We start from the raw sequence: 57,671 nt of genomic DNA, 5'->3' as shown, positions 1-57,671 counted from the left end.
GATCCCCGCGCCGGTGACGTACCCGCGTCCCGCGCATTCGCCGAATACCCACCGGTGGCACACACGCCCGGCATTCCGGATCGCCCGATCCGGCGCGGGCTCTCTCGATGCTGCCCGAAAACATTCGGCCGGAAGTTGTTTCACCAAACGAGGAGGCTCTGGTGCACGGTACGGAGTTGGGTGGGTTCAACGCGCGGCCGAAGGCGGACGCCGATACCTCGACAACCGAGCCGATTCCGTTTCCGCTCGCGCCGGCGCAACTGGGACTCTGGTACGCGCAACTCCTCGATCCCGACGTGCCGATCAATATCGCGCAGTACGTCGACATCAGGGGTGATCTGGATACCGCTGTGCTCGAGGAGGTTTCGCGCGAAGCGGCACTGGACTACGAGTCGACGCTGGTCCGTCTCGGCGCGGGCGAGGGCACTCCGCACCAGATCGTCGATCCCGCGTTGACGATCGACATCCCCCTCATCGACTTCCGGGACCACATCGACCCGGTGGCGGCCGCCGAGGAGTGGATGCGCGCCGACGCGGGCGCACCGGTCGACCTGCTGCGCGACCGTCTCTTCGCGGGCGCGGTGCTGCGGGTCGCCGACCAGCGCTATTTCTGGTATCTGCGCGCCCACCACATCGTGCTCGACGGTTTCGGCGCGCTGACCAACACCATGCGCGTGGCCGAGCGCTACACCGCGAGAATGCACGGCACCGAACTCGAATCCGTGCGACCCGGCACCGTCCGGGCGCTGGTCGAGGGCGAACTCACCTACCGCGACAGCGCCAGATTCGACTCCGATCGCGCGCACTGGGCCCAGCGGGTGGCCGGACTCGACGCTCCGACCAGCCTGGACGGTCGAACCGCGCCGCGGGCGGCCAACAACCTGATCGTCGGGCGCGCGCTGCCGCAGCGACTCGTCGACCGGCTCGACGGCATTGCCGCGAGCCAGGATTCGACCATCGCCGTGGTACTGCTCGCCGCCTTCGCCTGCTACCTCGGCCGGATCACCGATCGCGACGACGTGGTGCTCAGCCTGCCGGTGACCGCGCGCACCACCGCGGTCATGCGGCGTTCGGCGGGCATGCTGTCCAATATCGTGCCGCTGCGCGTCGCCGTGGGCGACGGTGTGAGCTGGGGTGAGCTGTTGCGCGCCACCAGGGTCGAAGTGGCGGGCGCGTTGCGTCACCAGCGCTACCGGCACGAGGACATCCGCCGCGACGCCGAACACGACGGCAGACCCGCGCGCCGCGCCCTGTTCGGTCCGATCGCCAACATCATGCTGTTCCGCAGCGATCTCGCGCTCGGTGACACCGTCGGCCGCTACCACGTACTGTCCACCGGTCCGGTGGAGGATCTGAGTCTCAACGTCTACTACGGCGAACGCGACAGTGTGCACGTGGATTTCGAGGCGAATCCGAATCTCTACGCCGAGGACGACATCGCCCGGCATCACGCGCGCTTCCTGAGCTACCTGCGACGGCTCGCCGACGCCGATCCCGACGACGCGGTCGTCGACATCGCGGTCGCGACCGAACTGGAAGTCGAGGTGAGCACCAGGGTCTGGAATGCCACCGCCTTCGACGTGGCCGCCGCCGTGGACGAAGGCACCGGCGCGCCCGTGACGCTGGTGTCGATGTTCGACGCGCAGACCGCCCGCACCCCGGACGCGCCCGCGCTGCGCGCCGCCTCCGAGCCGAGCCTGACCTATCGCGAACTCGCGGCGCGCATCCACGAACTGGCGCGCCATCTGATCTCCTGCGGTGTCGGTCCGGAGACGGTGGTGGCGCTGCACCTGCGGCGTTCGACCGACCTGGTCGTCGCGATGTACGCGGTACTGGCGGCCGGAGGCGCGTACCTGCCGCTGGATCCCGACCACCCCGTCGAACGCACCGCGCACATTCTCGCCACCGCCCGCCCGATCTGCGTGCTCGCCACCGAAACCTCCGACGCACCAGAACTTTCCGGAACTCCGCTGGTCCACATCGACCGGCTCGACCTGTCCGGATTCTCCGACGCGCCGATCCGCGACGGCGAACGTCTCGCGGCGCTGCGACCGGCCCATCCCGCCTACATCCTGTTCACCTCCGGCTCGACCGGACTGCCCAAGGGCGTCACGATCACCCACGAGGCCATCGTGAACCGGCTGGTGTGGATGCAGCGGACCTACCGGCTGTCCGCCGACGACGTGGTGCTCCAGAAGACCCCGGCCACCTTCGACGTGTCGGTCTGGGAATTCTTCTGGCCCTTGCAGATCGGCGCGGTCCTCGTACTCGCCGCACCCGACGGGCACCGTGACCCCGCCTACCTGCGTGCGGTCATCGCCGAATACGGCGTGACCATCGCGCATTTCGTCCCCTCGATGCTGGAGGTGTTTCTCGCGCACCGGGATATCGACCGCGCCACCTCGCTGCGTGCGGTGTTCGCCTCCGGCGAGGCGCTGCCCGCGCCGCTGGCGCAACGCCTGCGCGTGCTGACGGGCGCGACGCTGCACAACCTCTATGGACCCACCGAGGCCGCGGTCGACGTCACCTTCCACGAGGTGACCGACGCCGACACCGTCTCGGTGCCGATCGGCGCACCGGTATTCAATACGGGGCTCTACGTGCTCGATTCGCGGCTGCGGCCCGCGCCGATCGGAGCTCCGGGTGAGCTGTATCTGTCGGGGGTACAGCTCGCTCGGGGGTATCTCGCGCGACCCGGACTGACCGCCGGACGCTTCCTCCCCGACCCCTTCGCCGGACCGGACGGCCCGTCCCCGGTGGGCGCGCGCATGTACCGCACCGGCGATCTGGTGCGCTGGAACGCCAACGGTGAACTGGAATATCTGGGCCGCACCGATTTCCAGGTGAAACTGCGCGGCCTGCGGATCGAACTCGGCGAGATCGAAGCGGTGCTCGGCGCCGTGGACTCGGTGGTGCGCGCGGTGGTCGTCGTCCGCGACGACGCGGGCGCGGGCGAACAACTGGTCGCCTACGCGGTGGAATCCGAACCCGGCACCGTGTCGGCCGCCCACCTGCGCGCCGCGGCGACACGCGCGCTACCCGGCTACATGGTGCCTTCGGCCTACGTCGTACTGGACGCGCTGCCGGTCAACGCCTCCGGCAAGCTCGACCGCGCGGCGCTGCCCGCGCCGGATCGGGATGCGATCGAGTACCGCGCACCGGTCACGGCGGTACAGCGGGCCGTCGCGTCGGCCTTCGCCGATGTGCTCGGCCGCGAAGCGGTCGGCCTCGACGACGATTTCTTCGCACTCGGTGGCAACAGCCTGGTGGCGACCAGGGTGGCCGCGCGACTGAGCGCCGAACTGGGCTGCCTGCTCGGGGTGCGCGAGTTGTTCACCGCGACGACGGTGTCCCAACTCGCCGAACTGATCGAGGACGCGGGCGGCAGCGGTGGTATCGCCACGACCGCGCGGCTGCGGGCGCGGCCGAGGCCGCCGCTGGTTCCGCTCTCACCCGCGCAGCAGCGCATCTGGTTCCTCAACCGCTTCGAACGGGCCGGGGCCGGATACAACATGCCCTTCGTGGTGCGGATGCGCGGGGAGGTCGACCTGCCCGCGCTGCGTTCGGCCATCGGTGATGTGGTCGAACGCCACGAGATTCTGCGCACGCTGTTCCCCGCGCTGCCGATCGGCCATCCCGACGGTGTCGCCGCCCAGCAGATCGTGCCCGAGGTGGTGGTGACCGACGAGCCCGAGTCCATCGCCGCCGCGGCACTGGACCGGGAACTGTCCGCCTTCGCGGCGACCGGTTTCGACCTGGAACGCGAGATCCCCTTCCGGGTGCGAATTCTCACCGTGGACGACGGCGGTGTCGCGCTCGCGCTGGTCCTGCACCACATCGCCGCGGACGGTCTCTCGCTGCGGGTACTCGCCCGTGACGTGATGCGCGCCTACGGCTCTCGCTGCCGCGGTGTCGAACCGCAGTGGTCGCCGCTGCCGGTGCAGTACGCGGACTACAGCCTGTGGCAGCGCGAGGTGCTCGGCGCACCCGACGACGCGGACGCGCCGCTGTCCCGGCAGTTGGCGTACTGGACCGAAACCCTCGCTGGCGCGCCGGAACAACTCGACCTGCCGGTCGACCGCGCGCGTGCGGCCACGGCGTCCGGGCGCGGTGCGGTGCACCGGTTCGAGATGCCGGGCGGTTTGGTCGCCGGAATCACCGCTGTCGCGCGGGCGCACGGCGTCTCGGCCTTCATGGTGTTGCACGGCGCGCTGGCCGCGCTGCTGTCGCGGATCACCGGCGGCACCGACATCGTGATCGGCACCCCCGTCGCGGGCCGCGGCGAGCGGGCCCTGGACGAACTCATCGGCATGTTCGTCAACACGCTGGTGCTACGGACCGCCGTCGACCCGGCCGAACCGTTCTCCGCGCTGCTCGCGCGGGTACGCGACACCGATCTGGCGGCCTACGGCCACGCCGACCTGCCGTTCGAGCAGTTGGTCGAGGCGATCAACCCCGTGCGCTCGCAGGCCAGACACCCGCTGTTCCAGGTGATGCTCGCCTTCGACAACGCCGCCGCGATCGAATTCGCACTCCCGAACCTGACGGTCTCCACCGAGGTCATCGACACCGGCGTGACCAAATTCGACCTCCAACTCACCGTCACCGGCGGATTCACCGGCGCGGAACCCGTGCCCGCGGAATTCGCCTACGCCACCGATCTTTTCGACGAACAGACGATCGTGGACCTGTCGCGGTGGTTGCTGCGGCTGCTCGCAGGGCTCGTCGCCGACGTGGATGCGGCGGTCGGTGATCTGCCGCTGCTCGACGAGGTCGAGCGGGCTGGCGTGATCGCTCGTGGTGTGCGCGGTGGGCCGGGCACGTCTGCCTCGGACGTCGTGGTCGGTGACCTGTTGTTGCTGGATGAGACCGAGCGTGCCCGCGTGGTCGCACTCGGTGTGCGTGGCGGTTCGTCGGGGTCTCCGGGCGACACCAGCGGCGATATGGACGTCGTGGTCGGTGACCTGCCGCCGCTGGACGAGGCCGGTCGTGCTCGCATGACCGAGCGCGCGGAAATCACCGTCCTGGACGCGTTCGCCGCCCAGGTGAACCGCACCCCCGACGCCGTGGCCCTCGTCGACGGCGATCGCGTGCACACCTACGCCGAGTTCGCCGCCGAGGTGAACCGCCTGGCGCGGGTGCTGATCGGCGCGGGTGTCGGTCCGGAGTCCAGGGTCGTGCTCGGGATGCGGCGTTCGGCGGAATTCGTCACCGCCGTCTACGCGGTGCTCACGGCGGGCGGCGCGTACGTGCCGGTCGACCCCGACCAGCCGAGCGCGCGCCTGGCGCGGGTGCTCGCGCAGGCGGAACCGGTCTGTGTGCTGACCCGCGCGGCCGACGGCTGGGACCTCGGTGAGCTGTCGGTTCCGGTGCTGGTGGTCGACCGGATCGACCGGAACGGCGACGCGGGCCCGATCCGCGACACCGAGCGGCTCGGTCCGCTGCGGTCGGCCAACACGGCCTACCTCCTCTTCACCTCCGGGTCGACCGGACTTCCCAAGGGGGTCGCGGTCCAGCACGGGTCGGTGGCGAACCAGGTGCGTTGGATCGCCGACGAATACGGGATCGGTTCCGCCGATAGCGTGCTGTTCAAGACCCCGGCGACCTTCGACGTCTCGGTGTGGGAACTGTTCGCCCCGTTCATCCGTGGTGCTCGACTGGTCGTCGCCGAACACGACGGGCACCGCGACACCGCCTATCTCGCTTCGACCATCGCGGCGCATCGGGTCACGATGACCTCCTTCGTGCCGTCCATGCTAACGGTGTTCGCGGCCGTCGCCGCACCCGCCGCGCTCACCTCGCTGCGGACGGTCTTCGTCGCGGGCGAGGCGATGACCGGCGAAGCCGCGGCGGCGTTCGCGGCGGTGTGCCGCGCCGAACTGCACAACCTGTACGGCCCGACGGAATTCACCGTGCACGCCACCCACGCCCCCGTCGACGTGCGGGCCACCGGCCCGGTGCCGATCGGTCGGCCCGTCGCCGAGAGCCGAGTCATGGTGCTGGACGCGCGGATGCGCCCGGTGCCCGATTCGGTGGTGGGCGAGCTGTATCTGTCCGGCGTGCAGGTGGCGCGCGGCTACCACGGCCGGTCCGGTCAGACCGCGCACCGTTTCGTCGCCGACCCGTACGGTCCGGCGGGCGCTCGGATGTACCGGACCGGTGATCTGGTGCGCCGCAACCGTCGCGGTGCGCTGGAGTATCTCGGACGCGGTGACTCCCAGGTGAAACTGCGCGGCCAGCGCATCGAACTCGGCGAGATCGAGGCCGCGCTGCTGGCCGACGCCGCCGTCACGGCCGCCGCGGTGCGGGTCCACACCGGCCCGGCGGGGGAACTGCTGGTCGCCTACGTGGTGACCGATGTCGATGACGTACGGGTCGGCGCGGTGCTGGGGGAGCGGCTGCGCGAGGTGCTGCCCTCGTACATGGTGCCCGGCGCGTTCGTCCCGCTCGCGGCGATGCCGTTGACGAGTTCGGGCAAACTCGATCGCGCGGCGCTGCCGGAACCGGTGCTGAACGCCGTGACCTACCGTGCGCCCGAGACCGAGTACGAACGCCTGGTCGCGTCCGAATTCGCCGGGGTGCTCGGCCTGGACCGGGTCGGGCTCGACGACGACTTCTTCGCCCTCGGCGGGAATTCGCTGGTGGCGACCCAGATCGCGGCCAGGCTGGCGGCGGCGATCGGCGCGGACGTCCCGGTCCGCATGCTGTTCGAACGTCCCACGGTCGGCGCGCTGGCCGGGCAGCTGCCCGAACCCGGTGACACGCCGGTCCGCCCCGCGCTGGTCGCCGGGACCAGACCGGAGATCGTGCCGCTGTCCTACGCCCAGCAGCGGATGTGGTTCTTGAACCAACTCGACGGTGATTCCGTCGCGAACAACCTCGTCGCCGCGATGCGGCTGCGCGGTGCGCTCGATCACCCGGCACTGACCGCGGCCGTCGCCGATCTGGTCGCCAGGCACGAGACCCTGCGCACGAGATACCCCGCCGTCGACGGGATCGCGCGCCAAGAGGTACTCGCCGCCGACGCGGTCACCTTCGACCTCGGCCCCGAACCCGTCGCGGCGGCGCGACTGAGCGAACGCGTCGCGGCGACGGCCTCCGTGCCGTTCGCGGTGGACAGCGAGCCACCGATCCGGTTGGCGCTGCTGCGGATCGATCCCGCCGAACACGTGCTCGTCGTCTCCATGCATCACATCGCCGCCGACGGATGGTCCATCGCGCCGCTGACCAGGGACCTGATGCGCGCCTACGCCGCTCGGCACGCGGGGGCCGCGCCCGACTGGTCGCCGCTGCCCGCGCAGTACGCGGATTTCACCCTGTGGCAGCGGGATACGCTCGGCTCCGAGGTCGATCCCGACTCACCGATCGCCTCCCAGCTCCGTTTCTGGTCGGCCGAACTCGCCGAACTGCCCGAGGTGCTCACGCTGCCGACCGATCGACCGCGCCCACCCGTGGCCTCCGGTCGGGGCGCGCGGCACGGTTTCGCCGTCGACGCGCGGACCCATCGTCGGCTGGAAGCCATCGCGGCCGAGGCCAACGCGTCGCTGTTCATGGTGTGCCACACCGCTTTCGCGGTGCTGCTGGCGACGCTGTCCGGACAGCGTGACATCCCGATCGGGACACCGGTGGCCGGTCGCGGTGACCGGGCCATCGACGAGCTGGTCGGCATGTTCGTCAACACCCTGGTCCTGCGCACCGGGGTGCGGCCCGACAGCGCCTTCGCCGACCTGCTCGCGGCGGTGCGCGACGCCGACCTGCGCGCCTTCGAACACGCCGATGTCCCGTTCGAGCGCCTGGTCGAGGCACTCGATCCGCGGCGGTCCACGGCGCGTCACCCGCTGTTCCAGGTGATGCTCGATTTCCAGAACACCGCGCGTACCAGCCTGGACCTGGCCGGACTCGCCGTCTCGGAACTGGAGATCGATAGCGGGACAGCCAAATTCGATCTGCAACTGACACTGCGAGAAGACCTCGACGCCGGCGGCATCGACGCCGTCTTCGAGTATTCGACCGACCTGTTCGACCCGGAGACCATCGCCTCCTTCGCCACCCGGCTGCTGCGGGTGTTCGACGCGGTCGCCGCCGACCCGGGAACGCCGATCGAACGGATCGACACCCTCTCCGACACCGAGCGCACCCGACTGCTCGACACCTGGAACGCCACCTCAGGTCCGATCGACCCCACCGCCACCCTGGTCTCGCTGTTCGAGGCGCAACGCCTGCGTACCCCGGACGCGGTCGCGCTCGCCTGCGACGAGATATCGCTGACCTACGCCGAATTCGCGAGCCGGGTCAATCGCCTGGCCCGGCTGCTCGTCTCGATCGGCGCGGGCCCCGATCGCACCGTGGCCGTGGCCATGCACCGCTCGGCCGATCTCGTGGTCGCCCTCTACGCCGTGCTGGCGGCGGGCGCGGCCTACGTCCCGCTCGACCCCGAATATCCGGCCGAGCGCATCGAGGACGTGCTGTCGGGCGCGCGGCCGGTCTGCGTGCTGAGCCGCGCCGAGGACGACGTGGACTGGCCGGTCGGCGGCGGGCACTGGGCCGTACTGGACGTGAACGGGTTCGACACCGCCGACTACCCGGACACCCCGCTGTCCGACAGCGACCTGGCGTGCCCGATTCGCCCCGATCACGCCGCCTACGTGCTGTTCACCTCCGGATCGACCGGCCGCCCCAAGGGCGTCGTCGTCTCACACGCGGCGATCGTCAACCGGCTGGTGTGGATGCAGGACGCCTACCCGATCACCCCGGACGACGCCGTACTCCAGAAGACCCCCGCCACTTTCGACGTGTCGGTCTGGGAGTTCTTCTGGCCGCTGCAACGCGGCGCGCGCCTGGTGGTGGCCGCGCCCGACGGCCACCGCGATCCCGGCTACCTGGCCGAGGTCATCCGGCGCGAACGGGTCACCGTGGCGCATTTCGTGCCGTCCATGCTGTCGGTGTTCGTCGCCGAACCCGCCGTCGCGGACTGCGCCGACCTGCGCCTGGTGTTCTCCTCGGGGGAGGCGCTCGCGCCCGAACCCGCCCAGCGCTTGCGGCGCGCGACCGGCGCTCGGGTCCTGAATCTCTACGGGCCGACCGAAGCGGCGGTCGACGTCACCCACCACGAGGTGACCGAAGCCGATATCGACACCGTGCCGATCGGTGTTCCGGTCGCCAATACGCGGGTGTATGTCCTCGATGACCGGTTGCGTCCGGTCCCGGCCGGTGTCGCGGGCGAGCTCTATCTCGCGGGCGCCCAGCTGGCGCGCGGATACGTCGGACGGGCGGATCTGACGGCCGACCGTTTCGTGGCGAACCCTTTCGGCGCACCGGGTGCGCGCATGTACCGGACCGGCGATCTGGCCGCGTGGCGGCGCGACGGGGAACTGGAATATCTCGGCCGCACCGATTTCCAGGTGAAATTGCGCGGTCTGCGGATCGAACTCGGCGAGATCGAGGCGGCGCTCACCGCGGTCGACGGCGTCGCGCAGGCCGCGGTCGTCGTGCACGAGGGCACCCGGCTCGTCGGCTATCTCGTGCACGACGACCACGGCCTGCGCGAGCCCGGCCTGGATCCGGTCGCGGTGCGCGCCGCGCTGGCGCGTCGACTACCGGACTACATGATCCCCGCCGCCCTGCTGGTGCTGGCGGAATTCCCGGTCAACACCTCCGGCAAGCTGGACCGCAGGGCCCTGCCCGCACCGGATCTCGAACCGGTGGTCTTCCGCGCCCCGGTGACCGCGACACAGCGCACCGTCGCGCGGGTCTTCGCCGAAATACTCGATTCGGAATCGGACGCGGGCCGGATCGGCCTCGACGACGATTTCTTCGCGCTCGGCGGTAATTCGCTGTCCGCGGCCAGGGTCGCCGCGCGGCTCGGCGCGGCCGTGGACGCGCGGGTGCCGGTGCGCGCGCTGTTCGACGCGTCGACGGTGGCGGCGCTGGCCGACTACGCCGACCGGCTGCGCGGTGACGGCGCGCGGGTCGCCCTGACCGCGCGCCCGCGTCCCGAACGGATTCCGCTCGCGCCCGCGCAGCAGCGCCTCTGGTTCCTCAACCGTTTCCTCGCGGACGCGGCCGACGGCCCCGGCGACGCGGTCGACAACATTCCCGTCGCCTTGCGGCTGATCGGGCAACTCCGCACCGAGGCGCTCGGCGCGGCGCTGGCCGATGTGATCGGCCGTCACGAATCGCTGCGCACCCGCTATCCGGCGGGCCCGGACGGGGCGGAGCAGGTGATCGTTCCCGCCGCGCAGGCACATGTGCCGCTGTGCCGCGAGGCGATCGCCGAAGCCGAACTGACCGGACGGCTCGACGCCTGCGCCGCGCGGACTTTCGACCTCACCGCCGAACTTCCGTTGCGCGCGAACCTGTTCGAGCTGTCCCCGGCCGACCATGTGCTCGTGCTGGTGTTGCACCACATCAGCGCGGACGGCTTCTCGCTGGCGTCGCTGGCGACGGATCTGCTGTCGGCCTACGCGGCCAGGAGCGCGGGCGTCGCGCCCGAATGGGCCCCGCTGCCGGTGCAATACGCCGACTACACGCTGTGGCAGCTCGACATGCTCGGCGACGCCGACGATCCGGGCTCCACCGCGCACCGCCAGCGGGAGTTCTGGCGGCGCGCGCTCGACGGCATCCCCGAACAGCTCGACCTGCCCACCGATCGCCCGCGTCCGATCGCCGCCAGTTTCCGCGGCGCCGCCCACCGGTTCCGCATCGATTCCGACCTGCACAGCGAATTGCGCGAACTGGCGCGCAAACGCGAGACCACCCTGTTCAGCACGGTGCACGCCGCGCTCGCGGTACTGCTCGCCAGGCTGTCGGGCGGGAACGATATCGCCATCGGAACCCCGGTCGCCGGTCGCGGCGAGGCCGAACTCGACCGGTTGGTCGGCATGTTCGTCAACACCCTGGTGCTGCGCACCGAGATCGATCCGAGGGCCCGCTTCGAAACCATTCTCGACACGGTGCGCGGCGCGGATCTCGACGCGCTCTCGCACGCGGATCTGCCGTTCGAGCAGGTCGTCGAGCTGATCGCGCCCGCGCGGGCGCAGAACCGGCACCCGCTGTTCCAGGTGGCGCTGAGCTGGCAGAATTTCGCGCCGCCCACCCTGGAGACGGCCGGACTCGCCGTCGCCCCGGTCGAATTCGACACCGTCGCCGCGAAATTCGACCTCCAACTCACCGTGGTCGAATCCGACGACGCGGGCAGCCGCGCCGACGGCATGGATATCGAGATCGTCTACGCGACCGATCTGTTCGACGCGGGCACCGTCGCGGTACTCGCGCGCCGCTTCACCCAGGTGCTCGCCGCCATCGCCGCCGACGCCACGGTCGTCGTCGGCGATATCCAATTGCTCAGCGCCGAGGAGCAGCAGCGCGCCCTCTACGACTGGTCGCGCGCCGGTGTGGCGGCGCTGGCTCCGGCCGGAACCGTCGCCGATCGTTTCGCCTCGGCCGCCGCCGTCGATCCGTCGGCGCTCGCGGTGCGCTCCGGCTCGGACACGCTGACCTACGCCGAACTCGACGCCTGGTCCAACCGCCTCGCCCGCCGACTGGTCGCGGCCGGGGTGGGCCCGGAAACGCTGGTCGCGGTGGCGCTCCCGCGGACGAACGAATTGATCGTCGCCCTGCTCGCGGTGCTCAAGGCGGGCGGTGGGTACCTGCCCGTCGACCCGAATTATCCGGCGGACCGGATCGAGTACATGCTCGACGACGCGCTGCCGATCTGCGCCATCGGCAGCGCCGCGACCGGCCTGCCGCGTGACTGGTTCGGCGGCCCGATACTCGATGTCGCCGCGCCGAACCTCGCCGACATCGACGCGTCCCCGCTGACCGACGCCGATCGGCGCGCGCCGCTGCTGCCCGCGCACACCGCCTACGTCATCTACACCTCCGGTTCCACCGGCAAACCCAAGGGCGTGGTCGTCCCGCACCGCAATCTGCTTCGCCTGCTCGACAACACGGCCGACCGGTTCGACTTCGGACCCTCCGACGTGTGGACGATGTTCCACTCCTACGCCTTCGACTTCTCGGTCTGGGAGGTGTGGGGCGCGCTGCTCAACGGCGGCCTGCTCGTCGTCGTCGACTACTTCACCTCGCGCTCACCGGAGCAGTTCCGCGAACTGCTGATCCGCGAGCGGGTAACGGTACTGAACCAGACGCCCTCGGCGTTCTACCAGCTGATCGCCGCCGACGCCGCGCGCGAAGCCGCCGACTTCGCCCTGCGCTCGGTCATTTTCGGCGGCGAGGCACTGGAACCGGCGCGCCTGGACGGCTGGTTCGCCCGGTACCCGGACGCGCCGCGCCTGGTGAACATGTACGGCATCACCGAGACCACGGTGCACGTCTCCTACCGGCCGATCGAACCCGGTCACGGCGCGGCCAGCGTCATCGGCGGTCCGATTCCGGGACTGGTCGTGCGGGTACTCGACGCCAGGCTGCGCCCGTCGCCGGTCGGCGTGCCCGGTGAGATCTACGTCTCGGGCGGCCAACTCGCGCGCGGCTACCTGGGACGTCCGGGCCTGACCGCGGGCCGGTTCGTCGCCGACCCCTACGCGAGCGACGGCTCACCGGCCTACCGTTCGGGCGATCTCGCCCGCTGGACCGCCGACGGCGAACTGGAATACCTCGGTCGCGCCGACCAGCAGGTCAACCTGCGCGGCTTCCGTATCGAACCCGGTGAGATCGAGGCCGCGCTGCTCGACGCGGGCGCACCCGATATCGGCGAGGCCGTCGTGGTGGTGCGCACCGACCTCGCCGACGAACCCCGGCTGATCGGTTACGTGGTGCGGACACCGTCGCGTCCGGTGGATGTCGCGGCCCTGCGTCAGCGGGTCGCCGGGCGACTGCCCGAACACATGGTGCCCGCGGCGATCGTGGTCGTCGACCGGATTCCGTTGACCGTCAACGGGAAACTCGATCGCGCCGCCCTGCCCGCGCCGCTGTTCGACAGCACCGTCTACCGTGCGCCGTCGACCCTCGCCGAGGAGATCGTCGCCGGTGTCTTCGCCGAGGTACTCGGCATTCCGTTGGGGGACCGGCAGATCGGCGCCGACGACGACTTCTTCGAACTCGGCGGCAGCTCACTGCTCGCGGCCAAGGCCGTCGCCCGCGTCGGCGCGGCCCTCGATCGCTCGGTCGGGGTGCGGATGCTGTTCGAGACACCGCGGGTCGCGGATCTCGCGGCGGCGGTGAGCGCGGCCGATGCTTCCGGACGCACCAGGCCCGTGCCGTCGGCGGGCGCGCGCCCGAACCTCATCCCGCTCTCGCCCGCCCAGCAGCGCATGTGGTTCCTCAACCGGTTCGACGGCGCGTCGACCGCCTACAACATCCCGTTCGCACTGCGGCTGTCGGGCACGGTGCGGGTGGCCGCGTTGCAGGCCGCGCTCGGTGACGTGATCGCCAGGCACGAATCGCTGCGCACCAGGTACCCGGAGGTCGACGGGAGCGCGACACAGCTGATCGTGCCCGTCGGGCAGGCGGTTCCCGCGCTGTACCCGATCGAGGTGACCGAGGCGGAACTGCCGGGCCGGATCGCCGAACTCGCCGCCACCACCTTCGACGTCACGGCCGAAGTGCCGATCCGCCTGCGGCTGTGGCGGATCGGCGGTCAGGAGAGCACGGAATACGTCCTCGCGGCCGTCCTGCACCACATCGCCGCCGACGGCTCCTCGCTCACCCCCTTCGTCCGGGATCTCGTCACGGCCTACGGCGATCGGCTCGACGACCGCGCGCCGTCCTGGTCGCCGCAGCCGATGCAGTACGCGGATTACGCACTGTGGCAACGGGAACTGCTCGGCGCCGAGACCGATCCGGGGTCGTTGGCGGCCGAACAGATCCGGTACTGGGCCGAGACACTGGCCGGACTTCCCGATCAACTGACCCTGCCCACCGATCACCCGCGTCCGCCGCGCCAGAGTCTGCGCGGCGCGAAGGTCGACTGGACCGTCGACGCCGAGTTGCACGCCGGGCTGGTCTCGGTCGGACGAGCCCGGGGCGCGACCCTGTTCATGGTCGTCCAGGCGGCGTTCGCGACTCTGCTCGCGCGCCTGTCCGGTTCGGCCGATATCGCACTCGGCACCCCGATCGCGGGCCGTGGCGAGGCCGAATTCGACGACGTCATCGGCATGTTCGTCAATACCCTGGTCCTTCGCACCCGGGTCGACGGCGCCGAATCCTTCGATGATCTGCTCGGTCGGGTGCGCGCCGCCGACGTCGCGGCCTTCTCCCACGCCGACGTCCCGTTCGAGCGTCTGGTCGAAGTGCTGAATCCGGAGCGCTCGACCGCGCGGCATCCGCTGTTCCAGGTCGGCTACTCGTTCCAGAACCACGAGCGCCCGGTGCTGCGGCTACCGGGACTCGAGCTCACCCCGATCGAATTCGACAGCGGGATCGCCCAATTCGACCTGCACCTGTTCGCGGTCGATCACTACGACGCCGAAGGCGCGCCCGCCGGAATCGAACTCACCCTCGGTTACGCCACCGACCTGTTCGAACCCGCCACCGCGCACCGCATCGCCGATCAGCTGCGCCGGGTCCTCGTCACCGCGGCCGCGCGGCCGACCACGGCGGCGGGCGATATCGACCTGCTGGGGGAGACCGGCCGGGAACGACTGCTGCGCGGCTGGAACCGGACCGCGCATCCGGTGCGGACCACCACGCTCGCCGACCTGTCCGCCGACGGGGCGACCAGGGCTCAGGGGGCGGTCGCGCTGGTCGACGCGGCCACCGAACGGACGCTCGGCTATCCGGAATTCGACGCCGCGGTCAACCGGCTGGCCCGCAGGCTCATCGCCGATGGGGTCGGTCCCGAAGCCACGGTCGTGCTGGCCGTGCGCCGTTCGATCGAACTGGTCGTCGCCATGTACGCGGTGGTGCGCGCCGGTGGCGCCTACGTGCCCATCGATCCGGACCACCCCGCCGACCGCATCGCCCACATCGTCGAGACGGCCGCCCCGGTCTGCGTCCTCACCACGAGCGCGGACGCCGGCGCGGTGCGCACCGCCGCGCCGGTACTCGAGATCGACCGCCTCGATCTCGCGAATTACGCCGCCGACCCGATCGACGACGCGGACCGGATCCGCCCGTTGCGGCCCGAACATCCGGCCTATGTCATCTTCACCTCCGGTTCGACCGGCGTGCCCAAGGGCGTGACTGTCTCGCACGCGGCGATCGTCAACCAACTCGCGTGGTTGCGCGACACTTTCATCCTTGGGCCGCACGACTCCGTCCTGTTGAAAACCCCCGCGACCTTCGATCTGTCGGTGTGGGAGTTCTGGTCGCCGCTGACCACCGGCGGGCGGCTGATCGTGACCGAACCCGGCACCGAACGCGAGCCCGACCGGCTGCGCGCGCTCATGGACCGGTACGGGGTGAGCGTGCTGCACGCGGTGCCGTCGCTGATCGGTCTACTGCCCGCCGTCGATCCGACGCGACCGCTGCCCGCCACACTGCGGCACGTGCTCGCGATCGGCGAGGCGCTGCCACCGGCGACGGCGATCGAATTCCGGCGCGCGGCGAGCGAAAGCACCCGCTTGTGGAATCTCTACGGCCCCACCGAGGCCGCGGTCTCCATCACCGCGTTCGAGGTGGATCACGATCCCGGGTACTCGGTACCCATCGGCACACCCGCGTGGAACAGCCGGGTGTACGTCCTCGATGCCACGCTGCGGCCGGTCCCCGTCGGGGTCTCGGGCGAGCTGTACCTGGCGGGCAGCCAGCTGGCGCGCGGCTACCGGAACCGGCCCGCGCTGACCGCCGAGCGCTTCGTCGCGAATCCCTTCGTCGCGCATCCCTTCACCGCGAACTCCCACGATTCCCGCATGTACCGGACCGGGGATATCGTCCGGTGGCGTCAGGACGGCACGCTCGAATACCTCGAACGCGCCGATTTCCAGGTGCAGATCGGCGGGTTCCGCATCGAACTCGGCGAGGTCGAGACAGCCCTGCGGCGACAGCCGTCGGTGCGCGCCGCCGTCGCGGTGGCACACCGGGACGAGCGGGCCGGCACCCGTCTGGTCGCCTACGCGGCGGTCGGCGAACACGTCGTCGACGGTCCCGGCCTGCGCGCGGCCATCGCGGCCGAGCTGCCCGCCTATATGGTTCCCGCCACCGTCGTCACGCTGGCCGAACTCCCGCTCAACGCCAACGGCAAGGTCGACCGGACCCGGCTGCCGGAACCGGTTTTCGCCGAAGCGGCCTTCCGCGCCCCCGTCACGGCCTCCGAGCGCGCGGTCGCGGCCGTCTTCGCCGAGGTCATCGGTATCGACGCACTTCGACCAGATCGAAAGGACCGAGGCGCGGTCGGACTCGACGACGACTTCTTCGCACTCGGCGGCAATTCACTGCTCGCGACCACGGTGGTGGCCCGTCTCGGCGCGGCGCTCGGCGTGCGGGTGCCGGTGGCCGCGGTCTTCGACGCGCCGACGGTGGGTGCGCTGGCCGAGGTGGTCGCGCACCTGGACCCGGACGAGGCCGGACCCCCGCTGGTCCGGCGCGCGAGCACCGACCCGGTACCGCCCGCGCCCGCCCAGCAGCGGATGTGGGTACTCAACCGGCTCGCACCGGATTCGGCCGCCTACAACATTCCGGTGGCCATCCGCCTCACCGGTGAACTGGACACGGCCGTGCTCACCGCAGCGATCACCGACGTGGTCGACCGGCACGAGATCCTGCGCACCCGGTACCCGGACACCGACAACGGCCCGGTGCAGGAAGTGCTGCCCGCCTCCGCGGTGCGGGTCGACCTGACCCCGGTGCCCGTGCCGCCCGGGGACCTCACCGCGCGCATCCGGGAATTCGTCGCCATCGGATTCGATGTCACGGCCGCGCCGCCGGTGCGGGCGATCCTGTTCGAGACCGCCGCCGACGAGTTCGTTCTCGTGGTCGTGCTGCACCACATCGCCGCCGACGGCTACTCCGTCGCCCCGATGACGCGCGATCTCGTGCGCGCCTATCTCGACCGCGGCCGGGGTGAATCCCCCGCATTCGCCCCACTCGATGTGCAGTACTCCGATTACAGTGAGTGGCAACGCAGGCTGCTGGGCGGACCGTCCGATCCCCGCAGTCTGTTGGTGCGTCAACTGGGCTATTGGACAAAAGAATTGGCGAGTCTGCCAGAAGTACTGCCGCTGCCGACCGATCGGTCGCGGCGCGCGCGGCGTGCCGCGCGCGGCGGATTCGTCGATTTCCGGGCGGACGCCGACCTGACGGCGCGCTTGGCGGCCGTCGCCGCGGAATACGGCACCACGCTGTTCACCGTCATACACGGCGCGCTCGCGGTGCTGCTTGCCAAACTCTGCGGCACCACCGATATCGCGATCGGCGCTCCCGTCGCCGGACGCGGTGCCCGTGAACTCGACGATCTGATCGGCATGTTCGTCAATACCGTCGTACTGCGCACCGAGGTCGATCCGAAGGCGAGTTTCGCGGATCTGCTCCGGCAGGCCAGGGACCGGGATCTGGCCGCGCTCTCGCACGCGGATGTGCCGTTCGACCAGGTCGTCGAGGCCATGGGGCGGACCAGGTCCAGTTCCTACACGCCGCTGTTCCAGGTGATGTTCACCTTCCAGAACATGCGCACCGGACCCGTCGCGCTGCCGGGACTCGAGGTCGAGGTGCTCGATCCCGACCTGGGCGAATCGAAATTCGACCTCCAGCTCACCGGAATCGAACGGTTCGCCCCGGACGGCTCGCGCACCGATATCGACCTCAGGTTCGGCTACGCCACCGACCTGTTCGACGCCGCGACCGTGCGGCGCTACGCCGAGCGCCTGCTCACGATCCTCGCCGCGGTCGCCGACCAGCCGACGATCACCGTGCGCGCCATCGATATACGCACCGAATCCGAACAGACCCGCCCCGGACGTGCCCCCGATCTCCCCGCGGGCGGAACCGACGACCTGCCCGAACTCATCGCCGCCGCGGCCCGCGTCGCCCCGGAAGCCATCGCGTTCACCCACGGCGCGAAGGCCGTCTCCTATCGGGAACTGGCGGGCAAAGTGACGGCGGTGGCCAAGGCCATGGGCGCGGCGGCCAAGCCGGAAGCCCTGATCAACGTCTCCCTGGCCGGGCTGGTGCCCGGTGTTCTCGCCGCACTCGGCGGTGGTGGTCTCGCCGAGGCGTTGCGCACTCTGCTCGATGACGCGCGGTCGGTCGCCGCGCTCGGCCACCCGGAAATCGACTCGGAAGGAATTTGCTGATGTCCCCAGCGGAATCGGTCACATCCAGCGGGCTCGGCAATCGCACCACGCCGTACAACCATCCGGCGCTGCGACGCGCGTACGGCATCGACGACCTGCCCGGTCTGATCGGCACCGTCGCCGAACTCGCGCCGGACCGGGTCGCGCTGCGCCACGACGGCATCGGCGTCAGCTACGGCGCGCTCGCCTCGGAGATCACCCTGCTGTCCGAGGCCATGGGCGGCGGACTCGGACCCGACGCGCTGGTTCCGGTCGTCATCTCCGGGCAGCTGCCTTCGCTGCTCGACGCCGGGGACGGCGCGCTCGGCGCGGTGCTGGAGCAATTGCTCGACGACGCGCTCGGCGTCGCGGCCCCGGTGCTCCGCACCGAATTCGCGCCGGTGGAGACACTCGTCACCGAATTCGAGGCGCAGGTGCGCCGGACCCCGGACGCGGTGGCGCTCGAATTCGACGGTGAGACCCTCAGCTACGCCGAATTCCACGCGCGGGTCACCACGCTGGCCCGGCACCTGTCCTCTCGCGGTGTCGGTCCCGACGACCTCGTCGCCCTGTCGATGCGCCGTTCGTTCGAACTGCTCGTCGGCATGTACGCCATCCTGCACGCGGGCGCCGGGTACGTGCCGATCGACCCCGACCATCCGGCCGAACGCATCGCCTATGTGCTCGACACCGCGTCGCCCGCGCTGGTGCTGACCACGACCGGCGACGAACCCGATCTCGGCGGCGCACGGGTTCCGGTGCTGCGCGTGGACGAATTCGAGGCGAACCCGACCGATACCGGCGCTGCGGTGCGCGCCGCGTCGGCCGACAACGCCGCCTACGTGATCTTCACCTCCGGGTCGACGGGCAGGCCGAAGGGCGTCGCGGTCTCCCATCGCGCGATCATGGCCAATCTGCGCTGGCGTCAGCGCCTCTACCGGTTGCGCGACGACGACGTGGTGCTCCAGAAGACGCCGTTCACCTTCGACGTGTCGGTGTGGGAGTTCTTCTGGCCCTTGCAGGTCGGCGCGCGCCTGGTGATCGCCGCACCGGAAGGCCATCGCGATCCGGCCTACCTGGCGCGCACGATCCGACGCGAGAACATCACGGTCGCCCATTTCGTGCCGTCCATGCTGTCGGTGTTCGTCGGCCAGGACGAGATCGAGGACGCGGTGCCGTCGCTGCGGCTGGTCTTCGCCTCGGGCGAGGCGCTGCCCGCCGCGACCGCCGCGGCGTTCCGCGACGTCAGCGGGGCCACCCTGCACAATCTGTACGGCCCCACCGAGGCGGCCGTCGACGTCACCGCGCACGAGGTGACCGGCGCCGACGTGGTCACCGTGCCGATCGGCACCGCGGCCGACGACACCGATCTGCTGGTTCTCGACGACAATCTGCGTCCCGTGCCGGACGGTGTGGTCGGTGAGCTCTATCTCGCCGGTGTGCAGCTGGCTCGCGGCTACGTCGCGCGGTCCGGGCTCACCGCCGACCGGTTCGTGGCCAATCCCGAAGGCGCGCCGGGTGACCGGATGTACCGCACCGGCGACCTGGTCCGCTGGGTGTCGGAGGGTGACGGCGGTCCGGCCGAACTGGAATATCTCGGCCGCATCGATTTCCAGGTCAAACTGCGCGGGCTGCGGGTGGAACTCGGCGAGGTCGAGTCCGCGTTGCTGCGCGACGAGCAGGTGCTGCGCGCGGCGGTGGTGCTGCACCGGCACGCGGGCGCCGACCACCTGGTCGGCTATGTCGTCGGAGCGCCGGGACGGGCGATCGATACCGCCCGCGTGCTGGAACGGGCACGCGGGCTGCTGCCCGAGTACATGGTGCCGACCATGCTGTGCGTCCTCGACGAGATGCCGTTGAACGCCAACGGCAAACTCGACCGCCGGGCCCTGCCCGAGCCGGAATTCGGTTCCGGCACCGTCGAATTCCGCGCCCCGGCGAACGAGGCCGAGCGGCGGGTCGCCGAGATCTTCGGTGAGTTGCTCGGCCTGGACCGGGTCGGAGCCGACGACGGTTTCTTCGAACTCGGCGGCAATTCACTCATCGCGACCAGAGCGATCGCCAGGATCGGCGAAGCGCTCGGCATCGCGGTGGACGTGCGCGACTTCTTCGACGGTCCGACGGTCGCCGCCGTGGCGGCCCTCGCCCGGTCGGCGACACCGCGACCGCCGCTGCGCGCCCGCGAACGGCCCGACACCATCCCGCTCTCCCCGGCGCAGCGCCGCATGTGGTTCCTCAACCGCTTCGGCTCCGCGAGCGGCGCGGGCGGTATCGACACCACGGCGGTGGACAACATCCCGGTGGCGCTGCGGCTGCGCGGCCCGCTCGACCTGGCCGCGCTCTCGGCCGCCGTCACCGATCTCGTCGCCCGGCACGAGATCCTGCGCACGGTCTATCCGCAGACCCCGACCGGCCCGGTGCAGGTCATCCGCTCCGTGCACGCGGCCTTCGACCTCTCGCCGACCCAGGTCGCGCCGGATCGGCTCGCCGACGCGGTGATCGCCGCCGCGGCCAGGGGTTTCGACGTCTCCGAGGAAATCCCGGTGCGGGTGCTGCTGCTGCGCTGCGGCGCGCAGGACCACACCCTGGTGCTGGTGGTGCACCACATCGCCGCCGACGGCGTCTCGCTCGCGCCACTGCTGCGCGATCTGGTCACCGCCTACGACGCGCGCCGCGACGGACGTGCGCCCGACTGGTCGCCGCTCGCGGTGCAGTACGCCGATTACGCGCTGTGGCAGCGGGAACTGCTCGGGGAGGCCGATGATCCCGAGTCGGCCTCGGCCCGTCAGCTCACCTTCTGGACATCCGAATTGGCGGAGCTGCCAGCGCAATTGGAGCTGCCCGCGGACCGGCCGCGTCCGGCCGCGTCGACCTACCGGGGCGCGACGCACGCGTTCGCCATCGACGCCGGATTGCGCGACGCCGTCGAGGTGATCGCCGTGGAAACCGGCGCGACACCCTTCATGGTGCTGCACGCCGCGCTCGCCGCGCTGCTCGCGCGGCTCTCGGGTACCGCCGATATCGCGATCGGCACCCCCGTCGCCGGACGCGGGGACCGGGCGCTGGACGACCTGGTCGGCATGTTCGTCAACACCCTGGTGCTGCGTACCGAGGTGCGGGCAGCGGATTCCTTCGCCGAACTGATCGCCGAGGCCACACGGCGTGATCTGCGCGCCTTCGCCCACGCGGACGTCCCGTTCGAGCAGTTGGTCGAGGTCATCGATCCGGCGCGTTCCCAGGCGCGGCATCCGCTGTTCCAGGTCGCGCTGTTCATGCAGAACATGGCGAGCCCCGCCTTGGCGCTGCCGGACCTGGAGGTGGAACTCGTCGACTTCGATCCGGGCTTCGCGAAATTCGATCTCCAGCTCACCCTGTCCGAACCCGGCATCCCCGACACCGGTTATCTCGCCGAACTCACCTACGCGACCGACCTTTTCGATGCCGCGACGGTGACCGAATTCGCGGCCAAATTCCTCCGGCTGCTGGAGACTGCCGTCGCCGACCCGCACCGGCCCGTCGGCGATATCGCCCTGCTCGACGCGGGGGAACTGGACTACGTCACCGAGAGCTGGAACGCCAGCGGCGCCCGGGTCGCCGATCGCTTCCTGCACGAGGGTTTCGACAACCAGGTCCGCCGCACGCCCAACGCCATCGCGCTCATCGCCGACGGCCCGGCCGAGACGGTCCTGACCTACACCGAACTCTCGGACCGGGCCAACAGCCTCGCCCGCCTGCTCATCCGCTCCGGCGTCGGGCCGGAATCACTGGTGGTGCTCGCGATTCCGCGTTCGGTCGAACTCGTCATCGCCATGTACGCGGTGCTGCGCGCCGGTGGCGCCTACGTCCCGATCGACCCCTCGCATCCGAAGGGGCGCATCGACCACATCCTCGACACCGCCCGTCCGCATTCCATCCTCACCACCCGCGCGACCGGATTCGACACGGTGTATCCGGCCCCGGTGCGCTACCTCGACGAAGTCGACCTGTCGCGGTTCTCCTCGGCCCAGATCACCGACCGCGAACGGCACGGCGCACTCCTGCCCGATCATCCCGCCTACGTCATCTTCACCTCGGGGTCGACCGGAAAACCCAAGGGCGTCACGGTCGCCCACCGCGCGATCGCCAACCAGATGGCGTGGATGCACGAGGAATACCGGCCGCGCACCGGCGATGTGTACCTCCAGAAGACCGCGACCACGTTCGACGTGTCGCTGTGGGGCTATTTCCTGCCGTTGCGCGCGGGCGCGACCCTGGTCCTCGCCACCCCCGACGGACACCGCGACCCCCGCTACATCGCGGAGACGATCGCGAACCGGGGCGTCACGATGACCGATTTCGTGCCGTCGATGCTGTCGGTGTTCGCCGCCAACGCCGAGGCGGGCGAACTCGATTCGCTGCGCGACATCTTCGTGATCGGCGAGGCGCTGCCACCGGAGACCGTCGCGGCGGTACAGGCCGTCTGCGCCGCCGGTGCGCACAACCTGTACGGCCCCACCGAGGCCGCCGTCTCGATCACCTACCGCGAGGTCACCGCCGAGGACACCCCCGCGGTGCCGATCGGTGAGCCGCAGTGGAATTCCCGTGTCTACGTGCTGGATTCGCGGCTGCATCCGGTACCCATCGGTGTGCCCGGCGAGTTGTACCTGGCGGGCGACCAGCTCGCGCGCGGCTATCACGGCCGCGTCGACCTGACCGCCGACCGCTTCGTCGCCAACCCCTTCGATCTCACCGGCGAACGCATGTACCGCACCGGCGACCTGGTGCGCTGGAGCCGCGACGGCGAACTCGTCTATCTCGGCCGGACCGACTTCCAGGTGAAGTTCCGCGGGCAGCGCATCGAACTCGCCGAGATCGAGGCCGCGCTGCTCGCCGTGCCCGAGGTGAGCCAGGCGGCGGTCCGCCTGGTCAACGGCGCCGCGGGTGACTATCTCGCTGGCTACGTGGTCCGCGCGGGCGGTGACACGAGCGACGAGGAATGGAACCCTGACACACTGCGCCGGGAACTCACGCGGCGGCTGCCCGCGTACATGGTGCCGACCGCGCTGGTCGACCTGGCCGAATTCCCGCTCAACACCAGCGGCAAATTGGACCGCAACGCCCTACCGGTCCCCGCGCCGCGATCCAGCGAATACCGCGCACCGGTCGAAGCCACCGAGCGCACCGTTGCGACGGTTTTCGCGGAGGTGCTCGGCGTGCCGAGGGTCGGTCTCGACGACGATTTCTTCGCACTCGGCGGCAGTTCGCTCGACGCCACCAGGGTGACCGCGCGGACCGGTGAACAGGTCGGCGCGCGCATTCCGGTGCGGGTGCTGTTCGAATCCACCACGGTGGAATCGTTCGCCGCGGCCGTCGACGCGCTCGGCGCGACGGCGACGCCGCGACTGCTACCGGTGCGGGAGCGGCCTTCGCGGGTGCCGCTGTCCCCGGCGCAGCAGCGCCTGTGGTTCCTCAACCGTGTCGAGGCTCAATCCGTAGACACTTCAGCCGCCGCCGAGAGCGTCTACAACCTGCCCGTCGTGCTGCGGCTGCGCGGCAGGCTGGACGTGGCCGCGCTCAAACGCGCCGTCATGGACGTGCTGGCCCGCCACGAATCGCTGCGCACCCTGTATCCCCAGGACGAGACCGGCCCCTACCAGGAGATTCTCGGCACCGACGATATCGGCCTCAACCTCGCGCCGATCCCCGTCGCGCCCACGCAGCTGATCGACACCGTGACCGCCATCGCGCGCGCGGGTTTCGACGTCACCTCCGAGATCCCCGCGCGGATGGCACTGCTGAAAGTCGAGCAGGTCGGCCCGGGACGCGGGCTGCCCGTCGACGAACACGTGCTGGTGATCGTCGTGCACCACATCGCGGGTGACGCCATGTCCATGGCCCCGCTTGTCGGCGATCTGGTCCGGGCCTATCGCGCGCGCCTGATCAGCAGGCGACCGGACTGGACCGAACTGCCGGTGCAGTACGCCGACTACAGCCTGTGGCAGCACCGCCTGCTCGGTTCCGAGGACAATCCAGGCGACCTCGCCGCCGAGCAATCGCGCTACTGGCGCGAGACCCTGGACGGACTGCCGGGCGATCTCGTCGTCCGCACCGACCGCCCGCGCCCGGCTCAGCCGACCCACCGCGGGTCCGCCGTCGATTTCTCCGTCGACGCCACCGTGGCCGCGCGCCTGCGCGCCCTGGCCGAACGTCACGGCGCGACCCTGTTCATGGTGTTGCACGCGGCCTTCGCCGCGACCCTGGCCCGCATCGGCGGCACCGGCGATATCGTCATCGGTTCCCCCGTCGGCGGCCGCGGTGAACGCGAACTCGACGCGCTGGTCGGCATGTTCGTCAACACGCTCGTGCTGCGTACCCCGGTACCGGCCGACGCGCCGTTCACCGAATTCCTCGCCCGGGTCAAACAGACCGATATCGAAGCCTTCGCGCACGCCGAACTGCCCTTCGAACGACTCGTCGACGTGCTCGCGGTCGATCGCGGCACCGGCGCGCACCCGCTGTTCCAGGTGATGCTGAGCTACGGCGAGGCGCGGCCCGACGTCATGCCGGAAGTGCCGTGGCTGACCCTGGAACCGATCGAGGTACCCGACACCGGAGCGAAATTCGATCTGCACCTGGTGCTGAACGGCGTCGACGGGTCGGACGCGCTGACCGGCAGTCTGCGCTACGCCACCGATCTGTTCGACGCCGCGACGATCACCTCGTTCGTCGCCAGGCTGCGCAGGGTGCTCGCCACTGTCTCCGCCGACCCCCGTGTCCGCGTCGGCGATATCGATGTGCTCGACGCACCCGAACGCACCCGGTTGCTGCGTGAATGGAACAGCACCGACCACCGTATCGACCGCATCACCCTGCCTTCGCTGTTCGCGGCGCAGGTGCGGCGCACCCCGGACAGTCCCGCCGTGAGCTACGAGGGGACGACTCTGTCCTATGCCCAGCTGGCGAGCCGGGTGAACCGGTTGGCGCGCTGGCTGATCGCCCGCGGCGTCGGACCGGATGCGCTGGTGGCGCTGGATATGCGGCGTTCGATCGATCTGGTCGTCGGCATGTACGCGGTCGGCGTGGCGGGTGGCGGTTATGTGCCGCTCGACCCCGATCATCCGGCCGAGCGCACCGCGCACATCCTCGACACCGCCACCCCGATCACGGTGCTGACCTCGGGTTCGGACCCCGATCTGCCGGTCGAGCAGACGCGTATCGACCGCCTCGATCTGAGCGGATTCTCCGACGCGCCGGTGACCGACACCGAACGGCGCACACCGCTGCGCATGTCGAACACCGCCTACGTGATCTTCACCTCCGGGTCCACCGGAAGGCCCAAGGGCGTCGCGGTGAGCCACGGCGCGATCGTGAACCGGCTGCGGTGGTTGCAGGCGACCCACATCACCCTCGACGAATCCGACGCGGTCCTCCAGAAGACGCCGGTGACCTTCGACGTCTCCGTCCCCGAGTTCTTCTGGCCGCTCCAGGTCGGCGCGCGACTGGTGCTCGCCAGGCCCGGCGGTCACCGCGATCCCGACTATCTGGCGAAACTCGTTCGGCGCGAACGAATCACGGTCATCCATTTCGTGCCGTCGATGCTGCCGGTCTTCGCCGCCGACGATCTCGACGTGCCCTCGCTGCGCCACATCCTGTGTTCGGGTGAGGAATTGCCCGCCGCGTCCGCGCGCCGGGTGCGCGAACTCACCGGCGCGACGGTGCACAACCTCTACGGGCCGACCGAGACGGCGGTCGAAGTCACCCACCACGAGGTCACCGACGCCGATATCGACGACGTGCCGATGGGCGCGCCGGTCTGGAACACCCAGGTCTACGTGCTCGACGCGCGGTTGCACCCGGTGCCCGCCGGGGTGGCGGGCGAACTGTATCTCGCGGGCGCGCAACTGGCCAGGGGCTACCTCGGACGGGCCGACCTGAGCGCGGACCGATTCGTGGCCAACCCCTTCGGCGCGCGCGGCGCGCGGATGTACCGCACCGGCGACCTGGTCGCCTGGCGCACCGACGGCTCGGGCGAACTGGAATTCCTCGGCCGCACCGATTTCCAGGTCAAGGTGCGCGGGCTGCGGATCGAACTCGGTGAGATCGAGGCGGCACTGCTCGCCGCGCCCTCGGTGGCCCAGGCCGTGGTGCTGGTACGCGATGATCACGGCACCGGCGATCAGCTCGTCGCCTACCTCGTCGCCGACGTCGATCTCGAGATCGCCACCCTGCGCGGTGATCTCGCACGCCGACTACCTGCCTACATGGTGCCGACCGCGTTCGTGGTGCTGCGCGAATTCCCGATCAACGCCTCCGGCAAACTCGACCGCGGCGCGCTGCCCGCTCCCGCCGTCGCGACGGGTGTGTTCCGCAGACCCGAGGGCACGGCCGAAACCCTTGTCGCCGAGACCTTCCTGGCGCTGCTCGGCGCGGAGCGGGTCGGCGCCGATGACGATTTCTTCGCCCTCGGCGGCAATTCGCTCATCGCCACCCAGCTCGCGGCCAGGCTCGGCCGGGCGACCGGCGCCGAGGTGCCGGTCCGCACGATCTTCGACGCCCCGACGGTGCGCGAACTGGCCCGGCGCCTCGCCGTCGGCCCGACCGGATCCGATATCGAGCCGGTCGCCCTGCCTCCGCTGACCGCGCACGAGCGCGATTCGCCCATTCCGCTGTCCATCGCCCAGCAGCGCATGTGGTTCCTGAACCGTTTCGACAGCGCGAGCGGCGGTTACAACATCCCGTTCGCGCTGCGCCTGACCGGAACGCTGAACGTGAGCGCGCTGGAATCGGCGATCGCCGACGTGATCGCCAGGCACGAGACCCTGCGGACCATCTACCCCGAACGTGACGGCGACGCCACCCAGGTGGTGCTGCCCGCGGGCACCAAACTGGTCGAACTGGTGGCGCGAACCGTCCGCGAGGACGAGGTTCCCGAACTGCTCGCCGCCGCCGCGCGCACCGGTTTCGACGTCACGAGCGAGGTGCCGCTGCGCGTGCGCCTGCTGCGCGTCGACGACGCCGAACCCGTGAAACAGCAGACCCACATCCTGCTGTTCGTCGTCCACCACATCGCCGCCGACGGCTGGTCCTTCGCCCCGCTGACCCGCGACCTCGCCGCCGCCTATGTCGCGCGGTGTGCGAATCTCGCGCCGAACTGGGGCGAACTGCCGGTGCAGTACGCCGATTTCGCACTGTGGCAGCGCGACGCGCTCGGCCGGGCCGAGGACGAGAATTCGGTCCTGGCAAGGCAATTGGGCTATTGGACGGCACGCCTGGACGGCCTGCCCGAGCTGACGACCCTGCCCGCGGACCGCCCGCGACCCGCTGTCGCGAGTAATCGGGGCGGGGCGCGCACCGGCCATCTGGACGCCGCGCTGCATCGCGATATCCACCAGCTGGCGGCGGCGCATCGCGCCACCCCGTTCATGGTGCTGCACACCGCCCTCGCGGTACTGCTGAGCCGCCTCGGCGCGACCGCCGACGTCGTGCTGGGCACCCCGGTGGCCGGACGCGGTGACGAGGCGCTCGACGACCTGGTCGGCATGTTCGTCAACACCCTGGTGCTGCGCACCGAGGTGGGTCCCGGCGCGACGCTGGCCGATCTGCTCGGTGCGGTCCGCGCCACCGACCTGGCGGCCTTCGACCACGCCGTCGTGCCGTTCGAGCAGCTGGTCGAGGTTGTCAATCCGGTACGCTCGCAAGCACATTCGCCGCTGTACCAGGTGGCGCTGACCTTGCAGAACCAGACCAAACCGGATTTCCGGCTGCAACGGCTGTCCTTCTCCGCGCTCGACGTCGGCCCCGCGCCGATCCAGCTCGACCTGGACTGGACGCTGACCGATCGCTACGACGCCGAGGGCGAACCCGACGGCATCGACCTGCATCTGCACTACGCCCTCGACCTGTTCGACGCGCAGACGGTGGACGGATTCCTCGCGGGTTTCGAGCGGGTGCTGCGAGCCATGGTCCGCGATCTCGGCACCGAGGTGGGCGCGGTCCAGCTGATGTCGGTCGCCGAACGCGGCATGCTGCTGTCGGACCGCAATGCCACCGCCCATCCGCTGCCGGCCGAAACCCTGGACGACCTGCTCACCGCGCGCGCGGCCGCCGACCCCGACGGTATCGCCGCCCGTTTCGAAGGCGAGGAACTCACCTACGCGGCGTTCGCCGCACGGGTGAACCGGCTCGCCCGCTGGCTCGTCACGCGCGGCGTCGGACCGGAGACCATCGTCGGTCTCGGGGCCCTGCGCAGTCTGGACATGCTGGTGGCGATGTACGCGATCGTGCGTGCGGGCGGCGCGTACCTGCCGATCGATCCGGCCCATCCCGCCGATCGCGTCGAGCGGCTGATCGAGTCGGCCGCGCCCGCCCTGGTGCTGACGGTCGGCGGCGCGGAACTGCCGGTGCCGATCGCGGTACCCGTGGTCGACCTCGCGTCGCTCGATACGACCGGATTCGACGACGCGCCATTGACCGACGCGGACCGCGACGGCGTGCTGCGTCCGGCGAATACGGCCTACGTGCTGTTCACCTCCGGCTCGACCGGCCGTCCCAAGGGCGTCGCGGTCAGCCATCGCGCCATCATGAACCAGCTGCGCTGGCTCGAATTCCGCTACGGCGTGACCGGCGACGACCGGATCCTGCAACGCGCGCCGCTGACCTTCGACGTCTCGGTCTGGGAGTGCTTCCTGCCCGTCGCGGTCGGCGCGCCCTTGGTGATCGCGCGACCCGGCGGTCACCTCGATCTCGCCTATTTCGCCGATCTGCTGCGCGAGCACCGCATCACCATCGCCGAATACGTGCCGTCGGTCCTCGCGGCGCTCATCGGCGAAGGCATGGGTGACGCCCTCGCCTCCCTGCGCCACCTGCACTGCGGTGGCGAGGCGCTGACCCCGGATCTGCTCGCCGCCCTGCGCGGCAGTTTCGACGGGATCGTGCACAACGCCTACGGCCCCACCGAAGCCGCGATCTCGGCGGTCTACCACGAATTCACCGACGCCGACATCGCCGACGCCGGTCAGGATGTCGCGATCGGCAGGCCCTGCTGGAACACCCGCGCCTACGTGCTCGACGCGCGGTTGCGGCCGGTGCCCATCGGGGTGACGGGTGAGCTCTATCTCGCGGGCGATCAGCTGGCGCGCGGCTATCACGGGCGCGGCGGCCTGACCGCCGAACGTTTCGTCGCCGACCCCTTCGGCGTGCCGGGCCGGGTCATGTACCGGACCGGAGACCTGGCCAAGTGGAACCGGGCCGGTGACCTGGTCTATCTGGGCCGCAACGATTTCCAGGTGAAACTGCGCGGGCAGCGGATCGAACTCGGCGAAATCGAATCCGCGCTCGCCTCGGTCGCGGGCGTGAGCAACGCCGCCGTGGTCGTCGCCGAGGACATCGCGGGTCACGAATGCCTGGTCGGCTATGTCAGCGGCGCGGCCCTGAGCGCGGACGCCGTGTTGGCCGACCTGCGCGACCGGCTGCCCGTCTACATGGTCCCCGCGCACCTGGTCGTGCTGGACGACATGCCGCTCACCACGGTCGGCAAACTGGACAGGTCAGCCCTGCCCTCGGTCGAGTTCGCCGGAACGGCAGTGGAATTCCGCGCGCCGCGCGAAGGTATCGAATCCGTGCTCGCGACCCTGATCACCGATCTCGTCGGCGCGAAGACGCCGTTCGGGGCCGACGACGATTTCTTCGCGCGCGGCGGTAACTCGCTGCTGGCCATGCGCCTGGTGGCACGCGTCAACACCACGTTCGGTTCGGCACTGACCGTGCGCGAGATCTTCGAAGCGCCGACCGTCGCCGAACTGGCGGGCCGGATCAAACAGTCGGCCCGGTCCGGCGTGGGAAGCGAAACCCTTCCGCTGGTGGCGCGTGCGCGTCCGGAGCGCATACCGCTGTCGATGGCGCAGACCAGGATGTGGCTGCTCAACCGGCTCGAACCGGAGTCGGTGGTGTACAACATCCCGATCACGCTCCGATTGACCGGCGCGCTGGACGAACAGGCGTTGCGCGCCGCGCTCGACGACGTGATCGCCAGGCACGAATCCCTGCGCACCGTCTTCCCGTCCGACGACACGGGTCCGTACCAGGTCGTGCTTCCTGTCGCCCAGGTGCCCGCGCTCGCGTCGGAGCCGGTCGAGATCGCCGAGCGCGCGCTGCGGGACGCCGTTCTCGATTTCGTGGCGATCGGCTTCGACCTGCGCGCCGGTATTCCCGTGCGCGCCCGACTGTTCCGGGTGGGCGCCACCGATCACGTCCTGGTCGTCGTGGTACACCACATCGCCGCCGACGGCGTCTCCACCGCGCCGCTGGCTCGTGACCTGATGCTCGCCTACCGGGCGCGCAGCACCGGCGCGCTGCCACGGTTCACTCCGCTGCCGGTCCAGTACCCCGATTTCGCACTGTGGCAGCACGAGCGACTCGGCACCGCCGAGGACCCGGAATCGGTGCTTTCGCGCCAGATCACGCACTGGCGCGACGAACTCGCGGGCCTGGCCCCGGTCCTCGAATTGCCCACCGACCGCCCGCGTCCCGCCGTCGCCTCCGGTCGTGGCGCGGCCTACGAGTTCACCGTATCGGCCGAACTCACCGCCGCGGCGGCGAATGTGGCACGGGTGCACGGTGTCTCGCTGTTCATGGTGGTGCACGCGGTCTACGCGACCCTGCTCGCGCGGCTGGCGCGCACCGAGGACGTCGCGATCGGCACCCCCGTCGCGGGCCGTTCGGACGCCGCGCTGGACGATCTGGTCGGCATGTTCGTCAACACCCTGGTGCTGCGCACCGGCGTCCCCGCGAACGCGTCGTTCGCCGCGCTGCTGGCCTCGGTGCGCAAAACCGATGTCAGGGCCTTCGCCAGCGCCGATCTGCCGTTCGAGCGCCTGGTCGAAGAGCTGAATCCGGTTCGCTCCCGGGCGCATTCGCCGATCGTGCAGACACTGCTCACCTTCGAACACCGTGACGACGCCGTACTGCGGCTGCCCGGTCTCGAGGTGCGCGCGTACCCGATCGACAACGGCATCGCGCAATTCGATCTCGCGCTCGAACTGGCCGAGTACGGCAACGAGGCGGGCGCGACCGCGATACGCGCGGTGCTGCGCTACGCGACCGATCTGTTCGACGACGCCACCGCGCAATCGCTGGCGACCCGGTTCCTGCGGATCCTCAAGGCCGTCACCACCGACACCGCGGTCCGGGTGGGCGATATCGAACTGCTCGACGCGGCCGAACGCACCCTGGTCCTGCGCCGCTGGAACGACACCTCCCGTCTGCTGCCCTCCGGACACACGCTGGTCTCGCTGTTCGAACAGCAGGCCGCGACCACCCCGGACGCGGTGGCCGTCGATTTCGAGGGGACGAGTCTGTCCTACGCCGAATTCGCGGGCCGCACCCATCAACTCGCGCGCTGGCTGGTCCAGCAGGGCGTCGGTCCGGATTCCTATGTGGCACTGGGTATGCGGCGCTCACTGGATCTGGTCGTCGGCATGTACGCCGTGGTCATGGCGGGCGGCGCGTATCTGCCGCTGGACCCCGACCACCCGACCGATCGGGTCGACTACATGCTGCGGACTGTGCAACCGGTCTGCGTGCTCACCTCCGGATTCGAACTCGAGAGCACCGCGACCCGTCAGGTGCGCCTCGACCTGCTCGATCTCACCGGATACCCGCCCGGCCCGTTGAACTCGGTGGATCGCAACGGTGTGCTGACACCGGGACACCCGGCGTACGTGCTGTTCACCTCCGGCTCCACCGGCAAGCCCAAAGGCGTCGTCGTCTCGCACGCGGCGATCGTCAACAGGTTGCAGTGGATGCAGGACCGCTACCGGCTGCGCCGGACCGACGTGGTGCTCCAGAAGACCCCGGCGACTTTCGACGTCTCGGTCTGGGAGCTGTTCTGGCCCTTGCAGACCGGAGCCAAACTCGTTATCGCCCGGCACGACGGGCACCGTGACCCGGCCTACCTCGCCGAGGTCATCACCGCCGAATCCGTCACCACCGTGCATTTCGTGCCCGCGATGCTCGCGGTCTTCCTGAGCGAGCCGCGCGCCGCCGAATGCCGCACGCTGCGACGTGTCTTCGCCTCCGGGGAAGCACTGCCCGCCGCGGCGGCCCAGCGCGCGCGTCGCCTCACCGGCGCGCTGGTGCACAACCTGTACGGCCCGACCGAGGCCGCGGTCGACGTCACCTTCCACGAGGTCACCGACGCCGACACCGTCACCGTCCCGATCGGCAGGCCGGTGTTCAACACCCGCCTGCTCGTCCTGGACGCGCGACTGCGTCCGGTCCCGGTCGGCGTGCCCGGCGAGTTGTACCTGGCGGGAGCGCAATTGGCGCTCGGCTACGCGCGCAGGCCCGACCTCACCGCCGACCGTTTCGTCGCCGACCCGTACGGCGAACCGGGCGCGCGGATCTACCGCACCGGCGACCTGGTCGTCTGGACCGCGCACGGCGAACTGGAATATCTGGGCCGCACCGATTTCCAGGTGAAACTGCGCGGCCTGCGTATCGAACTCGGCGAGATCGAGGCGGCGCTGACCGGCGTCGACACCGTGGATCAGGCGGTGGTGGTCGTCCACACCGACGACCGGCTCGGCGACCGCCTGGTCGCCTACCTGATCGGCGACGCGATCGACCTGGACGACGTCCGGGCCGCACTGGCCGCCGCCCTGCCGACCTACATGGTGCCCTCGGCCTTCGTGGTGCTGGAGGAATTCCCGGTCAACGCCTCGGGCAAGGTGGACCGGCGGGCGCTGCCCGCCCCCGCGCCCGAGACCGCCGTCTACCGCGCTCCCGAATCCGAGGACGAACAGACCGTCGCGCGGATCATGGGCGAACTGCTCGGCATCGACGATCTCGGCGCGGCCGACGACTTCTTCGCACTCGGCGGCAACTCGCTGATCGCCACCCGTCTCGCGGCCCGCCTCGGCGTCGAATTCGACACCGAGGTCCCGGTGCGGATGCTCTTCGAAACGCCGACCGTCGCCGGACTGGCGGCCCAGCTGGCGCGCCTCGGCGACACCGGACCGCGGCCGACTCCCACTCCGATGCCGCGTCCCGAGCGGATCCCGCTCTCGCCGGCCCAGCGGCGCATGTGGTTCCTGAACCGGTTCGACCCGCGGGAGACCGTCAACAACATCCCCGTCGTCATCCGGCTCACCGGTGCGCTCGACATCGCGGCGCTCACCGCCGCCGTCGCCGACGTGATCGCCCGTCACGAAACCCTGCGCACCGTATACCCGGAACTCGACGGCACCGGCTACCAGCGGATTCTGGAGCCGCGAGGACCTCGGCCCCTGACCTCGCTCGATCCGGCCTCGCTCGAGCGAGCCCTGATCGATTTCGTCGCGACCCCCTTCGACGTGACCGCCGAGGTGCCGCTGCGCGTCGGGCTGGCCCGCGTCGCCGAGGACGAACACCTGCTCGCGCTGGTGGTGCACCACATCGCCGCCGACGGCTATTCGATGGGTCCGCTGGCCCGCGATATCGCCACCGCCTACGCGGCACGGGCCACCGGGTCCGCGCCCGGCTGGTCGGAACTCACCCTCCAGTACGCCGACTACACGCTGTGGCAACGCGAGACACTCGGCGCGCAGGACGATCCGGAATCCGTCGCCGCACGTCAGGTGAGTTTCTGGGAGCGCACCCTGCGCGGGCTGCCCGCGCAGCTCGACCTGCCCGCCGATCGCCCGCGACCGGCTGTCGCCACCCACGCGGCGGCCGCGACCTCGCTGCCGCTCGACCCCGCGCTGCGCCGTGCCGTCGAAGCGGTGGCCGCCCGATACGAGGCGACCCCGTTCATGGTCGTGCACGCCGCTTTCGCGGTGCTGCTGGCCCGGCTCACCGGCACCACCGATATCGCGGTCGGCGCGCCGGTGGCCGGTCGCGGCGCGGCCGCGCTCGACGACCTGGTCGGCATGTTCGTCAACACCCTGGTGCTGCGTACCCGGGTACCGGGTTCGGACCGGTTCGACGCCGTGCTCGCCCGGGTCCGCGACGCCGATCTCGACGCCTTCGCCCACGCCGACGTCCCGTTCGAGCGTCTGGTCGAGGTACTCGACCCGCCGCGCTCGCAGGCGCGTCATCCGCTGTTCCAGGTGGCGCTGTACTTCCAGAACCTGGCGCCCACCGGCATGGAGATCGCCGGGGTCACCATCGCCGAATACGACGTCGCGCACGAGACCAGCCAATTCGACCTGCAATTGACCGTCTCCGACGACGCGCTGCGTTTCACCTACGCCACCGATCTGTTCGACGAATCGACCGTCGCGGGCTTCGGCGACCGGTTCACCCGGCTGCTCGCCGCGATCACCGCCGACCCGGCCAGGGTCATCGGCGATATCGACCTGTTCGGCGCGGGGGAACTGCACCGGGTGGTCACCGAATGGAACGATTCGGCCCATACCGCGTTCGTCGCCGAACTACTGCTCGACGAATTCGAAGCCCAGGCCGCCGCGACCCCCGACGATCCGGCGCTGATCCACGTCCCCGACGACGACACCGCGGCCACCGTACTCACCTACGGCGAACTCGATCGCCGCACCAATCAACTCGCCCGCCATCTCATCGACACCGGTGTCGGCGCGGAATCGCTGGTGGCCCTGGCGATCCGCCGCTCGATCGACCTCGTCGTCGCGATGTACGCCGTGCTCAAGGCGGGCGGTGCGTACGTCCCGATCGACCCCGACCACCCGGCCAGGCGCGTCACCCACATTCTGGAGACCGCGCGTCCCGCCGCCCTGCTCACGGCGGGCGCCGGTGACGAATTCGGTTTCGCCGGGCCCGTCGTCCGCCTGGATTCGGTGGCATACGACGACTACGCCCACGATCCGATCGCGGCGCACGAACGTCCGGGACCGGTGCACCCCGATCATCCCGCGTACGTGATCTTCACCTCGGGCTCGACCGGAAAACCCAAGGGTGTCAGCGTTTCCCACGCCGCGATCGTCAACCAGATGACGTGGATGCAGGCGCAGTACCGGTTGCGGGCCGAGGACGTGTACCTCCAGAAGACCGCGACCACCTTCGACGTCTCGCTGTGGGGTTACTTCCTGCCGCTGCGCGTCGGCGCGACGCTGGTGCTCGCGGCCAAGGACGGTCACCGCGATCCCGGTTACCTGACCGAGGTGATCGGCGAATACGGCGTCACCGTCACCGATTTCGTGCCCTCGATGCTGACGGTCTTCGCCGGGCACGTCGAATCGACCGGCACGCGTGCCGCGCTGGCCGCACTGCACACGGTGTTCGTCATCGGCGAGGCGCTGCCCGCCCGGACCGTGCGCGCGTTCGGCGCGGTGAGCGACGCGCGGGTACACAATCTCTACGGCCCGACCGAGGCGGCGGTCAGCATCACCTTCCGCGACGTCACCGGGGAGGCCGAGCGGACCGTCATGCCGATCGGCAATCCCGAATGGAACAGTCGCGTCTACGTACTGGATTCGCGTCTGCGCCCGACCCTGCCAGGGGTGGCGGGGGAGTTGTACCTCGCGGGCACCCAGCTCGCTCGCGGCTATCAGGCCCGTCCCGACCTGACCGCCGACCGGTTCGTCGCCAATCCGTTCGGACAGCCGGGCGAGCGTATGTACCGCACCGGTGACCTGGTCCGCTGGGAGACCGGCGGGCCCGTCGCCGAACTGGCCTACCTGGGCCGCACCGACTTCCAGGTCAAATTCCGCGGTCAGCGCATCGAACTCGGCGAAGTCGAATCCGCGCTCGCGGCCGTGTCCGGCGTCGCGCAGGCCGCCGCGCGGGTGGTGCACACGGCCACCGGTGACCACCTGGTCGGCTACCTGACCCCGACACCGGGGGCGCGGGTGTCCGACGCCGAGGTACTGCGCGCGGCCGCGGCGGCACTGCCGTCCTACATGCTGCCGTCGGCACTGGTCACCCTGGATACGTTCCCGCTCAACAGTTCCGGCAAGCTCGACCGCGCCGCCCTGCCCGATCCGGTCTTCGACCGCGTCGCCTACCTGCCCCCGGTCACCCCGGCCGAGCGGCTGGTCGCCGAGGCCTACGAAGCGGTACTGGAGGCGGGCCGGATCGGCGCGGACGACAACTTCTTCGACCTCGGCGGCAACTCGCTCAACGCCACCCGTGTGCTCGCCCGACTCGGCGAGCGGCTCGGACGCCGCGTCCCGGTCCGGATGCTGTTCGAGACACCGACCGTGCGCGCGCTCGCCGCCGCGATCACCGCGGACGCCGAGTCCGGCGAACGGGTACTTCCGCTGATCGCGGGCCCCCGGCCCGATATCGTGCCGCTGGCTCCGGTGCAACGCGGCATGTGGCTGCTCAACCGGCTCGACCCGGCCTCGCCCGCGCACAACATCCCGGTCGCGCTGCGGCTCACGGGCGAACTGGATGAGGTGGCGCTGGCCGCGGCCTTCGCCGACGTGGTCGCCAGGCACGAGACCTTGCGCACCGTCTACCCGACCGGCGCCGACGGCTCGGGACACCAGGTGATCCTGCCCGCCGACCCGGCCCCGGTCCGGCTCACGGTGGAATCGCTCGACGCCACCACGCTCGACGAGCGGATCGCCGAATTCCTGCGCGCCGGTTTCGATGTCACCTCCGAGGTGCCGTTGCGGGCGGTCCTGCTGCGCGAGGCGCCCGACAGCCACGTCCTCGTCGCCGTCGTACACCACATCGCCGCCGACGGCTACTCGATGACCCCGCTGCTGCGCGACCTGCTCTCGGCCTACCTGACCCGCGCGGTCGGCACCGCGCCGGTCTGGCCGGAACTGGCCGCCCAGTACGCCGATTACGCGCTGTGGCAGGCCGAGACGGTCGAATCCGCGGCCGTGACGCAACTCGCGTACTGGCGCGAGGCACTGCGCGATCTGCCCGAGGAACTCGCGCTGCCCACCGATCGTCGCCGTCCCGCCGTCGCGACCAAACGCGGCGGCAATGTGCGCGCGCGGATCGGCGGCGATATCGCGGCCAGGGTGCGTGCGCTCGCCGCCGCCGACGGGGCGACCCCGTTCATGGTGGTGCACGCCGCGCTGTCGGTGCTGCTGGCGCGGCTGTCCGGCACGACCGACATCGCCATCGGCACCCCGGTGGCCGGTCGTGGCGCCGCGGCGCTCGACGATCTCGTCGGCATGTTCGTGAACACGCTGGTCCTGCGCACCCACCCGGAACCGGGCCGCACCTTCGCCGAACTGCTCGCGCGGACGCGAACGGTCGACCTGGCCGCGTTCGGCAACGCCACCGTCCCCTTCGAACGGGTGGCGGAGGAACTCGGCGTCGAGTCGAACCAGAGCCGCCACCCCCTGTTCACCGTGGCACTGAGCTACCTGGACGCGGGCGCGCGCGCCTTCGCGCTGCCGGGTCTGGATCTGTCGCCCGTCGAATTCGACGAGCCGGTGGCACGTTTCGACCTGCAATTCACCGTCGCCGCCGAACCCGACGAACACGGGCACCTCGGCGTCGAACTGACCTACGCGACCGATCTGTTCGACGCGGCGACCGCCGCCGGTCTGCTGCGCCGTTTCGGTCGGGTGCTCGGCGCACTCACCGCTGATCCGCATCGCCCGGTGGGTGCCGTGGATCTGCTGGCCCCCGCCGAACGCGCCGCACTGCTGGCCCGCACCGGTCCCGCCCCCGTGCCACAGCGCACGCTGGCGGAATTGATCGCCGAGGCCGTCGCGCTGAATCCGGACGGTCCGGCCGTGGTCGACGGCACGGTGACGCACACCTACCTGGCGATGGACGAACAGTCGTCGCGGCTGGCCAGAATGCTGATCGGACACGATATCGGCCCCGACGACATGGTCGCGGTCGCGATCCCGCGTTCGGTGGAATCGGTGCTCGCGGTGTGGGCCGTCGCCAAGACCGGCGCGGCCTTCGTCCCCGTCGACCCCGACTACCCGGCCGATCGCATCGCGCACATGCTCACCGATTCCGGCGCGACCATTGGCCTGACGATCACCTCCGAGCGCGCGGCGCTGCCCGACGACACCGACTGGCTGGTACTCGACTCGACAGCGACCGCGTCACGGATGCGCCACACCAGCGCGGCCACGATCGGCGTCGGGGAACTCGTCTGCCCGGTGCGCGGCGACCACGCGGCCTGGATGATCTACACCTCCGGCTCCACCGGGACACCGAAGGGCGTCGTCGCCACCCACGCCGGGCTCGCGGGGATCGCTCGCGCCCAACGTGATCGGTACGTCGTCACCCCGGATTCCAGGGTGCTGCACGTCGCCTCGCCGAGTTTCGACGCCTCGATGCTCGAATTCCTGCTCGCCGTCGGCGCGGGAGCCGCGCTCGTCGTCGCGCCGTCGGATGTCTACGGCGGTCGGGCATTGACGGCACTCGTCAGGGATCAGCACGTCAGCCATGCCTTCCTCACCCCGGCGGTGCTGCGCACGCTCGACCCCGACGAACTGCCCGAACTCACGCACCTGACCGTCGGCGGTGAAGCCTACGGCCAGGATCTGGTGCGGCAGTGGGTATCCGGGGTGTCCGGGTCCTCGGCACGGTCCTTCCACAACACCTACGGCCCGACCGAGACCACCGTCATCGCCACGATCAGCGCCCCGCTGGACCCCGACGGCGGCTTCGACATCGGCACGCCGATCCACGGCATGTCGGCCGTCGTGCTCGACGGGCGATTGCAGCCGGTCCCGGTCGGCGTGACCGGCGAGCTGTATCTGCGCGGCCCGGGACTGGCCAGGGGATACCACGCCAGGCCGGGGCTTTCGGCGGACCGGTTCGTCGCCGATCCGCACGGCGGCGCGGGCGGACGGCTCTACCGCACCGGAGATCTGGTGCGCTGGAACGACTCCGGCGCGATCGAGTACGTCGGCCGCGCCGATCACCAGGTGAAGGTGCGCGGCCTGCGGATCGAACTCGGCGAGATCGACGCGGTACTCACCGCCCACGAATCCGTCGAATTCGCCGTCACCCTCGGACATTCCGACGCGCAGGACACCGTATGCCTGGTGTCCTACGTGGTCGCCGCGTCCGGCCGCACCGTCGACACCGGCGAACTCGCGGCCTTCGCCGGTCGCTCGCTCGCGGCGTACATGGTGCCCGCCGCCATCACGGTGCTCGACCACATCCCGCTGACCCCGACCGGCAAACTCGATCGAAAGGCACTGCCCGCACCGGAATTCCGCGCCGCCGCCTTCGAGGCGCCCGCGACCGAACTCGAACAGCGGGTGGCGCTGATCGTCGCCGAGGTACTCGGCCGCGCGGACCGGATCGGCCGCGCCGACGATTTCTTCGCACTCGGCGGGAACTCCCTGACCGCGATCCAGGTGGGGGCCCGCTTGGGCGCCGCGCTCGGCGTCACGGTCGGTGTGCGCACCATCTTCGAGAATTCGACGGTGGCCGCGTTGGCCGCCGCACTCGATGTCGACGACGCGGCCCCCGCCCGTCCCGCGCTGGTCAGGCACGCCGAGGGCGGTCCGGTGCCGCTGTCACTGGCCCAGCAGCGCATGTGGTTCCTGAACCAGCTCGACCGCCAGTCCACCGCCTACAACATCCCGCTGGCGGTACGCCTGACGGGCGCACTCGATATCGCGGCCCTCGCCGCCGCGGTCACGGATGTGGTGCATCGGCACGCAGTGCTGCGGACCGTCTATCCGCAGCGTGAATCCGGTCCGGTGCAGGTGGTACTCGGCCCCGAGGCCGCGGGCACGCCGGTGCTCGCGCCCGTCGCGGTGCAGGTCGACGACCTCGCCGTTGCCGTCGCCGATTTCGTCGGCGCGGGTTTCGACGTCACCGAGACGGTGCCGCTGCGCGCCCGCCTGTTCGCCCCCGCCGCCGCGCGGCCGGCCGATCAGGAGCACGTCCTGGTCGTGGTGGTGCATCACATCGCGGCCGACGGCACCTCGCTGGTGCCGCTGGCTCGCGATGTCATGACCGCCTACGCCGCCCGCAGCCGTGGCGACGCGCCGAGTTGGCTCCCACTGCCCGTGCAGTACACCGACTACAGCCTGTGGCAGCGTGAACTGCTCGGCGCGCTGGAGGATCCCGAATCGCTGATCTCGCGTCAGTCCGATTTCTGGAGCCGCACCCTGGCGGGCCTGCCCGACCAGCTGAATCTGCCCACCGACCGCGTCCGGCCCGCCATCGCCTCCACCCGTGGCGGACATGTCGATTTCACCGTCGACGCCGCACTGCACGCCGGGCTGGCCGAGACCGGACGTTCGGCGGGGGCGACGCTGTTCATGGTCGTGCACGCCGCCTTCGCGCTGCTGCTCGCCAGACTGTCCGCCGGAACCGACATCGCCGTCGGCACGCCGGTCGCCGGACGCGGTGACGCGCTGCTCGACGACGTGGTCGGCATGTTCGTCAACACCCTCGTGCTGCGCACCGAGGTCGTCGCCGACGACACCTTCGGTGAACTGCTCGCCCGTGTGCGCGACGCCGACCTCGCGGCCTTCTCGCACGCCGACGTGCCCTTCGAACGTCTGGTGGAGGTGCTGAACCCGCCGCGCTCGACCGCGCGTCATCCGCTGTTCCAGGTCGGCTTCTCGTTCCACAACCAGGGCGAGGCCCGGTTCGACCTGGACGGCCTGACCGTCACCGCCGTCGATTTCGAGTCCGAGGTCTCCCAGTTCGACCTGCACCTGGTGGTCACCGACCGCTACGACGCCGACGGCGAACCCCTCGGCATCGCCGCGTCGATCACCTACGCGACAGCGCTGTTCGACCGATCCACCGTCGCGGGTTTCGCGGACCGACTGCGGCGTCTGCTCGCCGCCGTATGCGCCACCCCGCAGGTCCCGGTCGGCGACCTCGCGCTGCTCGACCCGACCGAATCCCGGCGCATCCTCGAGGGCTGGAACCGGGCCGACCGGATCTTCGCCCACACCACGCTCGACAGCGGTTTCCGGGCCCAGCTGGCCCGCACCCCGGACGCGGTGGCGATCGTCGACGAGGAACGCACGCTCTCCTACGCCGAATTCGGGGCCGCCGTCCATCGATTGGCGCGCGTGCTGGCCGGTCGCGGTGTCGGACCGGAATCCCTGGTGGCACTGGCGATTCCGCGCAGCGTCGATCTGCTCGTCGCCATGTACGCCGTGGCGGCGGCGGGTGGTGCGTATGTGCCGCTGGACCCGAGTCATCCACTCGAACGCACCACCGGGGTCCTCGCCGCGGCCGATCCGGCACTGGTGCTGATCTCGGCGCGCGCCCCGATGCTGCCGCCGACTCGTTCGGATCACGACATGCTGCTCGACATCTCGACCATCGACCCGACCGTCGACAGCGCGCCGATCCGTGACGACGAGCGACGCGCGCCGCTGCGGCCGGGCAATACCGCCTACGTCATCTTCACCTCGGGTTCCACCGGCGCGCCCAAGGGCGTCGCCGTGTCGCACGCGGCCGTCACCCACCAATTGGAATGGATGCAATCGGAATACCGGCTCGACGGCGACGACGCCACACTGCTGATGACCTCGGCCGCGTTCGACCTCTCGGTCTGGGAGTTCTGGTGGGCGCTGCGCACCGGCGCCAGGGTGGTGCTCGCACCGCGCGACGCCCAGCACGATTCCGCGGGCGTTCTCGACCTGATCCGGCGGGCCTCGGTCACCACGATCACGCTGGTGCCTTCGCTGCTTGCCATGCTCGCCGAGGTGAGCGCCGGTCGGCTGCCGCGTTCGCTGCGCAGGTGCCTCGTCATCGGTGAACCGCTGCCCGCGTCGACGGTCGCGCGCGTCCGCTCGGGCGGCGCCGCGCGGGTCGACAATCTGTACGGGCCGACCGAGGCCGCCGTCTCGGTGACGAGTTTCCGTGTGGGCGAAACGGGTTCGCTCGGGACTCGCTCGGTGGTGCCGATCGGCCGGGTGCAGGCGGGCAACCGGGTCTACGTCCTCGACGACCGCCTGCATCCGGTGCCCGCCGGTGTCACCGGTGAGCTGTATCTCGGCGGCGCGCAACTCGCGCGCGGCTATCACGGCCGAACCGATCTCAGCGCCGAACGTTTCGTCGCCGACCCGTTCGGTCCGGCGGGCGGCAGGCTCTACCGCACCGGGGACATGGTGCGCTGGAGTGCCGACGGCACCCTCGACTACGTCGGCCGCCGCGATTTCCAGGTGAAACTGCGCGGCTACCGTATCGAACTCGCCGAGATCGAACACGCCCTGCGCTCGGCTCCGTCGGTGACCGACGGCGTCGTCGTCGCCTACCGGGCCGACGACGAGAACGCCATGCTCGTCGGCTATTTCACCACCGACGCGACACCGGACACCGAGGCCGTGCGCACCGCGCTGACCCAGGTGCTGCCGAGTTACATGATGCCCGCGGCCCTGGTCGCGATGGACGCGCTGCCGCTCAACGCCAACGGCAAGGTGGACCGCGCGGCACTGCCGCGTCCGGAACTGCGGGCGCGGGAATTCGTGGCACCGGCGACGGGGCTCGAACGTACCGTCTGCGCGGTCTTCGCCGAGATACTCGGTGTCGAACGGGTCGGCATGGGCGACAGCTTCTTCGACCACGGTGGTAACTCGATGCTCGCGACCAGGCTCGCCACCCGTCTGAGCGCCGAACTGGCCGAGCGGATTCCGGTGGTGTGGCTGTTCTCGGCCCCGACACCGGCGGGTCTGGTCGAACGGCTGGCGATGTCGCGGTCGGGCCACGGCCACGTCGACTCCGAGGCCGCCTTCGACGTCCTGCTGCCGTTGCGCACCGGCGGCGGCGCCGATCCGCTGTTCTGCGTGCATCCGGCGGGCGGCGTCGCCTGGTCCTTCGCGGGGCTTGCCCCGCACATCGACTCCGGCCGCGCCATCTACGGACTCCAGTCACCGGTACTGAACTCCGCGGCGCCGCTGCCGGATTCGATCGAGGACTGGGCTCTGCGCTACGTCGCGGAGATCCGCGCGGTGCAGCCGGAGGGGCCGTACCACCTGCTCGGCTGGTCGCTCGGCGGTGTACTCGCGCACGCCATCGCCGTGCGCCTACAGGAACAGGGCGAGCACGTGGCGATACTCGCGATGATGGACAGCCCGCGCACCTTCGACCCCGGCGAATCGGCCACCGTACCGATCGCCGACCTGCTCGGCGGCCTGCTCGGTGACCAAGCCGACGATATCGACGCCGAACTCGACGTCGAGGATCTGGCCGATCGGATCGGGGAACTGCCCGAACCCTTCGCCTCCTTCGGCGTCGACCGGGTGACCCGCCTGCTCGCGGCGGGCACGCGTTCGCTCGAACTCATGCGTCGCTACCGGCCGCGCCCCTACAAGGGCGACCTGGTGTATTTCACCGCCGCGCTGGACGACGTCTCCGGTGCGACGGGAGCCGCGAGCTGGTCGGACGCCGTCGACGGAACGGTGCACAACCACGCCGTGCAGGCCACCCACTGGCGGATGACCTCCGAATCCGCCCTGGCTCGCATCGGCCGCGTCCTCACCACGGTCTGGGACCGTGCGTGACGGGTCGGGAGGGCTCATCGTCGCGACGAGCCCCATGAGCCCCACAGCCACCTGAATGCGCGGGACGCACCGGTGAACCCCCTTGCCGGCCGGTGCGTCCCGCCTCGGGGTCCGGGATCAGGCCCTGGCGTGCGCCGATTCGATGACCGGATGGGCCTGCTGACGCCAGTCCGAGACCGCGCGCCCCTGCCACCGGGACAGGGTGGAATCGAACTGTTTCGCGCGTTTGGTCACCGTCAGCCCCACGTAGGTGTGGCCGTCGGTGATGGCCGCGGTCGCTACCGCGCACGCCTGCTCCACCTCGCCCGAGCCGAGCAGCGCCGCGGCGTGCTCGAACCGGACCAGCGCGGGTTCCATCGTCTCGCGCGGATCGTAGAGCGAGATCGCGTGCGCGGCGGCCGCCGCCGTCTCGTCGGGGCGGCCGAGCCTGGCGTAGCCGATCGCCCGATAGAAGGCGAGTTTCTCGGGTCGGAACGAGAAGATGCCGACCGGGAGGTCCGCGCTCGACAGACCGTCGAGCGCGGCGCTCGATCGATCGATGCAGTACGCGAATTGGTCACCGTCGCCGAGATCGGCGTGCGCGCGCGCCGCCATACCCCACAACCAGGCCGCCGCCGCACCCGTACGCGGGTTCTCGGACAGCCGCGGCGTGAGCAGATCCAGCACTTCTCGCGGCTTGTCGCTGTAGGTGGGCAGATAGGCCAGGCCCGCCAGGGCGATATCCTCGGAATAGCGATCGCCGATATCCTGCGCCGCGTGAATCGCGGTCGTGTACCAGTTTCGCGCGCGACCGAAATGGCCTTCGTTGAAGAGTATTTCGCCGACGACATTCGCCAGCCGTCCCGCGGTGCGGACCAGCCGAATCTGATGGAGTGTCGCCTGCCTTTCGCCGAGACATCCACGAACCGTGCGGAATTGTTCCAGCGTGGTGTGCAGCAATTCGTGCGGCGGCACCTGGACCACTCGGCTACCGAGGGTATCGGCGGCCTCTTCCAGCAACCCCAGCCTGCGTTCGCTGATGGAACCCGCGTCCAGCGTGGCCAGCATCTTCTCGGGCTCGTTCGCCACGAGGTCTGCCGCCTGGCCGGCCAGGCCCGCGCCGATGCAGGCCAGCAACTCTCGACGTCTCACGTCGTCTTCCTCGACTTCCTTGTCGAGCCCGATCGGCGCTGCACGGATCGCCGTGTGTTCCAGCGCGTTATCCCTACCGAGCTTGGTGTTCGGCACGAGCACCGAGCTCGCGTCTCCGGTTTCACTGGCCGCGTCGTGGCCCGCCGAGATCGCCCGCTCGAATCGGGCGACGACAACTGAATCGGATTCGGACAGCACCCGGTCGAGTAGTCGCCGGCTTGCGGCATGCATCCGGGTTGTCCGGCCCTTCTCCCACAAGACCACGGTGCGCGGGGTAACGCCCACCAAGCGTGCGAACTCGTAGCGACTTCGCCTCATCGCCGCGCGAAGGGCCATCACGTCCTCGCCCGTCCAGTCGATCTCGAGCATAGGTCCTGCTTCCTTACACCAGGCTGGTTCAATCGGAAATTACTCGCATTTACCGTCTTCGGGTCTGTTATGCACCGAATCGCAACGCGCACTCTGGAAGTGCATCCGGCACCGGGTTGTGCCCAGACCTTTCGAAGGCGTCCGCTCTCCGGAAAATTACCGGCGCACGGTCCCGAAGCGGTCCGATCCAGCCGCTTCGAGCGCGGTATCCGGGGACGCTTTCCGGTGCCGGATGCACACGAACCCCCGGAGGTGAACGATGGACGTACCGAACTCGGATATCAGGGAACTGTGGCTGATTCAGAGCCGTGACTGCACACAGGAACCATTATCCCTCGACTACGACCGTGCCCGATTCATCCTCTCGGTGCACGCGGGTCACGGCGCCGTCTGCCACCAATACCTAACCGCGTCGGCCTTCTGTTCCCGCCGAGCCGCCGGCCACTGAACCCATGGGATCGCTCTGGTCGATCCTGCTCGGATGCGGTCTGCTCGTCGCCGTGGCGGGTGTGGTCGGCAGCTGGCTCGACCGCACCCAAGGCTCCCGCGAACACGACTCACCCGCAGCGCCTTTCAGCGTCGAACAAGCACATACCGTGATGCAATCACATTGCGGATGCCGCGCCGACGACTGCTCCCGCAAGGCCGCCGCGTTCCGCGCGCTGGTCGAAGCGGGACGTATCGTGCCCGACGCCCGCGCCGACCACTACTCCCTATGAGCCGATCGCCCGGGCCCGGGGGTGAGTCGTCTCTGCGGTCACGTGGTCGCGCGGGACCGGTGTCGACACGCATGCGCGACGATGGGGACATGAATCCTCCCGTGCCCGGACCGGTTTTCGATGTTTTCGCCGTGTTGAACGGCGTTGTCGACCTCAGGTCCTATCCGCGCCGGAACCTGGTCCTGAGCTCGCCCCAGACCGGTGGTTTCGAGAACGTCTACTACACAATGGCGTTCATGCGCCGCACCTGATCTCGTCGTCGCGCGCGCTACCCGAGGACTTCGAGAATTTGTTCCGCGAGCGGTGCGGCCGAGGCGGGGTTCTGGCCGGTGAACAGGTTGCGGTCGACGACGGTGTAGGGCTTCCAGATCTCGCCTCGGGTGAAGTCGACACCGAGTTCGACCAGCCCGTCCTCCACCGTCCAGAATGCCTTCTCACGCAGCCCGACGGCGTCCTCCTCGTCGTTGGTGTAGGCCGTCATGCGGTAGCCGGTGAAAGGCGACACTCCGTTGCGTCTGGTCGCCAGGATCGCCACCGGCGCGTGACACACGATTGCGAGTGGTTTGCCGGAGGTGAGAGACGCGGTCAGTAGCCTTCCGGAATCGGCGTCCTTCCACAGGTCCTCCATCGGCCCGTGGCCGCCGGGGTAGTACACGGCGTCGTAGTCCGCGAGCCTGGCGTCGGCCAATTCGATCGGTCGGCGCAACTCCTCCGCGGAGCGCAGGACTTCCTCCAGGTCGAGGGCGATCTGCTCGCTGCCCGCCATCGAGGGTCGCAGGCTCATCGAGTCGACGTGCGGTATCGCGCCGCGCGGGGTGGCGACGACGATATCGTGGTCAGCCCCGGTGAGGGCGCTGTAGGGCGCGGCGAATTCCTCGGCCCAGTAGCCGGTCGGGTGTCGGGTGCCGTCTTTCAACGTCCAATACGCGGCGCCGGTCATCACGAAGAGAACTTTGGCCATGACTGGTTACTCCCTTGCCGGTTGTGAGGCCGTGAGCGAGCGATATCTACATCCGGGCGACCCGAGCCGATATCCACTGTAAAGCGGTGTCGATACCGACGGCAATGTAAGGGGCTTCCCGATGCGCGATCGGTTTGCCGAAAGTAAGCTGAATCTGGTCGTCGACATCCAACGGAGAAGCCATGAGCGATATGACCACCGCGAGCGCCGGCCGACCGGGATCGGAGCTGGTCGGCCGCACGGTCGTCCTGATCGGCGGTAGTGCGGGCATCGGGTTGGAGACGGCCAGGCGGGCGCGTGCCGAAGGCGCGGAGGTGGTGCTCACCGGCCGCGATCCCGACCGGTTGACGCGCGCCGCCGCCGACGTCGGAGCTCAACGCACCGCCGCTTTCGATGTCACCGACGACGACGCGCTGGCGACCTTCTTCGCTGAACTGCCCGCGAAGGTCGACCACGTCATGGTCACCGCGGGCGGACCCCGCTACGCGCCGCTGCTGGAAATGGATTCGGCCCAGGTGCGCGAGGTTCTCAGCGGTCATGTGGCCACCTACCTCGCGGTGGCGCGCCACGCGGCGAGCGCGCTGAACGACCGGGGTTCGTTGGTTTTCATGGGTGGCACCGGTGGACGGCGCATATCCAGGAGTGCCGGAATCGTCTCGGCGGCCACCGCCGCGCTGCCTCCGTTCACGGCGGCCCTGGCCCTGGAACTCGCACCCGTGCGGGTGAATCTCATCGCCGCCGGATTCGTGGACACGCCCCTGTCGGCCTCGCTGCTCGGGGACCGACTAGAGGAGCGTCGGCGAGAGTTGGCGGCCACGCTTCCGATCGGGCGGGTGGTCGGCCCCGCCGATGTCGCGGCGCTGGCGGTCCATCTGATGACCAATACCGCGCTGACCGGCGCGACCTACGACATCGACGGCGGGCAACAGTTCGTCGGCTGACGCGAGATCGCCGCGGCCCCATGTCCGATCCCGGCTCGGGATCACCGATTCCGCTCTATACAACCCGGCACCGCGATGCGATGATGACAGCGTTTTCTTCTCATTCAGTCGCTCAGTCGACGCACACCGGAGGTGCCGATGAGGCAGCAGGAATCCGCGCACATTCTGGTGGCGGGCGCGGGCCTGGCCGGATTGGCCACGGCGGTCTGGCTCGCGGAGGCGGGTCACCGGGTGACGTTGGTGGAGAAGCGGGGGCGGCTCGGCGGTCGGACGATCTCGTTCGAGGTGCCGGGAATCGAGGGCAGGGTCGACAACGGACAGCATCTGTTCGCCGGCTGCTACGACGCTCTGCTGCGCTACGTCGACACCATCGGTACCCGCGATCGATTGCACTGGGACGCACCGCCGTTCGCGATCAGAACCGGACCGGATCGCCTGCTGACGATGCGCGCCCCCGCGTGGTTGCCGCACACGCTGCGCCGCGCGATCGGACTGTCCTGGCTGGCGTGGCCGCCGATCCCGCTGCGCGATCGGCCCGCCGCGGTGCGCAGCTGGGCCAGGATCGCGTTCGCCGCCCGTCGCCCGGATCCCGCGCTCGACGATCTGACCGTCGACCGCTGGTTCCGCCGGATCGGCGTACCGGAATCGTTGCGCGCGTTGGTGCTCGACCAGTTCGTCATCGGACTGTTGAACGAGAAGCCGGACCGGGTGTCGGCCTACATGTTCGCCCAGACGCTGCGATTCATCAGCGGGCGAGCGCTTTCGGGGAATCCGCGTGCCGGTGACGCGGTCTGGCCACGGGTGAGTCTGCACGAGTTGTTCGTCGCGCCCGCCGAGCGTTTCCTGCTGGAGCGCGGTGCGGAGGTGGTGGTCGGGACCGGTGTCGTCGATATCGAGATCACCGACGACGGACTCACCGGTGTCCGGCTCTCCGACGGGCGGGTGATCGAGGTCGACGCCGCGGTGCTCACGCTGCCGCCCTGGTCGCTGACGACACTGCTCGATCGCGGACGCCTCGGGCAGTACGACCATTTCACACCCGCGCGCAAGATCGAGCCCGCGCCGATTTCGAGCGTGTACGTGTGGCTGGACCGTCCGCTGCGGATGCGCAGACTCGCGGAGAATCTGCGCGACACCACCATCGAGTGGGTTTTCGACACCACCGGGATGCACGGTGTCGAGACCGAGGCCGGGCATTGCTATTCGCTCGCGGTCAGCGCGTCCTGGGATGTCGTGCACCTGCCCAACGCCGAATTCACCGCGGCGGCACTGGAATCGCTGGCGAAGCACTATCCGGAGGTCGGGCAGGCGCAGGTGCTGCGCACCCACGTCATCCACCAGCCGCAGGCGACCTTCTCGGCGCAACCGGGTTTCGACGCGCTCCGACTTCCGCAGCGCACGCCGATCGACGGACTGTTCCTCGCCGGCGACTGGACCCGCACCGGCCTGCCGTCGACCATGGAAGCCGCCGCGGAGAGCGCGGTGCTCGCCGTCGACGCGGTTCGCGAGTTCCTCGGCGCGCGCGTCGGCGCGGCCGAGGGGTGACACTCGCCGACAGCAGTCCACAGCGCCGTATCAAGTCGGCTGAACAATTCTGAAAGACCTGGTGGCCGCATATTCTCGCGGTTGTCTTCGCGTGTCAGGCAATCCGTGGTCCCCGCGGGTCCGAATGCGAAACGACAAGTTCTTTCAGGATGAAAGGCGTTAGATGGGCACCGGCAAGCACAGGGCGACCAGCCCGCGTCGACAGAAAATAGGGTCCATGGTCGTGGCGGGCGCGGTCCCCGTTGTCCTGACCCTGGTGGGGACCGGTACCGCGAATGCCGAGCCCGAGCAGTTCGCCCCGGTGAGCCGGAGCGACGCGGCGATCGCCGACGCGGTGGCGGACGAGGCGCCGCAGTGGCCTGCCGCCGACGTGCCCAACGTGCGCCCCTACCAGGGCACTCGGATTCCCGAAGACACGCTGACGTCGTTGCAGTGGGCGCGCCCGATCCCGAAGGGCGAGTACCTGGCTCCGCTGGAAGCCCTGCACGCACCCGTCGCGGTCGCGCCGGTACCGCCGATCGCGCCGCCGCCCGGCATGCTGCGCTTCGGTGACGTCCAGGTCGAATCGCCGGAATGGCTGCCGAGGGAACAGGCCATCCAGATCAACGACGGGTCGGCGCAGGCCGAGGCGAATCTCGCCACGTTCCTCGATTCGGTCGGTATGGAACGCACGCGCTCCGATCGGGTCGCGAGCCAGACCATCGGCGCCGCCGCCATCGGCGCCACGGCGGGCGCCGCGTTCGCGAGTCCGTTCGCGCTCATCGGCGCGGGCGTCGGCGGCGGTATCGGGCTGGCCATCGGTCTGCCGTTCGCCCCGATCGGTCTCGCCGCCGCCCCGCTCGGCGCCGCCTACGGCTTCGGCCTGATGGCGGCGCCGCTCGCGGCGATCGGCGCGGGCATCGGCGCGGGTGTCGGTATGACCGCCGCTCTCGCCGCCCCGCCGCGCGCACTCGAAGCCGCTCCGGCTAGCGCGGCCCCCGCCGAACAGGTGCTGGACGAGACGGTCGAAGGCTGACCCGACCGAACAGCACATCGGCCCGCCCGAGGGTTTTCGAACCTCCGGGCGGGCCGAGCCGTTTCCTCAGACCAGTTGTTTCTGCCTGCGCATACGAATCCGGAGATCGGCCATCAGCGCGTGGCTGCCGCCATGGCGCAGCGGACGCGGAATGAAGCGGTTGACGAACCCGACGAAAACGAACAGGTGCTCGAAGCGGCGCTGATCGGTCGCGGACCATTTCAGCTGCATCTGCTCGCGGAAATGCGGCGCGAGGAAGCCGATCGTGAGGAATTGCAGCAGTTTCCGGAACGGCAGCCGTAGATACCAGTGGATCATTCGCAGCTCGAGCAGATCATCGACGTAGGAACGCACGTAGTCGTCCAGGACCGCCTGCTCGCAGGCCCTGTTCCAGTACTCGTCGAAATCCTTGCGGGTGGCGGGCCACATCTCCTCGGTGACCTGGAGGGTCGTGCCGAGGGTGGACGACGACGCGTAGAAGGCCTCGGCCTGTTCCTCGCTCATGCGCCCCTGGAGCAGCTGGTAGGTGTCCTCGAAGCCGATGTAGAGGCATGCGGCGACCCACATCTGGAGATCGCGGTCGAACGCGTTGTACTTCACCGGAGCGCCCGGCGCCGAGCGCACGTGCCGGTGCACCGCGTTGACGGCCTCGCGATAGGCCGCTCGCTCCTCGTCCGTCCCGAGGATGGCCACGGCCAGGTACTGCGTGGTGGTGCGGGCCCGCTTCCACGGATGTTTCATCAATGACCCGGATTCGACCTTGCTCTCGGCCACCCCGTAGCCGACGCCGGGTCGCGCCATCTGCATCGCCACATTGGCCGCCGCGCCCGCGAAGGACCAGAAGTCCAACGCGTCGGACAGTTTCAGCGGCCGCTTGGTGAGCGGGCGATGTGAGGTGCTGATGTGAATGCGGGTCCGGTCCGCGTTCGGGGCGGTGGTGTCCCGGTGATCTCTCGGCTGAGCGGCGGCGGTCATGCCATTCCTTTCGTGATGCTGCGGACGGCACGAACGCACAGCGTCGTGACGGCCCGTGCGGTGGCGACGAGAACCGCGGTGAGGAACAGGCAGCCGAGGAATTCGAACACCGTCATTTCCGTACCGAGAATTCCGTTGAGCACCTTCATTTTTCGTTCATCGACAAGCCGGTGAGCATCGGTTCCTCTGTCCGCGTCCGAACCCGGGCTCCCGAGGATCCGACGCACGCCGATATCCGCGGTGCGCGGCACCGTGTGAAACGTCATCGAACCTCCGACGGACGGGTGGCGCGGGTTCGGCCCCGCAGCGATATGTTACTGCATATTCTCATCGATTCGCGAGCTTGTTCCGGATTCGATCGGAGGGCCCGGCGCGGCGGTTTCGATGCGATAAATACGCCGTAAACGGGGATTATGAGACATCGGGCAGCTCGAGTATCTCGCGGTGTCGGTGCCGGGTGGATTCGCGCGTAGTTATCGGTAGATCGGCCGGTCTGTGATCGAATGGTGGCAAACCTTCCGGGGTTTCTCGCGCGCGAAGGGGCGTGGATGTCGTCCGCGCCTTGACGGATTTCCGCTGTCCGACCCGCTGCCATGCCGGAACCAATGGCAACATAGAGCCCTCGCGAGATGGGCTGACGCGGCCTTTTCGCGTGGATACCGCCGTAGTGCGAGGTGGATTCGCTCGTAGGACTTCCGCTTACTCGAGAATCGTGCGTAACATATGGGCGCATACCGGACGGGTGGTCACGCGGTGGGGCTCGCTCCAGCGTCGCGACGATCCCTCGGGGCCGAGGCAGGGGCGCCGCGGTACTCGTTCCGGCACAGGAAAGGACGCACGTACATGCTCGAGAAGCTGGATCGAATATTCAGCTACGAGATGAAGGTTTCCGAGTTCGTCGGGACCCTGATCATCCTCGGAATCCCTTATGGGCTGATCGGTCTCATCTGGACGTTGACGCACACCGCGCATCTGAAAGATATGCACGGACTCGACGTCGTCATGTCCTTCCTCGGTTCCATCGTGTGCTGGCCGGTGCTCACCTTCTCGAATGTGTGCATGACCTGATGATGGCGCTGGTGTGGCTCATCGACATCCTGGTGATCGGTATCAAGATCCTCGGTGGGCGGATGAAGGTGAATCCGGTCCTGCGTTACGGACTGTGGCTCGCGGTGCTGAGCGCCCTCGTGGCAGGCGTCGGTGTCCTCGGCTACCTCCTGGTGCTGCTGGAACACCGGCTCAGTGAGCAGGCATAGTTCGGGACAGCGCAATCTTCTGAAATATCGGCCGGAAACTTAAGAGAGATCGTCCGTCGCCGATTCGATGAGTTCTGCCCGAATTAGGCGGCAGTACTGCTGAATTACGCTCGCGTGACTCGATTCTGTCGCATATCGGCGAACATTCATCCTGAGAATTCATATTCATATCTGTGTTGTGTCTCACGTCGGATCCATGCGACACTGCACACGCTCCGCGCCTCGCCGGGGGAGACCGGACCATCGGTCGGCGAGTGAGCGACGGACAGCCGGGAAAGGACTCGGGCACCAGTGACCACCACCGAAAGACCTCCGAGACAGAGCGATCTGGAATCGGCGGTACAGGACCTGAGAGGGCTGTGGCAGCGGCATCCACAGCGCTCGCTCGAAACCCTCGGCCGTCAAGTGATGCTCGGCCGCGACGCGGTGATCGAGCTGTTCCGTGCCCTCTTCGCGCGCCGGTTCCCCTACCACGAGTTCATCAAGCAGTGCGCGTTCATGGCGAGCGTCTCGGCCGCGCCGACGGTGTTCGTCGCGATCCCCATCGCGGTCGTGGTGTCGATCCAGGTGGGCGCCCTGGTCAATCAGGTCGGCGCGACCACCTTCATCGGCGCGGTCGCCGGCCTCGGGATCATCCGCCAGGGCGCACCGCTGGTCACCTCGTTGATGATCGCGGGCGCGGTCGGATCGGCGATCTGCGCCGACCTCGGCTCACGCACCATTCGCGAGGAGATCGACGCGATGATGGTCATGGGCGTCGACCCGGTGCGCCGACTGGTCGCGCCGAGACTGCTGGCGGCGGTGCTGGTCAGCATGCTGCTGTGCGGTTTCGTCGTCTTCGTCGGATTCGCGACCGCCTATATGTTCAACGTCTACGCCCAGTCCGGGACGCCCGGCTCGTTCATCAGCTCGTTCTCGTCGTTCGCGGTGGCCAACGATCTGAGCATCGCCCTGGTGAAGGCGGCGGTATTCGGCGCGCTGACCGCGATCATCGCCTGCGACATCGGATTACACGCCAAGGGCGGACCGGGCGGTGTCGCGAACGCGGTCAACTCGGCCGTGGTCACCTCGGCGCTGATGCTGTTCGCGACCAACATCATCCTGACGCAGCTGTACAACACGCTGTTCCCGACGAAGGTCATCTGAGGTGGGCTCGCGATACACCCCACCCGCGCTGAAGCCGTTCCGCGCGGTAGGTGCGGCGGTGGCGGTCCCGTATCAGGTGAATCAGCGCATCGGGCATCAGGTCATCACGTTCTTCCAAGCGGTGGCCGCGATTCCGCTCGCGATGCGGCAGTATCGCAAAGAGGTGCTGCGGCTCACCGCCGACGTCGGCTGGGGCAACGGATCGCTGGTGGTCGGCGGCGGCACGGTCGGTGTCGTCATCATCCTGTGCGCCTTCGGCGGCATCACGGTCGGCATGGAGTCGTACTCGGCGCTGAACCTGCTCACGATGGGCCCGCTGACCGGCGCCATCTCCGGTTTCGCCACCACGAGGGAATTGGCGCCCATCCTGGCCACCCTCGCCTTCGCCATCCAGGCGGGCTGCCGCTTCACCGCGCAACTCGGCTCGATGCGGATCTCCGAGGAGATCGACGCACTCGAATCCATCGCCATCCGCCCGCTGCCGTATCTGGTCACCACCAGGATGATCGCGTCGACACTGACCATCATCCCGCTGTACACGGTCGGCCTCGCCACCGCCTATCTCGCCACGAAACTGTCGGTGCTGTTCCTCGGCGGCACCTCGGCGGGCACCTACGACCACTACTTCTTCCAATTCCTCATCGGCCCCGACGTCTTCTACTCCCTGCTCAAGGTCGCGGTCTTCACGCTGCTCGCGACCTTCATCCAGTGCTACTACGGCTACACCGCGACCGGCGGCCCCGAAGGGGTCGGGGTGGCGGCGGGCCGCGCGATCAAGATGGTCATCGTCGTCATGGTTTTCACCAATCTGTTCATGACCCTTGCTATCTGGGGCATCGACCCCGGATTCCGGATCTCGGGATAGGGGCCGCGGATGTTGCTCGATCCCAGCGGACGCGGCCCGACGGCCCGTCAGCTCACCGTGTCCGGCATCGCCATGATCGTCGCCGTCGCCGTCGCGGCGGGGCTGCTCGTGCTGCGCTACAACGGATACTTCGAGGAGAAGGTGGCGGTGACGGTCGAACTCACCAGCACCGGTGACGGCCTGCCCGCCCACGCCGACGTGAAATTCCGCGGCATGGTCGTCGGTTCCGTCGAACAGGTGGAGGTGGTCGGCAAGGGTTTGCGCCAGCGCGCCGATGTCGGCTTGAAACCCGATGTCGCCCACACTATTCCGGCCGGAGTGAAGGCGCGGGTGGTACCCAACAACCTGTTCGGCGTGACCGCGATCGAACTGGTCGACAGCGGGTCGGGCGGCGCCAAGCTGTCGGCGGGCGCTGTCATTCCCGAGGACACCGGCGCGGGCGCCATGCAGTTGCAGACCACGCTCACCGTGCTGCGCGATGTGCTCGACAATATCCAGCCGGAGAAGCTCGGCCGGGTGCTGGCGACGCTGGCCGCGGCGCTAGAGCCCGGTGCGCGCGCCCCCGGGTCCACCGTCGAACGCCTCGACCTCTGGCTGACCCAGATCCACGGGACACCCGGCATCGGGAATCTGCTCGGTGACCTGGGGCGTGCCACCACCGAATTGAGCAAGTCCGCGCCCGAATTGGTGGGTGTGCTGACCGAATCGGTGACCGTGGCGCGCACGCTCACCGAACGCCGCGACAATCTGATCGCCCTGCTGGCGAACGCGAGCAGCACCATCGACTCGGTGAACGCGCTGTTCGCGGCCAATCCGAATGCCGCGAAAGAACTCGTGCCCGGTCTCGATCAGGTGTTCGGTGACCTCGCCCGCGACCCGGACGCGATCCCGTTCACCGTGAGCAACCTCAACGCGACGCTGGGCAAACTCGGCTCGGTCTTCACCTTCGGTCCGAAACGCCAGATGGTGTGGGCGATGGATGTGAGCCTCACGCCGTTCCAGCAGTACACCGCCGCGGACTGCCCGCGCTACGGCGACATGTACGGGCCGCGCTGCGGCGGGCCCACTATCCCCGAAGTCGCTCCGGCGCAGGTGTATCCGCCCCAGATGCTGCCGCGCTGGCTCGACGCCGCAGGGCCCGCGCCGGTCGCGATCGTGCCGGGCGCGCAGGGGGCCCTCGGCACCGGGACCGCGGGAACTCCCACGGTTCCGGGTCTGCCCGGCATACCCGGTATTCCGGCGATTCCCGGAATCACCGCGCCCGCGTCGAACAACACCGGCGCGACGCCGAGCGCGCGACCGATCGCGTCCGGACGCGGATACGCAGGCGTCGCCGCCGTGGTCGGCGGTCCGCCGACGGCCGCGCAATTGCTGCTGATCACACCGCTGATCGCGGGCGGAACCGTCACCGTGTACGACACCGAGGAAGGGGGTAACTGACCGTGAAATCCGGTAAATCGCTCGCGGGCTTCAGCTTCTTCGCGGTGCTGGCGATCCTGCTGACCTACACCATCTGGTCGACACTGCAACGCTCGGTGCCCGGCGACACCGCGACCTACTCCGCGACCTTCTCCGATGTGATGGGTGTGCGGGTCGGCGACGACGTCCGCATGGCGGGCGTGCGCGTCGGTCGCGTGGACGGCATCGACTTCGACGACGACTACATGGCCGAGATCGAATTCCGCCTCCAGGACCGGCAACGGCTGACCACCACGACGAAAGCGCTCGTCCGGTACCAGAACCTGATCGGTCAGCGCTATATCGCGTTGATTCCCGGCGAGGGGGACGGCGAGGTGTTGCGCCCCGGCGCGCACATCCCGATCGAGCGCACCGAGCCCTCCTTCGATGTCTCCTCGCTGCTGTCCGGATTCGAACCGCTGTTCGGGGTTCTGCAACCGGATCAGGTGAATTCGCTGTCGGAGACGCTGATCCAGGCGTTGCAGGGTGACGGCGTCTCGCTGAGCATGCTGATCACCCAGGCCGCCGAACTGGCAGGCACCTTCGGCCAGCGCGACCGGATCCTCGGCGATGTCATCACCAACCTCAGCAGCGTGCTCGGCGGCCTGGCCAATCGCAGCCACGAACTCGAAACGCTGATCACCCAGGCTCGCTCGCTGGTCGAAGCGCTCTACGCGGAGGGCGAATCGCTCAAGAGCTCGGTCGATCAGGTGGCGACCGCGACCGACTCGCTCGTCGGGCTCGTCACCCAGGTGCGACCCGATCTGGCCAGGGCGCAGAACGACGCGACCACCGGTATCGCGCTGCTGCTGGTCAACGGCGCGGCGCTGGACCGGGCCGCGGTCCAGTTTCCGACGGTGCTCAACGGCCTGGCGCGTTTCACCAGCTACGGCGGGTACGCCAACGCCTACATCTGCAGGCTCGACGTCTCGCTGTGGGGCGTGCTCCTGCCACCCGGCCTGTTCTCCCAGGTCGGCGGCAACTCGCAATCGGAGGTATGCCGATGACGACATCACGTCTGTCCTGGTATGCGAAGAACCGATATCTGTGGCTCGGTGTGATGGCCGCGGCCGCGGTCGCGCTGCTGCTGGTCGTGTCGAGCGCGGTCTCGGAGATGCGGCTGGCGGACAAGACGATCCACGCCGAATTCGCGCAGGCCGCCGGGTTACGTCCCGGCGCGACCGTCGACGTCTCCGGTATCGAGGTCGGCGCGGTCCGTTCGGTCCGCTTGGTGGGGGACAAGGTCGTCATCGACCTGCGCGTCCGTGGTGACTTGCGGCTCGGCAGCAATGCCAGGGCGGCGATCAAGATGTCGACCATCCTCGGCAGATTGCACGTGGAGTTGACGCCGGGCCGGGGAGACGCCCTGCCCGACGACACCATCCGGCTGGAGAACACCGCGGTGCCCTACAACCTGGCCAAGGTGATCCAGGATCCGAAATACACCTCGTCGTTCGAGCGGATCGAACGCATCGACCCCGACAAACTCCGGCAGTCGCTCGACCTGCTCGACCGCCAGATGGGGGATTCCCCGCAGCTGACAGTCGCGGCGCTGGACAGCATCGGGTCGCTGGCGAAGGTCATCAACGAGCGTCGCGACGAGGTCGACACACTGCTGAAGAGTATGGACCAGGTGTCGGAACTGGTCGCGGACAACCAGAACAGCGTGCTGCTGCTGTTGACCAGGGGCGAGGCGATCGGCAATGCGGTGGCCCAGCGGCAGACGATGCTGCGCAGCCTGCTCGACAATGTCGCCGCGCTCTCGGGGCTGCTC

At 69.5% G+C, this 57,671-nt stretch carries 18 protein-coding genes (1 of these 18 running past the window's edge); 14 read left to right on the top strand and 4 right to left on the bottom strand.

Translation table 11 applies throughout. From position 1 onward, the window contains the following. Nucleotides 1-107 precede the first annotated feature (107 nt). Both DAT37_RS32855 and DAT37_RS32850 read left to right on the top strand, forming a co-directional pair. Complete coding sequence (locus DAT37_RS32855; RefSeq protein WP_109528786.1) at nt 108-18,188, top strand: non-ribosomal peptide synthase/polyketide synthase; 18,081 nt, start codon at nt 108-110, stop codon at nt 18,186-18,188. Then, nucleotides 18,188-43,516, top strand: a complete 25,329-nt coding sequence (locus tag DAT37_RS32850) for a non-ribosomal peptide synthetase (RefSeq protein WP_109528785.1) — start codon at nt 18,188-18,190, stop codon at nt 43,514-43,516. The genes DAT37_RS32855 and DAT37_RS32850 overlap by 1 nt, the downstream gene beginning before the upstream one ends. A 117-nt stretch (nt 43,517-43,633) precedes the next feature. On the opposite strand, the gene DAT37_RS32845 is transcribed toward DAT37_RS32850, so the two are convergent. Continuing rightward, nucleotides 43,634-44,878 carry a hypothetical protein gene (locus tag DAT37_RS32845; protein ID WP_157978823.1) on the bottom strand — a complete coding sequence of 415 codons (1,245 nt, stop codon included), beginning with the start codon at nt 44,876-44,878 and terminating at the stop codon, nt 43,634-43,636. Nucleotides 44,879-45,468: 590 nt separating this feature from the next. On the opposite strand from DAT37_RS32845, the gene DAT37_RS32835 reads away from it, so the two are divergent. Continuing rightward, a complete protein-coding gene (locus tag DAT37_RS32835; RefSeq protein ID WP_109528782.1) occupies nt 45,469-45,735 on the top strand; it encodes a hypothetical protein in 267 nt (88 codons plus the stop codon). An 89-nt stretch (nt 45,736-45,824) separates the two neighbouring features. Further along, nucleotides 45,825-45,986 carry a hypothetical protein gene (locus DAT37_RS32830; protein WP_157978822.1) on the top strand — a complete coding sequence of 54 codons (162 nt, stop codon included), beginning with the start codon at nt 45,825-45,827 and terminating at the stop codon, nt 45,984-45,986. Nucleotides 45,987-46,003: 17 nt separating this feature from the next. Here the strand turns inward: DAT37_RS32830 and DAT37_RS32825 are convergent, their stop codons facing one another. Next, nucleotides 46,004-46,696 (bottom strand): type 1 glutamine amidotransferase domain-containing protein, encoded by a 693-nt coding sequence (locus DAT37_RS32825; protein ID WP_109528780.1) that lies wholly within the window; start codon nt 46,694-46,696, stop codon nt 46,004-46,006. Between the two features lie 182 nt (nt 46,697-46,878). Between DAT37_RS32825 and DAT37_RS32820 the strand changes: the two genes are divergently transcribed. The 3 genes from DAT37_RS32820 to DAT37_RS32810 all read left to right on the top strand — a co-directional run bounded on the left by DAT37_RS32820 (nt 46,879) and on the right by DAT37_RS32810 (nt 50,197). Continuing rightward, entirely contained in the window at nt 46,879-47,637 is a 759-nt protein-coding gene (locus DAT37_RS32820) for an SDR family NAD(P)-dependent oxidoreductase (protein ID WP_109528779.1), read from the top strand. Between the two features lie 138 nt (nt 47,638-47,775). Next, nucleotides 47,776-49,182 (top strand): hydroxysqualene dehydroxylase HpnE, encoded by a 1,407-nt coding sequence (gene hpnE / locus DAT37_RS32815; RefSeq protein ID WP_109528778.1) that lies wholly within the window; start codon nt 47,776-47,778, stop codon nt 49,180-49,182. Between the two features lie 217 nt (nt 49,183-49,399). Beyond that, the gene (locus DAT37_RS32810) at nt 49,400-50,197 is read left to right on the top strand and encodes a hypothetical protein (protein WP_232840149.1); all 798 of its coding nucleotides are present in this window, start codon (nt 49,400-49,402) and stop codon (nt 50,195-50,197) included. 66 nt (nt 50,198-50,263) lie between these two features. On the opposite strand, the gene DAT37_RS32805 is transcribed toward DAT37_RS32810, so the two are convergent. After that, entirely contained in the window at nt 50,264-51,172 is a 909-nt protein-coding gene (locus DAT37_RS32805) for an oxygenase MpaB family protein (protein ID WP_109528776.1), read from the bottom strand. Then, nucleotides 51,169-51,321 (bottom strand): hypothetical protein, encoded by a 153-nt coding sequence (locus DAT37_RS44455; protein ID WP_157978821.1) that lies wholly within the window; start codon nt 51,319-51,321, stop codon nt 51,169-51,171. The genes DAT37_RS32805 and DAT37_RS44455 overlap by 4 nt, the downstream gene beginning before the upstream one ends. A 694-nt stretch (nt 51,322-52,015) precedes the next feature. On the opposite strand from DAT37_RS44455, the gene DAT37_RS32795 reads away from it, so the two are divergent. The 7 genes from DAT37_RS32795 to DAT37_RS32765 form a co-directional block, all read left to right on the top strand. Next, nucleotides 52,016-52,240 carry a hypothetical protein gene (locus tag DAT37_RS32795; protein ID WP_109528774.1) on the top strand — a complete coding sequence of 75 codons (225 nt, stop codon included), beginning with the start codon at nt 52,016-52,018 and terminating at the stop codon, nt 52,238-52,240. Further along, on the top strand, nt 52,228-52,428 hold the full coding sequence (locus DAT37_RS32790) for a hypothetical protein (protein WP_408637472.1): 201 nt from the start codon (nt 52,228-52,230) through the stop codon (nt 52,426-52,428). The genes DAT37_RS32795 and DAT37_RS32790 overlap by 13 nt, the downstream gene beginning before the upstream one ends. Nucleotides 52,429-52,719: 291 nt before the next feature. Then, nucleotides 52,720-53,574, top strand: a complete 855-nt coding sequence (locus tag DAT37_RS32785; protein WP_109528772.1) for an MlaE family ABC transporter permease — start codon at nt 52,720-52,722, stop codon at nt 53,572-53,574. Between the two features lies 1 nt (nt 53,575). After that, nucleotides 53,576-54,439 carry an ABC transporter permease gene (locus DAT37_RS32780; protein ID WP_109528771.1) on the top strand — a complete coding sequence of 288 codons (864 nt, stop codon included), beginning with the start codon at nt 53,576-53,578 and terminating at the stop codon, nt 54,437-54,439. A 9-nt stretch (nt 54,440-54,448) separates the two neighbouring features. Further along, the gene (locus tag DAT37_RS32775; protein ID WP_109528770.1) at nt 54,449-55,879 is read left to right on the top strand and encodes an MlaD family protein; all 1,431 of its coding nucleotides are present in this window, start codon (nt 54,449-54,451) and stop codon (nt 55,877-55,879) included. Between the two features lie 2 nt (nt 55,880-55,881). Next, nucleotides 55,882-56,904, top strand: a complete 1,023-nt coding sequence (locus DAT37_RS32770; protein WP_109528769.1) for an MCE family protein — start codon at nt 55,882-55,884, stop codon at nt 56,902-56,904. Continuing rightward, nucleotides 56,895-57,671, top strand: partial view of an MCE family protein gene (locus DAT37_RS32765; protein ID WP_408637471.1) — the 5' portion only. It continues 240 nt past the right edge of the window; only the first 777 of its 1,017 coding nucleotides appear in the window; its start codon is at nt 56,895-56,897; the stop codon falls past the right edge of the window. Before DAT37_RS32770 ends, DAT37_RS32765 begins: the two co-directional genes overlap by 10 nt.

Source organism: Nocardia aurea (assembly GCF_003123685.1).
Taxonomy (GTDB): domain Bacteria; phylum Actinomycetota; class Actinomycetes; order Mycobacteriales; family Mycobacteriaceae; genus Nocardia; species Nocardia aurea.
This window is presented reverse-complemented; position numbering and strand designations above follow the sequence as displayed.

What these genes read in the sequence shown, in the direction of transcription:
- DAT37_RS32845 (WP_157978823.1), bottom strand. Translation starts at nt 44,878, where the DNA reads ATGCATGCCGCAAGCCGGCGACTACTCGACCGGGTGCTGTCCGAATCC.
- DAT37_RS32855 (WP_109528786.1), top strand. Translation starts at nt 108, where the DNA reads ATGCTGCCCGAAAACATTCGGCCGGAAGTTGTTTCACCAAACGAGGAG.
- DAT37_RS32830 (WP_157978822.1), top strand. Translation starts at nt 45,825, where the DNA reads ATGAATCCTCCCGTGCCCGGACCGGTTTTCGATGTTTTCGCCGTGTTG.
- DAT37_RS32775 (WP_109528770.1), top strand. Translation starts at nt 54,449, where the DNA reads ATGTTGCTCGATCCCAGCGGACGCGGCCCGACGGCCCGTCAGCTCACC.
- DAT37_RS32850 (WP_109528785.1), top strand. Translation starts at nt 18,188, where the DNA reads ATGTCCCCAGCGGAATCGGTCACATCCAGCGGGCTCGGCAATCGCACC.
- DAT37_RS44455 (WP_157978821.1), bottom strand. Translation starts at nt 51,321, where the DNA reads ATGAAGGTGCTCAACGGAATTCTCGGTACGGAAATGACGGTGTTCGAA.
- DAT37_RS32825 (WP_109528780.1), bottom strand. Translation starts at nt 46,696, where the DNA reads ATGGCCAAAGTTCTCTTCGTGATGACCGGCGCCGCGTATTGGACGTTG.
- DAT37_RS32835 (WP_109528782.1), top strand. Translation starts at nt 45,469, where the DNA reads ATGGGATCGCTCTGGTCGATCCTGCTCGGATGCGGTCTGCTCGTCGCC.
- DAT37_RS32805 (WP_109528776.1), bottom strand. Translation starts at nt 51,172, where the DNA reads ATGACCGCCGCCGCTCAGCCGAGAGATCACCGGGACACCACCGCCCCG.
- DAT37_RS32795 (WP_109528774.1), top strand. Translation starts at nt 52,016, where the DNA reads ATGCTCGAGAAGCTGGATCGAATATTCAGCTACGAGATGAAGGTTTCC.
- DAT37_RS32810 (WP_232840149.1), top strand. Translation starts at nt 49,400, where the DNA reads ATGGTCGTGGCGGGCGCGGTCCCCGTTGTCCTGACCCTGGTGGGGACC.
- DAT37_RS32820 (WP_109528779.1), top strand. Translation starts at nt 46,879, where the DNA reads ATGAGCGATATGACCACCGCGAGCGCCGGCCGACCGGGATCGGAGCTG.
- hpnE (WP_109528778.1), top strand. Translation starts at nt 47,776, where the DNA reads ATGAGGCAGCAGGAATCCGCGCACATTCTGGTGGCGGGCGCGGGCCTG.